We start from the raw sequence: 57,671 nt of genomic DNA, 5'->3' as shown, positions 1-57,671 counted from the left end.
CCGGGACTCCGTACGGTGCTCTCCGCAGCACCGTCCAGACGACGAAGGGTGAACGCCGTGACCGTGGAAGCCGACCCCTTGGGCGCGCTGCTCCCGGTGCTGATCCTGTGCACCCTGCACGTCCTGGCGATGCGGGTGCGCGCGGTGGTCGGCGAGCACGAGCAGGCAGTGGTCTCGGCGGCCGGTGGCGTCTCGGTCGCGTACGTCTTCCTGCACCTGCTGCCCGAGGTGGCGGCGGGCGCCGGGGTGGTCGGGGAGTCGCTGGGCGAGGTCGCCCCGCGCGTGCCGCTGCGGGAGATCGCGGCGTTCGTCGTCGCGCTGATCGGGTTCACGGCCTTCTACCTGGCCGAGCGGTACAGCCAGGACCGGCGCGAGCACGGCGAGCAGAGCCAGTCCGCCGGTAGCGCCTTCACCGTGCACGTCGTCGCGTTCGCCGTCTACAACGTCGCGATCGCGCTGACCCTGCCGGAGCGGGTCGCCGCCGACCGGCTCAGCGCGGCGGTGTTCACGGTCGCGATCGCGGTGCACGTGCTCGTCGTCGACCGCGGGCTCGCCGAGAAGTACCCGCACCGGTACGCCCGACGCGGGCGCTTCCTGCTCGCCGGGGCGCTGCTCGCCGGCTGGGCGGTCGGCGCGATCGCCGCACCGGTGCCGGCCGTCGTCGTGCATGTGACCACGGCGCTGGTCGCGGGGACCGTGCTGCTCACCGTGTTCCAGGAGGAGCTGCCCCGGGCCGGGCGGTCCCGGGTGTGGCCGTTCCTGTCCGGCCTGGCCGGGTACTCCGCGGTGCTCGTCGCGCTCGCGCTGCTGGAGCCGCCCAGCGGCGGGGAGTGACGTCGCGGCGCGGGTCGTCGATTGCCGGCCCAGCAGCCCGGCGACGATCGGCGTCCGGGTGAACTCGTGCGTGCCCGGGCAGCGCGCCGACATGGGTCGGGTCGGGACTGGGTACGGTGACGCCGTGAGAGGGAGTCCGTGGAGCTAGGAATCGTCGCAGCGGCAGTCCGTCGGTGGAGCGTCCTGATCCTCGTCCTCGGGCTGGTCGGCGCACTTGGTGCCGTTGTGGTCGCCGGGACGCTGGATGAGCGCTACCGGGCCTCGGCCACGCTGCTTCTGGACCCGACCGCTGTGCTGGTACCCGGCCAGCGGATCGCCACGGGCGACCCGGAGCGCTACGTCGACTCCCAGCTCAGGGTGCTGACCAGCGCGGCACTCGCCGAGCGAGCCGCCGCCGAGCTGTCGGGAACCTCGGCGCAGGACGTCCAGGACGCGCTCACCCTGACCCAGATCACCGGCAGCGACGTCGTGGACGTCACCGCCGAGGCGCAGACCGCCGAGGCCGCCCGCGACCTGGCCAACGCGGTGGCGTTCGCCTACGTCACGACCCGAGGCGAGGAGTCGAGCTCGGCACGCCAGGAGCAGATCCAGGCGCTGGACAGCCAGATCGCCGACCTGGAGTCGAGCCTTTCACCCGCGGCCGTCCCGGACTCCGCGTCTTCGGCGCAGCAGCTGCTGGCTGACCAGATCGCCGACCTGCAGAGCCAGCGCAACGCCCTGGTGCTGCCGACGGCGGTCCAGGACCGAACTGCGGTCATCGATCCGGCCATCGCACCGACGTCCTCCCAGACCCCGTCGACCCTTCTGGTCGCGCTCGGGGGAGCGGCCCTCGGCCTTCTGGCCGGGGCGATCCTCGCGACGGTGCGCGAGGCGCAGCACCCGCACGTCATGGGCCCGGCGGATGCGCAGAGCCTGCTCGACACGGCCTCGGTCGTCGACATCACGGTCGACCGCGGGCGGCGACCAGGGGCCGCCGCGGGCACGCGGCACGGGCGTGACGGGAGTCCTGGCGGAGGGACGTCGCTGGCGGCGACGATCTCCGGCGGGCTTGCGGGTAGCTCGCCACGCCGTCTGGCGGTCTGCGGTGTGGCCGATGCGTCGGCATCGTGGGACGTCGCCGTGTCGCTCGGTGACGCCCTTGCGCGCCAGGGCGAGCGTGTCGCGCTCGTCGCGCTGGCCCACGCAACGGCGGCAGCGGGCGGCCCCGCCGGCCGAGCCGCAACCGGCGACCACGCGGCCAAGTGGACCCGGGCCGACGGCGGCCGGTCCGGGATGAGCGTGTGGCGTCCCACGTCGGCGGAGCCCCTGTCGGCCGAGGAGGTCCGCGATCACGTGGCCGATGTGTCCGGCGACCACGACGCGGTCGTCGTCCAGGCGCCGCCGGTGCTGCACTCGCCGCTGGTCGCGCACCTGGCGGCCGACGTCGACGCGGTCCTCCTCGCCGTCGTGGCGGGCGCCGAGCGGAATGACGACCTCCTGCTGGCACATCGGACGCTCATCGGCAGGGGTGCGCCGGTGCACCCGGTCCTGGTCAGGCTGCGCGGACCGTGGACGGGCCTGCGCCGACGGTGACGGCGAGCCGTGGCACGAGCGCCGTGACCGTGCTGTTCCCGATCACCCTGGTCGCCTGGTACCTGCCCGACCTGCCCGGAGCGCGGGAGCTCGGGACGCTCGTCGGAGCCTTGACCGTCGTGGCCGCGGCGCTGGCCGTTCCCCGGCACGACCGCGTGGTCACCTCACGCGTGCCCTGGCCACTGGTGCTCTTCGGCGTCTGGGCCTGCGCATCGCTGGTCTGGAGCGCCGACCGTGCCGGAAGCGCCCGCGCGCTGCTCGATCTCGTGGTCCTGCTCGCGGTGGGCATCGCGGTGGGCGTCCGGATGACCGTGCCGGAGGTGCACCGGGCCGTGTTCAGCACGGTGCGATGGATCCTCGTCGTCACAGCGGTGTCGCTCGTGGTGGCCCCCGGCTGGGCGATGGTCCCGGCGGAGGACGGCGCGCCGGGCTGGCACGGACCCTTCTCTCACAAGAACGACCTCGGCGCGTTCTGCGCTGTGGCTGTGGTCACCGTGTGGTTCGGGCCGCGCCGCTCCCGCTGGGTGTGGATGGTGCTGGCCCTGGTGCTTCTGGCCGGCAGCCAGTCGTCAACGGCGGTGGCGGTCGTCGCGCTGGCCGCCGCTGTGGTCGGGTGGCAGCGGCTGGCGGCGAGCATCCGCGAGGCCCGGCATCGCGGGGTGTTCGGCGCTGTCTCGTTGGTCGCGACGCTCGGTGTGCTGGTGGCCGCGGTCACCCGGTTCGATCTCTTCGCGGTGGCGCTGGGCCGCAGTGGCTCCCTCACGGGCCGCACGGAGATCTGGACGGCGGTGTGGCGACACGTCGTGGAGCGTCCGATCGCCGGCTATGGCTGGGGCGGTGTGTGGCGCGAGTGGTCCGCGCCCACCCAGGAGATCTGGCGGGAAGTCAGGTTCCCGGCGTTCTACGCCCACAACGGCTACCTCGACCTTGCCTTGCAGGTCGGTGTCGTCGGGCTGGCGCTGTTCCTCCTGGCGCTGGGGCCGGCGATCCGCACGTTGTGGCGGGACCGTGCCGACGGCGCCGCGCTGTGGGGGCTGCTCATCATCCTGACAAGCCTCGTCGCCGCCGTGACGGAGTCTGCTCCGTTCACCGGCCGCGGGCTGCTGCTGCTCGTGCCGCTCGTGGTCGCGGTGGCGTCCGGGCCCGGTCTCCTTTCCGCGCCAACAGCAGAGCCGAGCACGACGACGCCCGAGCGTCCAGCGCTCAGCCGCTCGTCAGGCTGACCGCCGAGAACCTCAGGGTGCGCTTGCCGACCGGCCCGCCCTGGTACCCGATGCCCCCGGCGCCGCCGGTGTAGGTGGCATCGGCGGTCGCGATCGTAGGTCGGATCGGGCGCGGCTCGCTGTTCTTCCACACGAACGCGCCGGTGCCGGGCCGCAGGGCGACGTGGATCACGTCTCCCTTGGCGGTCGGCAGGGTGGTCGGGCCGCCCAACTTCGTCAGCGCGTAGCCGGCGGCCCGTTGGTACGTCAGGGAGCTGTGCGGGCCGGTGCCAGGTGTGAACCGCAGGACGTAGCCGTTCTGCGGGTACCAGGACCACGACGTCGGAGCGGCCCCGGTGACGGCTGCCGAGAACGCCACGGTGTAGTCGGCCTTGTCGTCGACGTGGAAGTCGTACCGGTACTCCCCGCGGGCGACGGACTGGGTGGTGCGCACGTCGACGTAGGAGCCGTAGCCGGTGCGGGCGGGGGTGGTGATGGACCCGATCCCGTTGCGCACCGAGAAGTTCGGCCTGTCGGTCGATGAGGTGCCTTGGAACGAGTACCGCCAGTCCCGCCAGAAGGCCGGCCGGAGCGTCACCGGCACGGGCGTCGGTGCGGGGGCCACGACCGCCGGCGGCAGGCTGGCGGCGTCGGTCGCCGGCGCCGGCGTGGTGGCCGCCTTCCACACGCGCATGTACTCGAGCTCGAACGTCGCGGGGAACGGCGTGCCCGCCTCCGGCTCGTTGCGGCCGGGGCCGAGGAACGTGCCGCCCACCGCCAGGTTGGCGAGCAGGTACATCGGCACCTGCGGGATCCGGGCCGGATCGGTGACCTCGTGGCGCAGGACGCCGTCGACGTAGTAGCGCAGGTGCGTCGGCTGCCAGTCGAGGGCGAAGTGGTGGAAGCGCCCGGACCAGTCCGCGGCGGCGTCGGTGCGGACGCCCTGGTCGTTCCAGGGCGCGAACGCGTAGATGTTGTTCATGAAGACGGTGTCGGGCGCCTTGGACGCCCACTCCATGAGGTCGACCTCCGGCGGCCACGTCCGCCCGGCGGACAGCATCCAGACGGCGGGCCACAGGCCACCCTTGCCGCCGCCGTGGGCCGGCATCTTCGCGCTGAACTCGACGAGCCCGTACGTGAACTCGTACTTCCGGTGGCTGCTGATGATGCCGGACGTGTAGGACATCGGTGCGGACGGCCACGTCGTGCCGTTGTTGTCGCCGTAGGCGGTGACCGGTTCGGCCGCGCGGTCGGCGACGATCCGCAGCGAGCCGTCGGCCACGACGTCGGCGGCCGGGACGTACGCCTGGAGCTCCTGGTTGCCCAGATTGGTGGTGGGTGGATCGGCGCGACCGGCCAGCGTGGCGAGGCCGGCGTCGCCGCCGTGGATGTAGTTGGGGGTCCACTTGGTCCGGTCGAGTGCGCTGCCGGTGAACTCGTCCGCGAACGCAAGAGCCCAGGAGCCAGCCAGCGGCGGCGTGGGCGTGATCACGCCGGCCGTCGTGCCGACCTCGGACACGAGGTCGCTGGCGGCAGCGGGCGCGGGCCCCCCGCCGGTGACGAGCACGAGGACCATCGTGGCCGCCCCTGCCGTGGACAGCGCCGCGGCCGACAGGCGCTGCCCGCGCGCTGCGGCCGGTCGCCACGAGGGCAGGAGGGTGCGGCCAGTCCTGTGCATGGGGTGCGCTCCGTGTGTGTCCGTACCGGCGGGCCACCCGCGGTCGCGAGGTGGCCCGGCGTCGCACGGATCGCGTGACCAGCGGCTCACGTGGACGCCCTGCGCATCGGCATCCTCGCGCCAGGTGTGAGGGTTCGGCGGGCAGGTGTGACGCTCTGAAGCGTCACACCGACCGCGCCTGGACGCCGCAGCGCTCCAGGTACGCGTCGATCTCCTGGTAGGCGCGCTCGGGGGTGAACAAGGTCGCCTGCTCCCGGGCCGATGCCGCCAGCGCGTCGCTGGCGCCGAGGTCGCCCAGCAGCCGGGCCACCGCGCCGGCGAAGTCGTCGGGGTCGTCCGCCAGCACGAAGGGCCGCGGCTCGAGGGCCATCAGGCCCTGCGCGCCCACCGACGTCGTGATGACGGGCACCCCGTGGCAGATCGCCTCGACGATCTTGATCTTGAGCCCGCTGCCCATCTGGAGCGGGACCACCACCGCAGCGGCCCGTGCGTGCTCCGCGTCGAGGTCGGAGACCTCGCCACGGAGCACGACGCCGTCCGGTACGGCCCCGATCCGCGCGCACACCGTCCCCACGACGTGCAGCTCGGCCTCCGGTCGTGCCCGCCGGACGCCGGCCCAGCACTCGTCGAGGAACCACCGGAGCCCGTCGACGTTCGGCAGCGACCCGCTGCCGACGAACAGGCAGCGGTCGGGGTCCGCGCGACGCCCCCTGGTGGGCGTGGTGAAGGCGACGGGGGACACCAGCACCTCGGTGTCGGGAGCGAGCCGCCGAAACTCCTCGGCGTCGTCCCACTGGATGGCGACGACGGCCGGGACGCTGGCCAGCAGGGCGCGCTCGTCGTCCACCCCGAAGGCCGACGGGGTCACCCGGTACCCCTTGGCCCGCAGCGCGTCGGCCCGCTGCCACATCACGTCAGAGGTCAGCACGCATGGCGCGCGCACGGAGGTGGGCAGCCGCAGCGGCTGGGGCAGGGACCACAGCGTCCAGAAGAAGACGGCCTCCGGCTGCTGCTCGGCGAGCCGCTGACTGATCCAGGCGCTGAGCGCGGCGTCGGGCCGGGTGCCGAGGTGGTGGTCCACACCGCGACCGGACCGCAACCGCGTCCGCAGCGCGTCGACGCGCCCCTGGAGCTGCCGGGGAGCCGCGCGGAACAGTCGCCAGGCGACGCCGGACGCCAGCGCGGACGGGCTCACCACCACGTCCAGCCCTCCGATCCGACGCACGCCCGGGGCGACGAACCTCAGCCCGTCCGCGTCGGCTCGCCGCACCAGGAAGCCCACCCGGTTCGTGGTCACCACGACCACCGTCAGCCCGCTCATGCTGCGCGCGTGGTCGACCAGCCCCCCGAGGAAGCGTGAGTGTCCGGCGGCCTGGTAGAAGGGGCTCTCCGAGGTGACGAAGGCGGCCAGCGGTCGGCCGTGCGCCGAGCCCGTCCCCGACGAGTAGTGGTCGTAGCGGTGCCCGGCCAGGCCGACCACCATGCCGACGGCGCGGACGACGCGCAGCGCACCCGCAAGCGCGTCGGACCGGTGTCGTCCGGCCAGAGCGCGGACCGCGGCGACCGTGCCGGTGAGCGCCCAGAAGCCCGCGCCGGCGGCGCGACGGACCGGCCTGCCCACGGGCCACCCGGGGCCGCCGCGGTCAAGGAGACCCAACGTGTTGCCCTTTCGATACTCCCGACGCATCAGGTAGCGCACGGAAAGCCGCTGCTGCGGGACGTCCTCGTGGGCGACGGCGCGTGCTGCCCACCGCAGCCGGGCGCCACGCGTCCACGCCGACCGGAAGAACAGCTGGTCCTCGCCGCCGGACAGACCGAGCGTCGCGTCGAACGAGAGCGCCAGGCGCGAGATCGCGGCCGTCCGGAGCAGCGCGTTGCCGGTGATGCCCTCGGTCAGCTCGGCTCCGTCGGGGAAGCCCGTCACCGCGAAGAAGTCGTCACGTCGCAGCCACGACGGTGCGCCCTCCGGGTAGGCCGGCAGGACGGGGCCGCACACGATGTCGGCGCGCGTCCTGTCGGCCACCACGAGGAGCTCGTCGAGCCACATCGGCTCGGGCACCTCGTCGTCGTCGATCAGGGCGACGAACTCGCTCCCCGGGGCGGCGGCGTCCAGAGCGGCGTTCCGCGCCACCGAGATGTTGCCGGCCCCGAGCGGGACGTACGTCACGTGCAGGACGCCGCGCGACCGCGCCAGCGCCACCGTCTCGTGCGCATCGCCCTCCGGCGAGTTGTCGACCACGACGACCGCCACCTCCGGCGTGCCCGATCGGGGGAACGTGAGCCGCTCGAGCGCGGCGAGGAGACGGTGCAGGGCCTCCGGTCGCCGGTAGGTGCAGACCGCCACCGTGACGAGCCGTCCCGGTCGGGCGCTGTCGCCGTGGTCGGGCAGTGTGGCAGTCATGCCGGTGCTCCTTCTGGGACGGTGCGGTCGTGCACCCGCTGGTACCGGACGAGTGCGAGCCAGGTCAGACCGATGAACACGAGCTCGGCGACGACGGTCGCCAGGACCGCCCCGCGCCACGAGTACCCGGTGATGAGGACGACGCCCCCGACCACGGCCGCCAGCGCGCTGCAGACGATGATGCCCAGCCGTGCGCCGTTCCGGCGCAGGCCCATGAGGCCGTTGAACCCGAAGAGGCTGAGCGCGCGCAGCAGGACCAGGCCGGCCAGCCACGGCAGCATCGCGGCGGTCTGCCGGTAGGCGTCGCCGAGGACGAGCGGGATCAGCGGGGCGCCGACCACCAGCACGCCGACCGCGACCACGGCGTAGGCGGTGGCCAGGCCGGTGAACCGCAGGGAGCGGCGCAGGTGCTGACCGCGCGCGCGGGGGTCGTGCTCGAGGAAGCGGCTGTGCGACGAGGCGAGGATCGCCCGGATGGGTACCACGGCGATCTGCACGCCGCGGTAGGCAGCGGCGTAGAGCCCGGCCGTCACCGGGTCGGCGAGGCGCACCAGGAGGATCTTGTCGGAGTCCTCCTGCAGGGCGAAGGACGCCAGCGTCCCGGCGTACCCGAGGCCGCTGCGCAGCTCCGAGGCGTCAGGTCGCCGGGGTCGCGGCACGAAGCCCCGGCGCGCGCTGACGTAGGCGAGCGAACCGAGCCCGCACGTCACGCTGACCGCGCAGTAGGCGACCGCGACGCTGAGCAGCGAGAGCCGGTCGGTCACCGCGAGCCCGACCACGGCGGACAGGCGCACGGCGAGGAAGGCGATCCGCACCCGGGCCGACTCGGCGTAGGAGACCGTGGCCTGGAGCAGTGCGGCCGAGACGAAGACGACGCCGAGCCCGAACAGCTCGGCGACGGCGAACAGCACCACCACCAGCACCCCGATCCCGGGCAGCAGGAGCGGGCTCAGCGCGGCGGCAGCCCCGACGGCGAGGACACCGGTCACGCCCAGCAGGCCCAGTCCCATCCCGAACACGTGGGGCTCCGGGCGACCTTCGCGCACGATCTCCTGCAGCAGGAGCAGAGCGATCCACGAGTGCGACAGCGTCGCGAGGATCGCCACCAGCGCCTGGGAGCCGGAGAAGTACCCGTACTGCGCGGGTCCCAGGTGCGTGGTCAGCAGGTAGAAGACCGCCAGCGTCGCGACGAGCTGGAACCCCTCGCTCGCGAACGACCAGACGCTGTCTCTGGCCAGCCGGCTGCTGCGCGCCGACAGCGGCGCACGTCGTCGTCGGCGCGAGCCCGCGCCGACGGACGGCTGGTCGGGTCCACCGCCGTTCCGGTCGCCTCGTCGGGCGGCCGGGGATCGGCCCCGCACCGATCTCACGTGGCCCGTCGTCGCGACCGTCTGACCGCGCCGAGCACCTCGAGCGCCACCACGGGCACGAGCGGCAGCGGCTCGACCAGGTACCGACGCCACAACCGGGTCGGCTCGGTCACGAGGCGGTAGATCCACTCGACGCCGAGCGGACCGAGCCAGCGCGGCGGCGTCGGCCGGTCGTCGCCGATGAAGGACAGGACGCCCCCCACGGTGACGATCGGGCACCGCGGCATGGACTCCACATTGGCGAGGAGCCACCGCTCCTGGCGCGGCATGCCCATCCCCACCAGCAGGACGTCCGGCTTCGCTGCGGAGATGGCGTCGACCACCGCCTGGTTCTGGACCGGGTCCTCGGTGTCGAAGAACCCGTCCACCAGCGTCAGACGCAAACCGGGGTGACGGCTGAGGGCGGCGTCGCGCACGCGCCCCAGCATGGGCTCGGCACCACCCACGTGGACGATCGACAGGCCGTGGGCCTCGGCGTACGCGAACAGCGGCCAGATCCAGTCGAGGACGGCCAGCCGGTGCTCGAGACGGACCCCGGGGCCACGAAGTCGGGACAGCCAGACGACCGGCGTGCCGTCGATGAAGATGTAGTCGAGCTGCTCGTACAGCATCGCGAAGCGGGCGTCGCTGCGCTGCAGGGCGAGGCTGTGCATGTTGTGGTTGCCGACGAGCGCGCGTTCACCACGACGTGCGGCACCGCTGAGCATGTCGATGAACTGGTCGACCTCGAAGGCGTCCACGTACCCGTCCAGGACGCGGTGACGCGACGGGCCGGCCGTGCGGCGGGTCGTGCTGAGGAGCGCGGCAGAGCCGGCCCAGTCCCCTGTGACGCCTTCGTTGAGCATGCTGACACTGCTTTCTCGCAGAGATACGGGTCGTCGGTGGGGGCGGGGCGCCCACCCGAGACCTCGGCCCGCGTCGGGCCTCGACCGCGCTGATCGTAGGGCGAGAAAGTCCCGTCCCGGTGCGAAGTGAGACGACGATCACGCTCGCTCAGGCCAATGGAGCAGCAGTGCGTGTTCGCCACCGGGAGGAATTCACCCGCCCGGCGGCTGCAGGTGTTGGCTGCGACGGAGCAGCTCATTCTGCGCGCCACCTGTCACGGAAATTTGTCACATTCGTCGACGTCATTGATGACATTGCGGAGTCGACGGTCCCGGAGGTGGCGCGCCGCCAGGTCCGTCAGCGCCTGAACGAGTCGGGGGGCTGCGGGAAGGTCCGCACGACGCGAGCCGGCACTCCTGCGACGACGGTGCAGGGGGCCACGTCGGCCGTCACGACCGAGCCGGCGCCGACGACGGCCCACCGCCCGACCGTCACCCCTGGCATCACGATCGAGCGCCGACCGAGCCAGGCGTCGCTCTCGATGACCACGGGTTCCACCCGCCGGGGGATCCCGGGCGCGACGTCGTGGGCGCCGTCGTCGGCCACGGTGACGTGCGGGCCGAGCATGACCCGGTCGCCGATGACCACGCGGTGCGCGGCCCAGATGTCGGCGCCCTGGTTGATGAAGACGTCGTCACCGAGCACGAGCTCGCCATCGGGACCGACCGCGATCTGGGTCGGGTAGCGGCGGCTGTCGACGAGAAGGCCCGCGCCGGCGACGAGCCGTCCCTGGTTCGCCACGGCGACCTGCCCGCGAAACCTGGGAAGCCCACGGAAATCCGCCCCCGCGGATCGCAGGATCCGCTGGGCGCGCAGTGCGGCGAGCGCGGAGACGTGTTTCGGCCAGGCCACGCGGTGATGCTACGCGAATGCCGCCCGGCGGCCGCGTCGCTCCCCGATCGGAGCAGCATCGCCTGCGATTAGGCCCACCGGGTGACGACAGCGGGCACGCTTTCCCGTCGATTTCACGGAGGGCCGGTCGGCGCACCGGCGGGCCGGGGACGGCGGCTGCCGACAGCCGGCGCGGCGCTGAGGCTGTCGGCGCGGGTCGCCTCACGGACCGGACGGCCCGGCCGCCGTGTGGGCGCGCGACCGTAAACTCGTCCCTGCCCACGTGGACCTTCCGGTAGGGAACCTATGACCTCCGCGCCTGACCTCGCCCCCCTCGACACCGTCGACACCGTTGACCGGGCGTCGGCCACGCCGGACCTCGCGCTGCCGTACGCCGAGCTCGGGCTCAAGCCGGACGAGTACCGGCGCATCGTCGACATCCTCGGCCGGCGCCCCACGGCCAGCGAGCTCGCCATGTACTCGGTCATGTGGTCCGAGCACTGCTCGTACAAGTCGTCCAAGAACCACCTGCGGCAGTTCGGCGAGAAGACCACCGACGCCATGAGGCAGCACCTGCTGGTCGGCATCGGCGAGAACGCCGGCGTGGTCGACATCGGCGACGGCTGGGCGGTCACGTTCAAGGTCGAGTCCCACAACCACCCGAGCTTCGTCGAGCCGTACCAGGGCGCCGCGACCGGCGTCGGCGGCATCGTCCGCGACATCATCTCGATGGGGGCACGCCCGGTCGCCGTCATGGACCAGCTCCGGTTCGGCGCGATCGACCACCCCGACACCGCCCGCGTGGTGCACGGCGTCGTCGCCGGCGTCGGCGGGTACGGCAACTCCCTCGGCCTGCCGAACATCGGCGGCGAGGTCGTGTTCGACCCGTCCTACCAGGGCAACCCGCTGGTCAACGCGCTGTGCCTGGGCGTGCTGCGGCACGAGGACATCCACCTGGCCAACGCGTCCGGCGTCGGCAACCAGGTCGTGCTGTTCGGTGCGCGCACCGGCGGCGACGGCATCGGCGGGGCGTCCATCCTCGCCTCGGAGACCTTCGACGAGACCAAGCCCAGCAAGCGCCCCAGCGTCCAGGTCGGCGACCCCTTCATGGAGAAGGTGCTCATCGAGTGCTGCCTGGAGCTGTACTCCGCCCAGGTCGTCGAGGGCATCCAGGACCTGGGTGCGGCCGGCATCTCGTGCGCGACCTCCGAGCTGGCGAGCAACGGCGACGGCGGCATGTACGTCCAGCTCGAGAAGGTCCTGCTGCGCGACCCGAGCCTGACCCCCGGCGAGATCCTCATGTCGGAGTCGCAGGAGCGGATGATGGCCGTGGTCCGCCCCGACAAGCTCGAGGAGTTCCTCGCGATCACCTCGCGCTGGGACGTCGAGACCGCCGTGATCGGCGAGGTCACCGGGACCGGCCGCCTCGTCATCGACCACCACGGCCAGCGCATCGTCGACGTCGACCCGCGCACCGTCGCGCACGAGGGTCCCGTCTACGACCGTCCCTACGCCCGCCCGGCCTGGCAGGACGGGCTGCAGGCGGACTCGGTCAGCACGGAGGCGGGCGCCCGCGCCTACCCCCGTCCGGGCACCGTCGAGGAGGTCCGCGCGACGCTGCTGCGCCTGCTCGCCTCCCCCAACCTCGCCTCCAAGGCCTGGGTCACCGACCAGTACGACCGATTCGTGCAGGGCAACACCAAGATGGCCATGCCCGACGACGGCGGCGTCATCCGGGTCGACGAGGGGACCGGCCTCGGCGTCGTCCTCGCGACGGACGCGAACGGCCGCTACACCAAGCTCGACCCGTACACCGGCGCCCAGCTCGCGCTCGCCGAGGCGTACCGCAACGTCGCCGTCACGGGGGCGCGCCCGCTGGCCGTCACCGACTGCCTCAACTTCGGCTCGCCGGAGGACCCGGACTCGATGTGGCAGCTCGTCGAGGCGATCCGCGGCCTCGCCGACGCCTGCCAGACCCTCGGCGTCCCGGTCACCGGCGGCAACGTGTCCCTCTACAACGGCACCGGCGAGCCCGGCCAGATCGACTCCTCCATCCACCCCACCCCGGTGGTCGGCGTCCTCGGCGTGCTCGACGACGTCGCCCGCGCCGTCGGCTCGGGCTGGACGACGCCCGGCCAGTCCGTGCTGCTGCTCGGCACCACGCGCGCCGAGCTGGACGGCTCCGCGTGGGCGGACGTCGTGCACGGTCAGCTCGGCGGGCTGCCGCCGGCCGTCGACCTCGACGCCGAGCGGGCGCTGGCCGAGGTGCTCGCCCTCGCCGCGCGGGACGCGCTGGTCGACGCCGCGCACGACCTGTCCGAGGGCGGCCTCGCGCAGGCGCTCGTCGAGTCGTCGCTGCGGTACGGCACCGGCGTGCGGGTCTCGCTCGACGGGGTCTGCGAGCGGGACGACGTCACACCGTTCGAGGCGCTGTTCTCCGAGTCGACCGCCCGGGCGATCGTCGCGGTGCCGCGCTCGGAGGAGGTCCGGTTCGTCGACGCGTGCGGCGCCCGGGGCGTGCCCGTGCTGCGGATCGGCGTCACCACGGACGCCGACGAGGGCGGCGCCGGGGGAGCGGCCGTGACCGTCGACGGTCTGTTCACCCTGCCGCTGGACGAGGCCCGGGCCGCGCACACCGGGACCCTGCCCCGCTACTTCGCCTGAGCCGGCCCGGCCGGGTCGCCTCGGCCGGGTCAGCTCCGCCGATCATGTCCGCCGGGCCGCCCCGCGGCCGGACGCAAATTTCGGTGGCCCCCGCCGAGCCCACCGGCCTAGCGTCCCGGCATGCCCGGCACCACCATGCTCGTCGCCCGCGTCGACCGCGGCGCCGTCCTGCTGCTCCCCGCGGACGCCCCGTCGTCGGCGGCGACGCTGCGGGTCGCACTGGACCGCGACGGCCTCGTCGCGACCGGCGCCGACCCCGAGGTGAGCCGTGACGCGACTGCGGCCGACCGGCTGCCACCCACGGTCGGGGACGTCGTCGTCGTCGAGCACGACGACGACCGGCCGCCGCGCCTGACCGCGCTGCTGCCCCGGCGTACCGCGATCGTCCGGGACTCCGCCGGCGGCTCGTCGCGCGCCCAGCCGCTCGCCGCGAACGTCGACGTGGTCCTCGTCGTCGAGCACCTCGACCCCGACCCGGACCTCGGCCGCGTCGAGCGGCTGCTCACCCTGGCGTGGCAGTCGGGGGGGCTCCCCGTTGTCGTGCTGACGAAGGCCGACGTCGTGCCGGACCCGGCCGGCATGGCGGCCGAGGTGGCGCAGGCCGCGCCGGGGGCCGACGTGTACGCGGTGAGCGCGACCGCGGGGACCGGCCTGGACCCGGTGCGCGCGCTGCTCGCCCCCGGGACGACGCTCGTCGTGGTCGGCCCCTCCGGGGCGGGCAAGTCGACCCTGGTCAATGCGCTCGCCGGGACGGAGGTCATGGCGACCGGTGAGCGCCGCGCCGACGGCCGCGGCCGGCACACCACGACCCACCGCGAGCTCGTCGCCCTGCCCGGCGGGGCGCTGCTGATCGACACCCCCGGACTGCGAGCCGTCGGCCTGGTCGCCGACGACACCGCCGTGGACGCCACGTTCGCCGACGTGACCGACCTCGCCCGCCGGTGCCGGTTCGCCGACTGCGCGCACCGCACCGAGCCCGGCTGCGCGGTGCAGGCCGCCCTGGAGTCCGGGGAGCTGCCCGAGCGCCGGTACGCGAGCTGGCAGCGGCTCGCCCGCGAGGCCGCCTGGCACGCCCGCCGCTCCGACGCCCGGCTCGCGGCTCTGGAGCGGGCGCGCTGGAAGCAGCGGACGGTCGAGCACCACCGGGCGGCGCGCCAGCGCTGACGCTCCGGGCGCGATGCGCCGTGCACGCCCTAGGGTGCCTGCACGACCTCGGCGCCTGCTGCGGCCGGGTGACGCGATGTGCCGAGGGGGCGCGTGGTGGTGCAGGACGAGGCGGCGGAGCACGCGGACGCGCGGATCGCGCTCGCGGACGCTCTGCTCTCCGACGACGAGCCATGGGCGATCTACCGCCCGGTCACCGACGACGCCGGCACCGTCGTCGACTTCCTGTACGTGCGCGCCAACGCCGCCGCCGACGAGTCCGTGGGCCTCGGTCCGCTCACCGGTCGCGGCATGCTGGAGATGGTCCCCGAGTCCCGTGACTTCGTGTTCCCGGTGCTGCGCGAGGTGCTGGCCACCGGTGTGCGGCACCGCTCGGTGTTCCCCAACATCGTCCGCGGCGGCACCGAGTGGCAGCCCGGCTGGACGGCGATGGACGTGCGCCGCGCCGGCTGCCACATCGCGGTGAACTGGCGCAGCGCGACCGCCGAGCACGAGGCCGCGCTGGTCGCGGAACGGTCGGAGGCGCGGCTGCGCGCGCTGCTCGAGAACGCGGGTGAGGTCATCTACGTCTTCTCCGTCGACGGCGGCACCCGGCTCTACCAGAGCCCGTCGATGGCTCGCGTGCTCGGTCCCGACCAACCAGCGGGCGGCGTGTTCGCGCGGGTGCACCCCGACGACCGCCCCGTCGTCGAGCGCGCCCAGCGGGAGCTGGCGACCGGTGGGCCGGGCACCGTGGTCGACCTCGAGGTCCGGCTGCGGCACTCCGACGGCCGGTGGCTGTGGGTCCGCGGGCGCGGCGCCAACCACGTCGACGACCCCGACGTGGGGGGCATCGTCGTCAACCTCTGGGACGTCACCGAGCACCACGAGCTGTCCGACCAGCTGCGGGTGCAGGCCCTGCACGACCCGCTCACCGGCCTGCCGAACCGCCGGCTGATCGACGCCGAGCTGGAGCGGGCCCTGGCCGGCGCCGACGCCGGCCGAGGCCACGTCGGGCTCGTGCTGTGCGACGTCGACTACTTCAAGAGCGTCAACGATGCGCTCGGCCATCCCGCGGGAGACGAGCTGCTCATCCAGGTCGGGCAGCGGCTGCGCACCCTGGTGCGCCCGTCGGACACCGTGGGCGGCTCGGCGGCGACGAGTTCGTGGTGGTCTGCGAGGACCTGGCCGACCCGGCCGAGCTCGTCCACCTGACCCGGCGCCTGCACGACGCCCTGCGCGGGGTGTACCGCGTCGGCGAGCAGGACCTGCCGGTGACCGCGACCGTGGGGGCCAGCTGCGCGACGGCGTCGACCACGCCGACCCAGCTGCTCAGCGAGGCCGACACGGCCCTGTACGAGGCCAAGCGCGCCGGCCGGGACGGCAGCCAGGTCTTCGACCAGCGCGTCCACCACCGCAACCGCGCCCGGGCCACCCGCCAGCAGGCGCTGCGCAGCGGGGTGGAGCAGGGCCAGCTCGTCCTGCACTACCAGCCCAAGGTGCACCTGCGGTCCCGGCGGGTGGTCGCGGCCGAGGCCCTGGTCCGCTGGCAGCACCCCACCGACGGCCTGCTCCTGCCGTACGACTTCCTGCCCATCGCGGAGGAGAGCCTGCTCGTCGTCGACGTCGGCCGGTGGGTGCTGCGCCGCGCCATGCAGGACGCCGCCCGGTGGCGGATGCCCGCGGCCGAGCAGGCCCCGGGGGCGGTGACGCCGGGCGGCCGCGTCGGGCCGGCCGAGCGCGGCGTGCTGCCCGACAACCCCCTGCCCGTGGTGAACATCAACCTCTCCGGTCGCCACCTCACCCACCCCGGCCTGCTGGACCACCTCGACGAGGCGCTCGACGTCAGCGGGCTCGACCCGACCCAGGTCGAGCTCGAGATCACCGAGACCGTGGTGCTGCAGGACCTGGAGAAGACTGCGCGCATCCTGCAGACCGTGCGCGACCGCGGGTTCGGGGTCGCGCTGGACGACTTCGGCACCGGCTACTCCTCGCTGACCTGGCTGCAGCGGCTGCCGGTGGACACCGTCAAGCTCGACCGCAGCTTCGTCGTCGACCTGCTGTCCCCCGAGGGCGGGTACGGGCCGGACATCCTGGGCAGCGTCACCGCGCTCGCCCACGCGCTCGGCAAGACCGTGGTGGCCGAGGGGGTCGAGCAGCCCGAGCAGCACGACTACCTCGTCGGGCTCGGCTGCGACCTCGCCCAGGGGTACCTGTACGGGCGTCCGGTCCCGGCGAGCCCCTTCCCGGTGACCGACGACGACGCCTGAGGGAGCGGGCGCCGACCGGCGCCGGGCCGACCACCTAGCCTGGGACCATGCCGCCGCGTCGTCGCACCGACCCCGCCGAGGGTCGTGCCGCGCTCGCCGTCTGGCGGACCGACCCCGACACCGCCCCCCGCGCCGCCGTGCGCACCGCGGTGCGGTTCACCCTCGAGGAGCTCGCCGACGTCGCCCCGGGCCGCGCCGTCGAGGTGCGGGTCCCCCCGGACGGCGCCGTCCAGGCCGTCCCCGGCCCCCGGCACACCCGCGGCACCCCGCCCAACGTCGTCGAGACCGACCCCGGCACGTGGCTGTCCCTGGCCACCGGTGCGCTGAGCTGGGGCGAGGCGCTCGCGTCCGGACGGGTCGCGGCGTCGGGCGACCGCGCCGACCTGGCCGCGTACCTCCCGCTGCAGGCCGCCCGCGCGCGTCGATGACGACGGCGCACCGGCGCCGACGTGTCCGGGCGGTGTCGCCCGGTGGTCGCCGCGGTGGCCGGCCGGACAATCCGGGCAGATCGGTCTAGTCACTGTCGGGGGCGGCCGTTAACGTGCGCAGGGTCCAGGCGCTGTGCGCCGTGCGTGGTTCGGCCGAAAGAGGACCCTCTCCGATGCAAACCCCCCGACGCCGCACCCGGCGTCCGCTCACCCCCGTCGCGGTGACCAGCGCGCTCGCTCTCGCGGCAGCGATGGTCCCCGGCGCGGCCTTCGCCGTCGTCGTCGACGAGACGGTGCCGATCGCCGACGTCCAGGGCACCGGGGCCGCCTCCCCGCTAGCCGGTGACACCGTCACCGTCGAGGGCGTGGTCACCGCCGACCTGCGCGGCGAGGACGGCTACGACGGCTTCTACCTCCAGACGGCGGGCTCCGGCGGGGCCGACGACGCCACCCCGGGCGCCTCCGACGGCGTCTTCGTGCTGCTCGGCGGCCTCGTCACCGATGCCACCACCGGCGACCACGTCGCGGTGACCGGCGTCGTCGCCGAGTCGTTCGGGCTCACCCAGATCGACGCCACGGGCGCCGGGGCGTCGGTGGTCCCGGTCGCCGGTGACGCCGTCGCGCCCACCGCCACGCCGCTGCCGGACGACGTCGTCGGTGCGGACCGGGAGGCCCTCGAGGGCATGCTGGTCACCCCGACCGGCGACTACCGGGTGGCGTCGCTGCACGAGGTCGCCTCGTTCGGCACGGTGTGGCTGTCCGCCGGCGACGAGCCGCTGGTCAAGAACACCGAGGTCGCCGAGCCCGGCAGCGACACGGCGAACGGCATCGCGGCGTCCAACGCCGCCCGCCGGATCCTGCTCGACGACGGGCGCGACGTGCGGATCGGCGCCGCGGACCAGCCCTACCTCGGAGCCACCGACGTCGTGCGCACCGGTGACGGCGTGACCTTCCCCGCCGTCCCGTACGTGCTCGGCTACGGGTTCGACCGGTGGCGCCTGCAGCCGCTGACCCCGCTCGAGGCCGACGCCCCGGCGCAGCTGCTGCCGACCTTCGAGCCGCTCAACCCGCGCCCGGCCGCGCCGGACGCCGTGGGGGGCGACCTGTCGATCGGTGCCTTCAACGTGCTGAACTACTTCACCACGCTGACCACCGAGGACGAGGACGCGCGCGGCGCCCGCAGCCCCGAGCAGCTGGCCGTCCAGCGGTCCAAGATCGTCACCGCCATCAACGCGCTCGGTGCCGACGTCGTGGCCCTGATGGAGATCGAGAACTCGATCCACTTCGGTGACGGCACCCCCGACGTCGCGCTCGCGGACCTGGTCGCCGGCCTGAACGCCGCCGCGGGTGCCGGCACCTGGGACTACGTGCGGACCCCCGCCGTGCTCGCCGGTCCGGACGCGGTCGCCACCACCGACGTCATCATGAACGCGATCATCTACCGCACCGCCAGCGTCACCCCGACCGGCGCGAGCACGACCGACGTCGACGAGACGGTCTGGGACAACGCGCGCGAGCCGATCGCGCAGGCGTTCACCCCGGCCGGCGGCGGCGAGCCGTTCACGGTCGTCGCCAACCACTTCAAGTCCAAGGGTGGTGACGGCGAGGAGCCGGCCGACGGCCAGGGGCTCTTCAACGCCGACCGCGTCGCGCAGGCACAGGCCGTCGTCGACCTGGTCACCGAGCTCCAGGCCGCCGGGCCCGACGACGTCGCGGTGCTGGGCGACCTGAACTCCTACAGCCAGGAAGACCCGATCGAGGCCTTCACCGACGCCGGCTTCGTCGACGTCGTCGCGCAGCGGGCGCCGGGCCAGTACTCCTACACGTTCGACGGCGAGCTCGGCTCGCTGGACCACGCCCTGATGACCGGGTCGTTCGCGGACCGGGTGACCGGGGCCGACATCTGGAACATCAACTCCCCGGAGTGGAACGGTCTGGAGTACTTCCAGCCGTTCACCGACCCCGCGAGCGTGTACCGCGCGAGCGACCACGACCCGCTGAAGATCGGCCTCACCGCCGCCGCCGCGGCGGACACGGTGGAGATCGACCTGCTGGCCATCAACGACTTCCACGGCCGCATCGAGCGGCCCGCGGTGGACGAGGGTGAGCCGGTGGAGCCGTCGCCGGCCGAGGTCCTCGACGAGGCCGTCCGGGAGTTCCGGGCGCAGAACGCGAACACCGTGGTCGTCTCGGCCGGTGACAACATCGGCGCGTCGACGTTCACCTCGTTCGTCCAGCAGGACAACCCGACGCTGGACATCCTCAACGAGATCGGCCTGGATGCGTCGGCGGTGGGCAACCACGAGTTCGACCAGGGCTTCGCCGACCTGGCCGGTCGGGTGACCGACCGTGCCGAGTTCCCGTACCTGGGTGCCAACGTCTACGACCGGGCGACCGGCGAGCCGGCCCTCGACGAGTACGCGCTCGTCGAGACCGGCGGGGTCACGATGGGCTTCATCGGTGCGGTCACCGAGGACCTGCCCACGCTGGTCACCCCGGCCGGCATCGAGACCCTCGAGATCCGCGACGTGGTGACCGAGGTCAACCGGGTCGCCGAGGACCTCAGCGACGGTGACGCGGCCAACGGCGAGGCGGACGTCCTGGTCCTGCTCGTCCACGAGGGGGCCGAGTCCGACGACATCGCCGACCTCACCCCGGGGTCGGCCTTCGGTGACATCGCCACGGGCACGAGCCCGGAGGTCGACGCGATCGTCTCCGCGCACACGCACCAGACCTACAACCACCGGCTCCCGGTCGAGGGCTGGCCGGTCGGCCTGACCCGGCCGGTCGTGCAGGCGGGCCAGTACGGCGAGGCGCTGGACCACCTCACCTTCCACGTCGACCCGGTCAGCGACGAGATCGTCGCGATCGACTCCGACATCGTCGACCTCACGGCCGAGGCGTTCCCGGACTCCGACCCGGCGACCGTCTCCCCCGTCGAGGCGCTGGTCGTCGCGGCGGCCGAGGCCGCCGAGGAGCTCGGCTCGCAGTCGCTCGGTGAGATCACGGCCGACTTCAACCGGGCGCGCAACGCGGACGGCAGCGAGAACCGTGGCGGCGAGTCCACTCTCGGGAACCTGGTGGCGGACGTCCAGCTGTGGGCCACCCAGCGGCAGGGCACGCAGATCGCCTTCATGAACCCCGGCGGCCTGCGGTCCAACCTGGCGTACGCGTCCAGCGGCGCGGCCGACGAGGACGGCAACGTCACGTTCCGCGAGGCGGCCAACGTGCAGCCCTTCGCCAACACGCTGGTCACGTTCGAGCTGACCGGTGAGCAGGTCGTCCAGGTCCTCGAGGAGCAGTGGCAGCCCGTGGGTGCCTCCCGGCCGTTCCTCAAGCTGGGCGTGTCCGAGGGACTGACCTACACCTACGACCCGACGGCGCCGGCCGGCGAGCACATCACCTCGGTGCTGCTCGACGGCGAGCCGCTCGACCTCACCGGGACCTACACGGTCGTGGCGAACTCCTTCCTCGCGTCCGGCGGGGACAACTTCGCCACCCTGGCCGAGGGGGACGACCCGCAGGACTCGGGTCAGATCGACCTGCAGGCCTTCGTGGAGTACATGGCGGAGTTCTCCCCGGTGACGCCCGACCTCACCCAGCGGTCGATCGGCGTCGAGGTCGTGGACCCGCCCGCGGGCGGCGTCTGGGCCCCGGGCGACGAGGTGACGATCAACCTGTCGTCGCTGCTGTTCAGCGCCGGCGAGGAGCAGGGCGACACGCTCACCTACGGGATCGTCGGCGGTGAGCCGCGCACCGTACCGATCGACGCCACGCCGGTACCGACCACCGACGAGGTCGGCCGAGCGACGATCGCCGTCCAGATCCCCGCGGACGCCGACGGGGTCGTCGAGGTGCTCGCCGAGGTCGAGGGCACGGGCACGGTCGTGGCCCTGGCCCTGCCGGTGGAGGACGGCCAGGCGCCCGACTTCGCCGACGTCACGCCGGGTCACCCGTTCTACACGGACATCCGGTGGATGGCCGAGCGCGGTCTGACCCTGGGCACCCAGGTCGGCGACGAGCGGTTCTTCTTCCCGACGGCGCCGCTGTCGCGTCAGGCGATGGCCGCGTTCATGTACCGCTACTCCGGTGAGGTCTACACGCCGGAGGAGGGGCAGCAGTCCTTCTCCGACGTCGGCCCGGACGACCAGTTCTACGTGGCGATCGAGTGGATGCACGCCAACGACCTGGCGGACGGGTACGCGGACGGCACGTTCCGTCCGACCGCCCCGGTCTCCCGGCAGGCCATGGCGGCGTTCCTGCACCGGGCCGCCGGCTCGCCCGACGCCCCGGCGCCGGAGTTCCCCGACGTGTCCGCCCACCACCAGTTCGCCACGGCGATCGGGTGGCTCGAGGACACCCGGATCAGCCGCGGCTACCCGGACGGGACGTTCCGTGCGACGGAGCCGATCAGCCGCCAGGCGATCGCTGCCTTCATGCACCGGTTCGACGACTTCCTCGTCCGGCCGGCCACCGTGGAGGACTGACCGGCGTGGCGGACTGAGTCCGTGAGCGCCGGCACCGGGACACCGGTGCCGGCACCCGCGGGCCCCGGGTCGCACCGGTAGCACGCGACCCACCGACCCCGAGGCCGCAGCTCCCACCGCCGCGTGGGGGCTGCGGCCTCGTCGCGTCCCGGGGACGTACCCCGGCGCGCGCCGTGCCGGGGTCGAACCGAGCGGGCGCCACGCCTCGGCGCGGTGCCGGCTGTGTGCGGGGCCGTCGCCGTCGCGGGCCGCGTAGGGTCGGCCCCTGTGAGCACCGACGATCAGCGCCCCGCGGACGGCCTGACCACGCCGGCGTCGGGCACCGCCCGACCTGCCGACGCCGGCGGGCCCGACCCGGAGGCGCAGCCGGTCGACGGGGCCCACCGCGAACCCGACCCGCACCGCGAACCCGACCCGCACCGCGAACCCGACCCCGACGAGCTCGCGGGAGTCGCGACCGAGGCCACGCTGCGCCGGGCGCCGCGCTTCGCTGCCTTCGTCCGGGCCGGGGTCCTGCTCGGGGCGATCGTCGGATGGGTGGTCGCGATGTCCGGCGGCGGCACCGACGGAGAGGGACGCACCGCCGTGCTCCTGCTGCTCACCGCGTCCGGCGCCGTCGTCGGGGCACTCCTCGGCGCGGGCGTGGCCGTGCTGGTCGACCGCCGTACCCGGGGTGGCCGACGGCGCCGGTGATCAGACTGCCGGTGACCGGACGTGCCGGTGAGCGGACGCCCCCGGGCGCCGTCGCGGCGGTGTGACACCATGGAGGCGTGGCCCTTCGCGGAGACGGACGACTTTCCCACGACCTCCTACCCGGCGAGAAGGGACCGCAGGACGCCTGCGGTGTCTTCGGCGTCTGGGCACCCGGTGAAGAGGTGTCCAAGCTCGCGTACTTCGGGCTGTACGCGCTTCAGCACCGCGGCCAGGAGGCGGCGGGCATCGCGACCTCCAACGGTGAGCAGCTCCTGGTCTACAAGGACATGGGCCTGGTCTCGCAGGTGTTCGACGAGACGGCGCTCAACGCGCTGACCGGGCACCTGGCGATCGGGCACACCCGGTACTCGACCACCGGTGGCAGCACGTGGGAGAACGCCCAGCCCACGCTCGGTGCGACCGCCGGGGGCACGATCGCGCTGGCCCACAACGGCAACCTCACGAACACCGCCGAGCTCGTCGACCTGGTGGCCGAGCGGTACGGCGCCCAGCGGCGTGGCGAGCTCGCGCGCGGCAACACCACGGACACCGCCCTGGTCACCGCGCTGCTCGCCGGCGACCCGGACCACACCCTCGAGGCGACCGCGCTCGAGGTCCTGCCGCGGCTGCGTGGGGCGTTCTGCCTGGTCTTCATGGACGAGCACACGCTCTACGCCGCGCGGGACGCGCAGGGGGTCCGGCCGCTCGTGCTCGGCCGCCTGGAGCGTGGCTGGGTGGTGGCCAGCGAGTCGGCCGCCCTGGACATCGTCGGCGCGTCGTACGTGCGCGAGGTGGAGCCGGGCGAGCTCATCGCGATCGACCGGGACGGCCTGCGCAGTCAGCGGTTCGCCACGCCGGACCGTGCGGGTTGCGTGTTCGAGTACGTCTACCTCGCCCGCCCGGACACCTCGATCGCCGGCCGGTCGGTGCACTCCGCGCGGGTGGAGATGGGCCGCCAGCTCGCCCGGGAGTTCCCGGTCGAGGCGGACCTGGTCATCCCGGTCCCCGAGTCCGGGACGCCGGCCGCGGTCGGCTACGCGGCCGAGTCGGGCATCCGGTTCTCGCAGGGGCTGACGAAGAACGCCTACGTGGGGCGTACGTTCATCCAGCCGTCCCAGACGCTGCGCCAGCTCGGCATCCGGCTCAAGCTCAACCCGCTCAAGGAGGTCATCCGCGGTCAGCGGCTCGTCGTCGTCGACGACTCCATCGTGCGGGGCAACACCCAGCGCGCGCTGGTCCGGATGCTGCGCGAGGCCGGTGCCGCGGAGGTGCACGTGCGCATCTCCTCCCCGCCGGTGAAGTGGCCGTGCTTCTACGGCATCGACTTCGCCTCACGCGCCGAGCTGATCGCCAACGGCCTGGGCCCGCGGGAGATCGGTGCCTCGCTCGGCGCCGACTCGCTGGGCTACATCTCGCTCGCGGGCATGATCAAGGCGACCGAGCAGCCGGCGTCCCAGCTGTGCGCCGCGTGCTTCACCGGCACGTACCCCATCGAGCTGCCGTCCTCGGACCGGCTCGGCAAGAAACTGCTGGAGCAGAACGAGCTGCCGCTCGGTGCGCCCGAGGACGGTCTGCACACGCTCGTCGGGTCGGCCGGTGGCGCGAGCGCGCTCGAGCAGCCGTGACCGGCGACCAGGACGGGGGCGCCGCGGGGACGGCGTCGGGCGCGGTGACCTACGCGTCGGCCGGCGTGGACACGGCAGCGGGGGACCGCGCCGTCGAGCTGATGAAGGCGGCCGTCGCCCGGACCCACGGCCCGGAGGTGCTCGGCGGGGTCGGCGGCTTCGCCGGCATGTTCGACGCCACTGCCCTCAAGGCCTACGACCGCCCGCTGCTGGCCACGTCGACCGACGGCGTCGGCACCAAGGTGGCGATCGCGCAGGCGCTGGACGTCCACGACACGATCGGCTTCGACCTCGTCGGCATGGTCGTCGACGACATCGTGGTGTGTGGTGCGGCGCCGCTGGTGATGACCGACTACATCGCGTGCGGCCGGGTCGTGCCCGAGCGGATCGCCGGCATCGTGCGCGGTATCGCCGCCGCGTGCCAGGTCGCCGGGGTCGCGCTCGTGGGTGGCGAGACCGCGGAGCACCCGGGCCTGCTCGGCCCCGACGAGTACGACGTCGCGGGTGCGGCGGTCGGCGTCGTCGAGGCGGCCGACCTGCTCGGGCCGCAGCGCGTGCAGGTGGGCGACGTGCTGCTCGCGATCGAGTCCTCCGGCCTGCACTCCAACGGCTACTCGCTCGTGCGCCGCGTCCTGGAGGTGGCCGGCTGGGGCCTCGAGCGGCACGTCGACGAGCTCGGGCGGACGCTCGGCGAGGAGCTGCTCGAGCCGACCCGGGTCTACGCCGCCGACCTGCTCGCCGTCGTGCGCGAGGCCGGTGCGGGCATCCACGCGCTCAGCCACATCACCGGGGGCGGGCTCGCCGCGAACGTCGCCCGCGTCCTGCCGGCCGGCACGGCAGCGACCGTCCACCGCGGCAGCTGGACCGTCGCGCCGGTGTTCGACCTGGTGCGTCGCCTCGGGCAGGTGCCGTGGGACGACCTGGAGAACACGCTCAACCTGGGGGTCGGCATGGTCGCGGTGACCGCCGCCGACGCCGCCGACGACGTGGTGGCGCACCTGGGCCGGCTCGGGCTGGCGGCGTGGCCGCTGGGCACCGTGACGCCCGACGACGGCGCGACCGGTCCGGGGATCGTGCGGGGCGCCAAGGGCGTGCACGGGGGAGCGGTTCGGATGACGGGGACCTACCGCACCCGGTGACGCGGCCGGCAGCGGACGGCCGGACACGCCGTCAACCGGTGGAGCGGGAGGGTGTGCCTGGTCCGGATGCCCACGGTGCGGGCCACGGTCGGCGGCAGAGCAGCGACACCGGACCGCGGTCGGCGGTCCGGTGTCGCGGGGTCAACGGTCCTCGACCCACCGGGGGAAGTCGTCCCCGTCCGTGTCGTCGGTCGAGTCGACGGCGGACCGACGACTCTCGGTCACGACGTCTCGGTGGCCGTGCGACGTGAGCTCCTGCTCGAGAGCCCGGTAGTTCGTCTCGGGGCTGAAGTACTTCAGCTCCCGGGCGACCTTCGTCTGCTTAGCCTTCTGACGGCCGCGCCCCATGGCATCGACCCCCTCTTACGTGGATGCGGGGCGGCAACGTGCTGACACGTGCGGCCCCGGGGTGTGCGAAAAATCGTCTGTTCGTGCGGTAACGCTACATGGTCCCCAGCCATTCCGACCACTTGCCGCCGACGCCGTGAGCGACGTCGCAGGGGCGGGTGGCGACCGGTGCGGTGAGCGCACCCGGGCCGTCCTGGCGAACGGCTGCACGTCGGGCGCGGTTCATCCGACGTTTGCGCTCTGAGCGAACACGGCGGGGTGCGAGTCGATGTCCGGATCGTGCCGGAACGGGACGTTTTGCCCGGTCGCGACCGGTTTCGCGGCAGGCGGGACGCCGCGGTCCGGACCGGGGGATCTCGACGCGGTGCGAGCACAACGTGTTGGGCACAGGTCGGTGAGGTAGACAGAGGGCACCCGGCTAGGGGGCCACCCGGATCCTGGGTGACTGGCTGGGGACGAAGGAGGCGCACCATGTCTGCACAGCGGCCCGAGTCCGACTCCTTGCTCACCCCGTCGGAGGTCGCCACCCTGTTCCGGGTCGACCCCAAGACGGTCACCCGCTGGGCCAAGGCCGGCAAGCTCTCCGCGGTCCGCACCCTCGGGGGCCACCGTCGGTACCGCGAGTCCGAGGTCCGCGGCCTGCTCGAGGGTGTCCCGAGCCAGCGCCCGACGGACTGAGCGGTCCCGCGGAGCCCGGCGTCGGCGCCGCTGCCGGCGCCACCGCGATGTCCGGAACCCGCTAGCCCGCAGCGGTGCCGCGGCGAAGGATGGAGGCGTGAGCCCCCGTCCTTCCCACCTCGCGGCGCCGTCCCCGGTGCCGTCCGCCGACGCCGTGCCCTGGGCCGACGACGCCGCTGCGTACCGCGCCATCAGCGGACGTGACCGCCGCTTCGACGGGCGGCTGTACGTCGGCGTGCTGTCCACCGGCATCTACTGCCGCCCGTCGTGCCCGGCCCGCACCCCGCGGCCGGAGAACTGCCGCTACTACGCGGCCGCCGCGGCCGCGGTGGCCGCCGGGTTCCGGGCGTGCCGCCGGTGCCGGCCGGACGCGCTGCCGGGCAGCCGGCACTGGGACGCTCGGGGCGACCTGGCCGGCCGGGCGCTGCGGGCGATCGCCGACGGCGTCGTGGACGACGTCGGCGTCGGCGGGCTGGCGGCCCGGCTGCACGTGAGCGAGCGCCACCTGCACCGCGTGCTCGTGTCCGAGGTCGGGGCGTCCCCGCTGCAGCTCGCGCGGACCCGGCGCGCGCAGCTCGCCCGGCTGCTGCTGGACCAGACGGCCCTGCCGATGGCCGACGTCGCCTTCGCCGCCGGGTTCGCCAGTGTCCGGCAGTTCAACGACGTGATGCGGGACGAGTTCGGCGCCCCGCCGTCGACCCTGCGCCGCCCGTCCGCCGACGCGGCACGCGTGGCGCCGGGCGTCCCGGACGTCGCGGCCACGGCGGAGCGGGCCCCGGTGGACACCGCCGAGCTGACCCTGCGGCTGCGCCATGCCGCGCCGTTCGACGCGGCCGCGTGGCTCGCGCACGTCAGCCACCGTGCCGTCCCGGGACTGGAGCACATCGGGGCGGACGGCACCGTGACGCGACTGGTCCGGACCGCCGGCGGAGCCGCCGTCGTGGCCGTGACACCAGGCGTGGCCGCCGACGCGGTGACCGCCCGGCTCCGGCTGCCGCAGCTCGCCGACCTCGGTGCGGTCGTCGCCCGGCTGCGCCGCTGGCTCGACCTGGACGCCGACCCGGTCGCCGTCGACGCGGCGCTCGGCCCGGACCGGCTGCTCGGGCCGCTCGTCGCCGCCCGGCCGGGTCTGCGGGTGCCGGGGACGGTCGACCCGTTCGAGCTGGCGGTCCGTGCGGTACTCGGGCAGCAGGTGTCCACGACCGGTGCCCGGACGCTGGCCGGCCGGCTCGTCGCGGACCTCGGGGAGCCCGGGCCGGAGGGTCTGCGGCTGTTCCCCACGGCCGAGGCGGTGGCCGCGGCCGGGCCGGAGCGGCTGCGCGCCGTGGGGCTCACCGGTGCGCGCGCCCGGACGCTGGCCGCGCTCGGGGCCGCGGTGGCGGGCGGTCTGGCTCTCGAGCCGGGCACCGACCGCACCCACGTTCGTGACGCGCTGCTCGCCCTGCCCGGCGTGGGTCCGTGGACGGCGGACTACATCGCGCTGCGGGCACTGGGCGACCCGGACGTGTTCCCAGCCGGGGACCTCGTCCTGCGCCGCGCCCTGGCGGACCTGCCCGGCGGCGCCGGCCGGACCGTCGACATCCCGGCCGCGCGCGCTGACGCCGAGCGGTGGCGCCCGTGGCGGGGGTACGCGGCGCAGCACCTGTGGACGGCGTGGGCCCTGCGGACCGAGCCACCCGGCCGCGCCACGCCCGTCGTCCACGACCCGGCCCCCGGCCCGGTCGCCGGCCCGAGCACGAGATGATCCGACCAGCCCCGCGCCACCGGACCGTCGTCCCGCGCGGCCGCCCCCGAGAGGAACCCATGAGCGTCCAGCCGCTGCTCGCCACCACCGTCCCGGCCCCGGCCGGTGACCTCGCGTTCGTGCTGACCCCCGAGGACGGCGTCGTCCGGGTCGCCGGCTTCAGCCCCGTCGCCGACGTCGCGTCCCGGCTGCCCGAGGCGCTCGCGACCCGCGGTGTGCGTACCGTGCCTCCCGGCGAGGTCGCGGACCACCCGGCGCTGGCCGGCGTCGTCGCCGCGGTCGAGCGCTACTGCGCCGGGGACCACGCCGCGCTGGACGAGGTGCCCGTCGCCCAGCCCGGCGGCCCGTTCTTCCAGCGCGCCTGGGCGGCGATGCGCGCGATCCCCGCCGGGTCGACCGCCACCTACACCGAGATCGCCGCCACGGCGGGCAGCCCGCTGGCGGTGCGGGCGGCAGGCAGCGCGTGCGCGCGCAACCTGCTGGCACCGTTCGTCCCGTGCCACCGGGTGCTGCGCACCGGCGGCCTGCTGGGTGGCTACTACTTCGGCCTGGACGTCAAGCGCGCACTGCTGTCGCACGAGGGTGCGCCCGAGGTCGCCGGGGTCGTCGAGGTGCCCACGCCGGCCGGGGTGCGCGCGCCGGTCCGGAGCGGCGCAGCCGTGCGGGCATGACGACCCGGGCGCGCGCCGCTCTCGGCGGCTGGCGGGCCTCCTACGCGCTGCTCGCGCTGCTCTGGGGCTGCAGCTTCGTGCTGATCGCGACCAGCCTGCGGTCGTTCGCCCCGACCCAGGTCGCCTGGGGCCGGATCGTGGTGGGCCTCGTCCTGCTGGTCGGGCTGCTCGCGCTGCGCCGGGAGCGGCCACGGATCGCGCGCGGGCTGCTCGGGCACGTCGCCGTGGTCGCCGCGGCGATGACCGCCGTGCCGTTCGTCCTGTTCGGCCTGGCCGAGCAGCGGGTGACGTCGGTGCTCGCCGGGCTGGTGAACGCCACCACGCCGCTGTTCACCGCGGTGTTCGTCGCGCTGCTCGTGCCCACGGAGCGGCCCGACCGGGTCCAGGTGGCCGGGCTGCTGCTGGGCTTCGCGGGCATCGCCGTGCTGCTCGGGGCCTGGGACCCCGCCGCGGTCGACGTCGTGGGTGGGCTCATGCTGCTGGGGGCCACGTTCTGCTACGGCATCGGCAACGCCTGGAGCCGGCGCCGGCTGACCGGCAGCGGCCTGTCCCCGGTCGCCCTGCCGGCGGTGCAGCTGACCCTCGGCGGGCTCATGCTCACGCCGTTCCTGCTCGCGACCCCGGTGCCGGCACAGGTCGACGGCGGCGCGGCGGCGGCCCTGCTGGCGCTCGGCCTGGGCGGGACCGGGGCGGCGTACATCCTGTACTGGCGGGTGCTCGAGCAGGCCGGCGCCACGGTCACCGCGAGCGTCACCTACGTCATCCCGGTGGTGTCCACGACGCTCGGTGTGGTGGTGCTGCACGAGACCCTGCACTGGTACGAGCCGGTCGGGGCCGTCGTCGTGCTGACCGGGGTCGCGCTCACCCAGTGGGGCGTGGCCCGGCGGCGCAGCCCGGTCGCCGCCGCCGCGCCGGCGGCGGTGGCGTCGGCGGGCGCGGTGCGCTGAGCGCCGCGTCCGGCGATCACGCCGTCACGCGGGCCGGCGCCGCCACCCGCCGATGGCCGGCGCCGACGGCGCGCCGGCGACCGGTCAGAAGATCTTGCGCACCAGCCCGGTGAGCAGACCCAGGGCGGCCGCGGCGCTCACGCCGAGGATGATCCGGGCGCGGTTGCGGTCCTCCGGACGCGTGTCCGGGTCGTTGCCGGCGTCGTGGACGACCTGCTTGGCCATCTCCACGAGCTCGTCGGCCTTCGCCTTGGGGTCGAGGCGGTCGGTCAGCTCGTCGATCGTCGCGGCCAGCTCGGCCCGGTTCCGGGCGATCTGGGCCTCGATGTCGTGCGGCTCGGCGGTCATGAACGCAGTCCTTCCTTGACGGCCTGGACGTCCTGCTTGACGTTCTCGGCGGTGCGCTCGGGCTTGGGCGGGACGCCCTTGTCGAGCGACTTCTTGCCCAGCAGGGCCAGCACGCCGGCGATCACGAGGAGCACCACGGCGACGATGAGGGCGGCCAGCCACGCGTCGAGCACGAGCGACAGCGCCAGGATGATGGTGGTGAGGACCACCGCGAACCCGAAGAAGCCGAACAGGGCCGCACCGGCGAGCAGGCCCGCGCCGATCGCGCCGGCCTTGGCCTTGCGCGACAGCTCGGCCTTCGCCAGCTCGATCTCTGACCGGACCAGCCGGGACGACTGCTCGGAGAGCCGGCTGAACAGCTCACCCACCGACGGGCGCCCGTCCGACCCGGGGGACGTCCACTGCGATGCGTGCGCCATGCCCATCACTTCCTCACGTTGCTCGAAGGCCCCCAGCGTGTCGCCGGACCGGCCCCAGTGTGTCGGGAACACCGCGCTCGCGCGAGACGTCCCGCGCCCGTCCGTGCCCCGGGACGACATCAGCCCCGCCCGGGGCACGGACGGGGCTGAGAGTGTGGCCACGAGCGGGGTCGAACCGCTGACCTTCCGATTTTCAGTCGGACGCTCTACCAACTGAGCTACATGGCCGAACCGACAACGCCCGGCCGTAAGGGCCGGGCGCATGTCAGCGACCCCGACGGGACTCGAACCCGCGACCTCCGCCGTGACAGGGCGGCGCGCTAACCAACTGCGCTACGGGGCCTTGTGGTGAGACAAGACCAGTACTGCACACACACGTTCGTACCCCCAACGGGATTCGAACCCGTGCTACCGCCGTGAAAGGGCGGGGTCCTAGGCCGCTAGACGATGGGGGCGAGTCAACGCCCTTGCCGTCGAAGGCGCCGCAAGACCTCGAAGAGCATATGGCACATCGCTCGGATCGCCAAAAGTCGCGTCCTGCGGGTCGTCGCCAGCCGGGTCGCGCGCCCGGTGGCCGGCCCGGTGGGGCGCCCGGTCCCGCCTCCGGCCGCACCTGCCGTCGTCTTCGGGCGGCGTCCGGCCGGGGTCCGGGACGGGGCAGGATGGGCGCGTGGTGGACATGTCGCGTGAGGAGTTCGAGGACGCCGTCCGCGACGCGCTGGACGAGATCCCGGCCGAGCTGGCCGAGCAGATGGACAACGTCGTGGTGCTCGTCGAGGACGACCCGCCCTCGGAGGACCCCGAGCTGCTGGGCCTGTACGAGGGGGTCCCGCTGACCGAGCGTGGGGAGTTCTGGGCCGCCGGTGCGCTGCCGGACCGGATCACGGTCTACCGGCGGCCGACCCTCGCGCTGTGCGAGTCGCGCGAGGAGGTGGTCGAGGAGGTCGCGATCACCGTCGTGCACGAGATCGCCCACCACTTCGGCATCGACGACGAGCGCCTGCACGAGCTCGGGTGGGCCTGACCGGCGTCTGCGGCGACGAGCGCGCCTACGGTGGCGAGCATGACGACGGACGACGGGACCACGGGCGGGCTGCGCTTCGGGATCGTGCTGCTGCCGCAGGACCGCTGGGTCGGTGCCCGCGAGCGCTGGCAGCGCGCGGAGGCGATGGGCTTCGACCACGCGTGGACGTACGACCACCTCGCGTGGCGCACGCTCGCCGACGAGCCGTGGTTCGCGACCGTCCCGCTGCTCGCGGCCGCGGCCGCGGTGACCAGCCGCATCCGGCTGGGGACCTGGGTCGCCACGCCGAACTTCCGTCACCCCGTGCCGTTCGCCAAGGACGTCATGGGGCTCGACGACATCAGCGACGGCCGGCTGCTGCTGGGCCTCGGGGCCGGCGGCTCCGGATGGGACGCGGGTGTGCTGGGCGAGCCCCCGGCGCCGGCCGAGCGCACCCGGCGGTTCGCGGAGTTCACCGCCCTGCTCGACACCCTCCTGACCCAGCCGGTCACCGAGCACGCCGGCGAGTTCTACACCGCGCACGCGGCCCGGATGATCCCCGGGTGCGTCCAGCGGCCACGGGTCCCGTTCGTGATGGCCGCCAACGGTCCGCGGGCCATGCGGCTGGCCGCGCGGCACGGTCAGGCATGGCTCACCTTCGGCCCGAGCCTGCCCGACGACGTCGTCGAGGGCGTGTCACCGGCCGTCGCCCAGGAGCGGTGGTGGGACGGGCTCGCGGCGATGGTGGACCGGTTCGGGGTGGAGGCGCGCGCGGCGGGCCGGGACCCGGCCCGCATCGAGCGGCACCTGAGCCTGGACGGCGCCCCGGTCTTCTCGCTCAGCTCGTGGCCCGTCCTGCAGGAGGGCGTCGAGCGGGCGGCGGCGCTGGGGTTCACCGACGTCGTCGTCCACTGGCCACGGGCGCAGGGCGTCTACGCGGGACCCGAGGCCCTGCTGGAGCGGATGGCCGGCGAGCTGGCGACGCTGCGCGCCGTGGGGGGCTGACGCCTCGGTCAGGCGCCCGTGCCGGCCTGCTGCCGGGCCTGCCACGCGCTGGCCACCATGTCCCGCAGCGTGTGGCGCATGCTCCAGTCGAGGTCGCGGGCGGCCAGGTCGCCCGACGCGACGATCCGGTCGGGGTCTCCGGGCCGACGCGGCCCGATCTCCGGGGTGAAGTCGATCCCGGTCACCTCGGCCGTCGTCGCCATGATCTGGCGCACCGACACGCCCTGGCCGCTGCCCAGGTTGTAGACCCGCTCGAGCGGACGCCCCTGCGCCAGCGCGCGGGCGGCGGCGACGTGGGAGTGCGCGAGGTCGGCGACGTGCACGTAGTCGCGCACGCAGGTGCCGTCCGGGGTGTCGTAGTCCACGCCGTTGATCCGCGGGGTGCGGCCGTCCACCAGCGCCTCGAGGACCAGCGGGAACAGGTTGTGCGGGCTGGTGTCGAACAGCTCGGGCGAGCCGGAGCCCACGACGTTGAAGTAGCGCAGCGACGTGTGCCGCAGCCCGGTGGCCACGCCCTGGTCGCGCAGGAGCCACTCGCCGATGAGCTTGCTCTCCCCGTAGGGCGACTCGGGGCTGGTGGGCGTCGTCTCGGTGACGAGGTCGGTGCGGGGCGTGCCGTAGGTGGCGGCGCTGGAGGAGAACACCACGGCGTCGACGCCGGCGTCGGCCATCGCCTCGAGCAGGTGGGCGGTTCCCGTGACGTTCTGCTCGTAGGTGTGCAGCGGGCGCTGCACGCTGACCCCCGCGTACTTGAACCCGGCCAGGTGCACGACGCCGGTGACGTCGTGCTCGGTGAGCACCTGGCGCACGAGCGGGGTGTCCAGCACGGACCCCCGCACGAGCGGCACCCCGGCCGGGACGAAGCCCTCGTGGCCGCTGGACAGGTCGTCCAGCACGACGGTCCGCAGACCCACCTCACCGAACGCCTTCACCACGTGAGAGCCGATGTACCCCGCGCCGCCGGTCACCATCCAGGTCATGGCGCGACACTACCCAGCGGCCCCGCCCGGGGCGCAGACTCGCCAGCGAGCCCGCGGCCGCCCCTCGGAGGGGTCCCCGCCCGGGTCACCGGGTCGAACACGCGTCGTCCCGCCGGATACTCAGTATGCTGAGTTTTCGCCCACGAGAGGACCCCGCGTTGCCCCGAGGTGCTCGCGCGACGGCCGCCGTCGACCACGTTCCCGACGACCGATCCGCCCCGGAGCCGGTCGACGTCCGCGGGCGCCCCGGCACGGGCGGTCCGGACGTCCCACGACCGGCCGACGCCGGTCTGCGCGGCTCGGTGACCGCCGGGCTGGCCCGCACCGTCGACGTCCTGGACCGCTACCTGGCCGACCGGCAGACCCACGGCGCCCAGCTCGACCCGGGCTACGGCGAGCTGTGGTCCCACCTGGCCGAGCAGGTCGGCGGCAAGCTGCTCCGGCCCCGGCTGACCCTGGCCGCGTACCTGGGGCTCGGCGGGGACGACGTGGCGGGCGCGTCCCACGTGGCTGCGGCGCAGGAGCTGCTGCACACCGCGATGGTGGTGCACGACGACCTGCTCGACCACGACGAGGTCCGCCGCGGCCGGCCCAACCTCACCGGGGCGTACCGCGCGACGCTCGCCGCCGACGGCGTCGTCGGGCCAGGTGCGGAGGACCACGTGCTGGCCGCCGGGCTGCTGGGTGGGGACCTCGCGCTGGTCGCCGCGTTCGGGCTGGTCGCGCGCGCGCCGATCGCCCCCGACCTCACGGTCGCGGTGGTCGACCTGCTCGTGCAGGGCGTGAGCACCACGGTCGCGGGCGAGATGCTCGACATGTCCTCCGCGCTGCGGTCCCCGGCCCAGGTCGACACGCTGCGGGTCGCCGAGCTGAAGACCGCCGCGTACACCTGCACCGTCCCGCTGCACGCGGGGGCGCTGCTGGCCCGCGCCGACGCGCGCACCCTGAGCGAGCTGGCCCGGTTCGGCACCGCGCTGGGCACGGCGTTCCAGCTGGTCGACGACGAGCTCGGCGTCTTCGGTGAGCCGTCGCGGACCGGCAAGTCGGTGCTGTCCGACCTGCGGGCCGGCAAGCGCACCGAGCTGCTGCGGCTGTCCTACCTGCGGGCCGACGACGCCGGCCGCGCGGTCCTGGACGCCCACGTGGGACGCCCCGACCTGGAGGACGACGCCGCCGCGCTGGTCCGGGACGTGATGGCCGGCTGCGGGGCGCGCGACGAGCTGCGCGCGGTGGCGTCGCGCGCGGCCGGCACGGCGCATGACGTCGCCCGCCGGCACCTGCCCGGCGAGCTCGCCGACCTGCTGTGCGCACTGGTGGACGAGATGGCCGGGAGATGGCACTGATGGCGGCGACGACCGGGACCCGGCTGTACGACCTCACTGCGGCGCGGGCGAGCCGGGCGGTGCTGCGCGGGTACTCGACGTCGTTCGGTCTGGGCACGCGCCTGCTGGGGCCGCGGGCGCGCACCGACATCGAGACGGTCTACGCGCTGGTGCGGATCGCCGACGAGATCGTCGACACCCGCGGCGGGCAGGACGCGGGCGACATGCTCGACGAGCTCGAGCAGCAGGTCGCCCGGGCGCTGGCCGGCGGCTGGTCGACGAACCTGGTCGTCCACGCGTTCGCCCGCACGGCCCGCCGCGTCGGGATCGACGCCACGCAGATCGACCCGTTCTTCGCCTCCATGCGGATGGACCTGACCGTCCGGGTGCACGACCAGGACTCCTACGAGCGGTACGTGTACGGGTCGGCCGAGGTGGTGGGGCTGATGTGCCTGGCGGTCTTCCTCAACGCCGACCGTCGCCCGGGGGAGCCGCTGCGGGTGGCCCCGCCCGACGTCGCCGCCGGGGCGCGGGCGCTCGGCGCGGCGTTCCAGAAGGTCAACTTCCTGCGGGACCTCGCTGAGGACAGCGCGGGGCTGGGCCGCAGCTACTTCCCCGGGGTGACGCCCGACTCGCTCGACGCGCCGACCCTGGCGGCGCTGCTCGCCGAGATCGACCGGGACGCCGCCACGGCCCGCGCCGCCCTGCCGCACCTGCCGCGGCGTGCCCGGCTCGCGGTCGCCGCGACCCTGGGCCTGTACGACAGGCTCGCCGCCGAGCTCGCCCGGACGCCGCCCGAAGAGCTCCTCGCGCGGCGGGTGCGCGTGTCGACGCCGGGCAAGGTCGCCGTGCTGGCGCGGTCGGTGCTGGCCGAGGCCCGGTCGTGAGCGCGTCCGTGGGCCCGGCCGGGACCCGGCCGGCGGGCAGCCCGGGCGACGGGCTCGTCGGGGCGCGCGTCGTCGTCGTCGGCGGCGGGATCGGCGGGCTCGCGACGGCGGCGCTGCTCGCCCGGGGCGGCGCCCGCGTCACGCTGCTGGAGCGGCACCACCGGGTCGGTGGACGCGCCGGGCTGCTCGAGGTGGACGGGTTCCGCTTCGACACCGGGCCGTCCTGGTACTTCATGCCGGAGGTGTTCGCGCACTTCTTCGCCCTGATGGGGGAGCGGGTCGAGGACCACCTGGACCTGGTCCGGCTGGACCCGGCGTACCGGGTGTTCTTCGAGCCGCCGGCGGGCGGCGAGGCCGCCGTGCTGGAGGTCGGCGCCGACCCGGAGGCGAACTGGGCCGCGTTCGACGCGCTCGAGCCCGGCGCGGGCCAGCGCATGCGCCGGTACGCCGCGCGGTCCAGCGAGGCGTACCGGATGGCGCTGGACCACTTCCTGTACACGACGTTCGCCCGACCGGACCGGGCCGTGTCGGCGTCGGTGCTGCGCCGCCTGGGGACGCTCACCGGTCTGCTGTCCACGACGCTGGCCGAGCGCATCGCCCGCACCGTGACCGACCCGCGGCTGCGCCAGGTGCTCGGCTACCACGCCGTCTTCCTCGGCTCCTCGCCGTACCGGGTGCCGGCGCTGTACTCGCTGATGAGCCACCTGGACCTGGTCGACGGCGTGCGCTTCCCGCGGGGCGGCATGTACACCGTGATCGAGGCCATCGAGGGGCTGGCGCGCGCGCACGGGGTCGAGATCCGCACCGGGGCGGAGGTGGTCGAGGTCCAGGTCGAGCCCGCCGGGCGCTCGCTGCGGCACCCGCGGCGGACCGGCCGGGCGCGCGGCGTGCGCCTGTCCGACGGCGAGGTGGTGCCCGCCGACGTCGTCGTCTCCGCGGCCGACCTGCACCAGACCGAGACCCGGCTGCTGCGCCCCGAGCACGCCACCCGCAGCCCCGCGGACTGGGAGCAGCGCGGGCCGGGGATCTCGGCCCTGCTGGTGCTGGCCGGAGTCCGCGGCGCCCTGCCGCAGCTCGCGCACCACTCGCTGTTCTTCACCGAGGACTGGCCGGGCAACTTCCGCGACATCCTCGGCGAGGACACCGCCAGCCGGGTCGACGGGCTGCGGGTGCCGCAGGTGGCGTCGATGTACGTCTCGCGGACGACGGCGACGGACCCGGACGCCGCCCCGCCCGGGCACGAGAACATCTTCGTGCTGGTGCCGTTCCCGGCCGACCCCGCGCTCGGCGCCGCCGACGACCGGGCCGCGGTGGAGGCCCACGCCGACCGGTACCTGGACCAGGCCGGCCGGTGGATGGGCGTACCGGACCTGCGTGAGCGGGTGGTGACCCGGCGCGTCGTCGCGCCCGCCGACTTCGCCCGCGAGCTGTCCGCCTGGCGCGGCACGGCCCTGGGGATGGAGCACACGCTCGCGCAGAGCGCGATGTTCCGGCCGGGCAACGCCTCGCCGCGCGTGCCCAACCTGCTGCACGTCGGGGGTGGCACGATCCCCGGTGTGGGACTGCCGATGTGCCTGATCAGCGCCGAGCTCGTCGCCAAGCGGCTGCTCGGCGACACGTCCGCCCGCCGGCTGCCGGACCCGCTGCGCCGCGGCTTCCTCGCGGCGGCGCGCCGGCCCGAGCGGTGGGTGCCCGCACCGGAGCCGTCCGCTGCGCCGACGGCGCCGCCGGCGGCCCGATGACGGGGTTCGTCTACCTCGGTGCCCTGCTGGTCGCCCTGGGTGGCCTGGCCGCGCTCGACCGCCGGTACCGGTTGGCGTTCTGGGTGGACGCGCGCCGCGCGGGGCTGTGCGTGGGCGTCGGCGTGGTGGTCTTCCTCGCGTGGGACCTGGCCGGTCTCGCGCTCGGCATCTTCGCCCGGGGCGAGAGCCCGCACATGACCGGGGTCCTGCTCGCACCCGAGCTGCCGCTCGAGGAGGCCTTCTTCCTGGCGCTGCTGTCCTACAACGCGCTGCTCGCGTGGCGGGCGTTCGACCGCGCCGCGCAGCGCCGGGGAGCCCGGGCCGGCCGATGACCAACGCGGTGATGAACGTGGGCGTCCTGGTGGTCCTCGGCGCGGTGGTGGCGCCGGTGCTGCGCCGGCTGCGGCCCGGGCCGCTGGTGTGGGCGGCGCTCGTCCTCGTCGCGCTGACCGTGGTGTTCGACACGCTGATGATCGCGGCCGACCTGTACGTGTTCGACCCGGACCTGATCCTCGGGGTCTACGTGTGGGGGGCTCCGGTCGAGGACCTCGCCTATGCGCTCGCGGCGGTGCTGCTGATGCCCGCGCTGTGGACCTGGCTCGGCCGGAACGACCAGCACGACGAGCACGGCGGGCCGACGTCCGGGGGTACCCCGTGAGGGAGGTGCTCGCGGCGTCGCGGCCGTTCTCGTGGGTGAACACCGCCTACCCGTTCGTCGCCGGGTACCTGCTGGCGACGGGGGGCCGGGTCGACGTCGCGCTGGTGGTCGGGACGCTGTACTTCCTGGGCCCCTACAACCTGCTCATGTACGGCATCAACGACGTGTTCGACTACGAGTCGGACCTGCGCAACCCCCGCAAGGGCGGCATCGAGGGAGCACTGGCGGACCCGGCGACCGCCCGCACGGTGCACCGGCGGATCCTGTGGGCGTGCGCCCTGACCAACGTGCCGGTCCTCGTCTGGCTGCTGGCGCTGGGCGACGCAGCCTCGGGCGTCGTGCTGGCGGTCGTGGTGTTCGGCGTGGTGGCGTACTCGGCCCCGCGGCTGCGCTTCAAGGAGCGCCCGGTGGTCGACTCGCTCACCTCGGCGATGCACTTCGTCGGTCCGCTGCTGTACGCCCTGGTCCTGGCCCGGGCCGACCTCACGGCGCGCACCACCTGGCCCGTGCTGGTCGCCTTCGTCGGCTGGGGCATGGCCTCGCACGCCTTCGGGGCCGTGCAGGACGTGCGCGCCGACCGGGAGGGGGGTCTGGCGTCGATCGCGACGGTCCTCGGGGCGCACCGCACCGTGGTCGCCTCGACCGTGGCCTACCTGGTGGCGGCCGCCGTCCTGCTCGTGGTGCCGTGGCCGGGCCTGCTCGCGGCCGCCCTGCCGCTGCCGTACGCGGTGAACGCCGCGCGGTTCTGGACGGTGCGCGACGAGGACTGCGAGCGCGCGCACGCGGGCTGGCGGCTCTTCCTGTGGCTCAACCTGGTCACCGGCGCCGCGGTGACCCTGCTGCTCCTCGCGGTCGCCGGATCGCGCTGAGCACGCCGGCACGCCCGGGATCCGGCGCCCGGTGGACCCGGTGCCCGGACGCAGCGGTGCCCGGCAGCCGTGGGCTGCCGGGCACCGGTGTCGACGTCCGGGACGTCAGTGGGTGCGGCTGCGGTTGCCCAGCAGTCGCGCCGCGATGATCACGCCGATCACGGCGAGCACGACCTGGATGATGTGCTCGATCCAGTCGATCCCGTTGGTGTCGGTGTTGCCCGGGTCGGCCAGGGCCGCCCAGATCGCCGACCCGATGAACGCGGCGATGATGCCGACGATGATCGTGACGAGGATGGAGATGTTCTGACGGCCCGGGGCGAACAGACGGCCCAGGGCGCCGATGATGGCACCGATGACGATGGCGCCGATGATGCTGCCGATCATGAGGTTCCCTCTCGTGGCGGGATGGGGCCGGTTGACCTTCCGTCGAGGAACGTAGACCCGCCGGCCGGCGCCCGCATGTCGAGATGTCCCGGTCTGTGTCCTTTTTCACCCCGGCGTGTCACCGCGACACGCCGCCGCCCGGGGCCCGCCGGGCCGGCCCTAGCCTGGTGGCATGCGAGCGGACCAGGCCACCGAGACCGCTGACGTCGTCGTGCCCGTGGGCGCCGTGGCGGTCGCCGTGGTGGCCGCGCTCGTGGTCGCGGCGATCGTCTCGGCGGTGGTGCGCACCGTGGCGAGGCGTTCGTCCCTCGCGCTCGACCTGCTCAAGCGGGCTCGCCGGCCGATGCAGGTGTCGGTGGTCATCGTGGCGGTGTGGATCGCGCTGCGGGTGTCCACCGAGCAGGCGAGCTGGCGGGTCAACACCGAGCACGTGCTGCTGATCGCCCTCATCGTCGCGCTGGCGTGGCTGGCCGGGGCGCTGGCGTTCGTCGCCGAGGACGCCGCACTGGCCCGCTACCGCGTCGACATCGCCGACAACCGGCACGCCCGCCGTGTGCGGACCCAGATCACGGTGCTGCGGCGGCTCACCGTCGCGGTGCTCGCCCTGTGCGCGCTGGCCGGTGTGCTGATGACCTTCCCCGGGGCGCGGGCCGCGGGGGCGAGCCTGTTCGCGTCCGCGGGGGTGCTGTCGGTCGTCGCCGGTCTGGCGGCGCAGAGCACGCTGGCCAACGTGTTCGCCGGCCTCCAGCTCGCGTTCACCGACGCGATCCGGGTGGACGACGTCGTCGTCGTCGAGGGGGAGTGGGGGCGGATCGAGGAGATCACGATGACCTACATCGTGGTGCACCTGTGGGACGACCGGCGGCTGATCCTGCCGTCCACCTACTTCACGACCACGCCGTTCCAGAACTGGACCCGCAGCTCGGCCCAGCTGCTCGGGACGGTGGAGATGGATCTGGACTGGTCGGTGCCGGTCGACGCGATGCGGCGCGAGCTGACCGAGCTCTTGGAGGACACCGACCTGTGGGACCACCGGGTCGGCATCCTGCAGGTCACCGAGGCCACCGGCGGGTACGTGCGTGTGCGCGCCCTGGCCAGCGCGACGGACGCGCCGACGCTGTTCGACCTGCGGTGCTACGTCCGCGAGGGGCTGGTCGACTGGCTGCAGCGCACCCAGCCGGGCGCGCTGCCCCGCACCCGGTTCGAGGGCGCCGGCGTGCTCACCGGGGACGCCGGGGGCCGGCCCGCTCTGCCGACCTGGCCCGACGCGCGCCGCGACGGGTCGGCGGCGGGCGCGGACGACCGCACGTCGGGGGCCGGCCGGCCCGGGGACGTCGACGGCGCCGCACATGTGCCCGTCGTCGTGCCGACGGCCGAGCGACCCGCCGAGGACGACCAGCCCGAGGACGGCGCCGCGCACGTCCCGGTCGTCGTCGACCCTGCGCGGGCGCACCCGTCCGAGGACGACGACGATCACCGCGAGGACGCCATGACCCCCGGGTGGGCGGGGGCCACCGTCCCGGTGCGCCGGTCGGTGCGGTGGACCGGCCGTCCCGAGGGCGCCGACGGCGAGGGCCCCGACGGCGAGGACGCCGCGGCGGTCACCCGCGTCGGCCGGCGCGACGAGGGGCGCCTGTTCACCGGGAGCCTCGGCGCGCTCGCCCGCGCGCAGGCGTTCTCCGGGCCGGGGGAGGACGTCTTCCACGAGCGCGAGCGGATTGCGGAGCGTGACGCCCCGCCGCCGGACCCCGTGCGCGACGACGTCGCGCGGACCACGGCCTACCCGCTGCCGGTCGAGCGGCGGGTCCCCCGCGAGGACGGCGGCGACGCCGACGGCGGCGACGGGGGCGCCGGAGCCGGGCCGGGCGGCGGCGACGGGCCGTGACGACGCCCGGCAGGTGGGTGCCGGCGGGTGGCGCCGGCGGCCGGTGCTGGTGGGCCCCGTGGGGCTCGAACCCACAACCGACGGATTAAAAGTCCGCAGCTCTACCGATTGAGCTAGAGGCCCGGGGACAGGCTACGCGGACCGGCCGCCCCGGGTCGTCACCGCGGCGATCGTCACCGCGGCGGACGGCGGGGACGGCGTCGACCCGCCGGCCGACCAGCGGCGGTCAGCGCAGCGCGGCCACCGCGGTGCCGCTCATCAGCAGGACCGTGCCGTCCGGCAGGCTCATGACGTCGCCCGTGAACGGGGCGGGAGCCGTCCAGCGGACGGCGCCCGTCGCCAGGTCGCGCGCGACCAGCTCGGCCCCGTCCGGCCCGGGTTCCACCGAGAGCACGCGCCGTCCATCGGTCACCACCGCCCAGCCCCATCCCGAGGCGCTGGACGTCTCGGCGGACCAGGCGGTCTCGCCGGTCGCCGCGTCGAGCACGGTCGTCGTGAGCGGGTCGTGGGCGATGACCCGGCCGGACAGCACCGCGAGCGCGCCGACGGGGACGTCCGCCGTCCACCGCTCGTCCCCGGTGGCGGCGTCCACGGCGACGAGCGCGGACCGGGGGTCGCCGACGCCCGGGTCGCTCGAGGCGAGCAGCACGGTCCCGGGGACGGAGCCGTCGTCGACCGTGGGTGCGAGCAGCGAACCCGGGACGGTGAAGCGGTCCCCGCCGTCCGGGCCGTGCACGGTCGTCGTCGTGCGCCCGTCCGGCGCGTGGTGGACGGTGTAGGTGAGGTCACCCGGTCCCGGGTTGGGCCCCCAGGTGGCACCGGTGGACGAGTCGTCCGACAAGGGCGGGTCGACCGGCACGCCGGTGTCCGGGTCCAAGGTCACCGAGAAGGTGCCGATCTCGACGCCGACCACGTCCTCGCCCAGCCCGCCGGACCACCCGGACGTGGCGTCCGGGGCGACTTCGGGGCTGCGGAAGGTCCACCGCTGCTCACCGGTGGTCAGGGACCAGCGGCCCGCGGTGACGTGCCCGGACTCGTCCACCCCGACCGCCACGAGGTCGCCGTCGACGACGTCGGTCGTGAGTGCCGTCCCGACCGGGATGCTGCGGAGCAGCTCGCCCGTCCGGGGGTCGTGGACCGTCGCCGCGCCGTCGCCGGTGGCGTGCGGGCGGTCGCCGGCGAGCGGCTCGGTGCACAGCAGCACGTCGTCGTCCGGGTCCTCGTCGGGCAGGCCCGGGTCGGAGCCGGCGGGCGACGGGCCGGTGTCCGCGAGCCAGCACATGCGGTCCTCGCGGTACCGGACGTCACCGGTGACCGTGTCGAGGGCGACGGTGCCGGCGCCGTCCGGCAACCACAGGAGGAGGGTCTTCTCGACGGCACCCACCAGTCCCGCCCCGGGCGCCTGCCACGCCGCCGCCAGCGGCTGCTCCAGCGGTGCGGACAGCCCGTCCACCGCGGCGAGCTGCTCGGTCAGCGCGGCGTCCCGGACGTGCCGGACGACGCCCGCCCCCGCTGCCGCGAGCACCACGACGGTCGCCAGCGCGAGCCAGACGCGACCGGGGACGGCGGCCAGCAGCGGGCGCCACCACGGTGCGGGACGCTCGACCGAGCCTGGCTCGTCGACGTCGTCCTCGACGAGCTCCACCTCGACGAGCTGGTCGTCCCCACGGCGCACCGGTCGAGGCTAGTGCGCCGGTTCCCCGCCCGCGCCGGTTCGGTCGGGGCGGGGGCGGGGCGGGGCCGGGGGCGGGGACCCGGGGGGCGTGGTCAGGTGTCCCGGCGCGAGGGCCGGTCGACCCGTCCCGTCGCCGGTGCGGTGAGCTGGCCGGCGTCGGCCACCTCGCCGACCAGCCTCTCCACGACGTCCTCGAGCATCGCCGCGCCGACCACCGTCTCGCCGTCCAGGACGAGCGCGACGTGCGCCCCGCGGGCCTGCATCCGGGACAGCGCGACGTCGAGGGTCGTGTCGGCGGCCAGCCGTGCCAGGGGGCGGACGTGCCGGTCAGGGACCGGCAGGTCCCGCACGTCGTCCGGTGCCAGCAGCAGGTCCTTGACGTGCACGTACCCGGCCAGCCCACCGTCGGGTCCGGTGACCGGGAAGCGTGAGAACCCGGTCCGGACGCACGCCTCCTCGGCCTGGGCGGGGGTCGCGTCGGCGGGGAGCGCGACGAGGTCGGCCAGCGCGACCGTCACCGCGCCGACCGGCTCGTCGGTGAGGCTCAGCGCGCTGGTCAGCAGGGTGTGCGCGTCGTCGTCGAGCAGGCCCTCCTGGCGGGACTCGGCGACGAACGCCGCCACCTCGTCCGCCGTGAATGCGGAGGTGACCTCGTCCTTCGGCTCGACCCGCAGCGCGTGCAGCACGACGTTGGCGAGCCAGTTGAGCGCGACGATCAGCGGCTTGAGCACCATCACGATGGCCAGCAGCACCGGCGCGAGCAGGATCGCGGACCGTTCCGGCCCGGCGATGGCGATGTTCTTCGGCACCATCTCGCCGAGCACCATGTGCAGGAACACCACGACGGCGAGCGCGATCGTGAAGGCCACGGTGTGCAGCAGCGCACCGGTCACGCCGATCGCCTCGAGCGGGACCTCCAGCAGGTGGGCGACCGCCGGCTCGGCGATGGCGCCCAGGCCGAGCGAGCACATGGTGATGCCGAGCTGGGCGCCCGCCATCATCAGCGAGACCCGCTCCATCGCCCGCAGGGTCAGCCGGGCGGCGCGGGAGCCCCCGGCGGCGCGCGGCTCGATCTGGGTGCGCCGGGCGGAGATCAGCGCGAACTCGGCGCCGACGAAGAAGGCGTTGCCGGCCAGCAGCAGCACGGCGACCAGCAGGGCGGTGCCGTCAGCCACGGCGCACCTCCTCGGCCCGGTCCTGGTGCTCGTCCCGGTCCCGGTCGCGGCGGGTGGCGCCGCGACGCGGGCGGCCGTCGTCCGTGGGATCCGGGTCGACCACCTCCAGGTGCAGGCGGTCCACCCGGCGCCCGTCCAGCCGGGTCACCCGCAGGCGCACCTGGACGGGTGTCGGCAGGCCGTCGCTGTCCGGCCGGGTGCTGTCCCGGGCGTCCACGAGCACCTCGTCGGCGACCACCGGGAAGCGCTCGAGCCGTTCGGTCACCAGCCCGCCCAGGGTGTCGGACTCCGCGCCGTCGGGCACCTCGATGCCGGTGATCTCGCCGGCCTCGTCGGGGCGCAGCAGGCCGGACAGCGACCACGAGCCGTCGGTGAGCTGCCGGTGCCGGCTGACCGGGCGGTCCTGCTCGTCCTGGATCTCCCCGACGATCTCCTCGACCAGGTCCTCGAGTGTGATGATGCCGTCCGTCCCGTCGTACTCGTCCACGACCACCGCCATCTGCAGGCCCTGGCGCAGCTCGGCCAGCACCGCGTCGAGCGGCATCGCGGACGGGACGGCCCGCACGCCCCGGCTGATCTCGCCCACGGTCCGCCGTCGTCGCTCCGCCGGCGGCACGGCGAGAGCGTGCTTGAAGTGCACGACGCCGACGACGTCGTCCACGTTCTCGCCGAGCACGGGGAACCGGGCGTGGCCGGTTCGCGCCGCGAGAGCGAGCACCTCGTCGACCGGGTCGGTCGCGTCCAGGAAGCGGACGCGCGGTCGAGGGGTCATGGCGTCCGCGGCGGTCCGGTCGCGGAGCTCGACCGTGTGCTCGAGCCGTCGAGCCGCCTCGGCGTCGAGCAGGCCCCGCTCGGCCGAGCGCGCGGCGAGCGAGCCGAGCTCCTGGGCGGACCGCGCCGACGCGAGCTCCTCCTGCGGCTCGATGCCCATCGCCCGGACGAGGCGGTTGGCGGACCCGTTGAGGAACCGCAGCAGCGGCCCGGTGATCCAGGAGAACGCGCGCTGCGGCCCGGCGACGACGCGCCCCACACGCAGCGGCTCGGAGATCGCCCAGTTCTTCGGCACGAGCTCGCCGAAGACCATCTGGCTCGCGGTGGCGATGAGGAACGCCGCGGTCAGCGCGATCCCGGCGCTGAGGGGCTCCGCCATGCCGGATGCCTCGAGCGGCTCGCGGAGCAGCGTCGCGATCGACGGCTCGGCGATGAACCCGACGACGAGGCTCGTGACGGTGATGCCGAGCTGGGCGCCCGAGAGCTGGGTGGACAGGCTGCGCAGGGCGGCCTGGATGCTGGTCCCGCGCTGGTCGCCGGACTCGGCGAGCCGGGCGACCGTGGGCCGGTCGACCGTCACCAGCGCGAACTCCGCGGCGACGAACAGGGCGTTGAGCCCGATCAGGACGAGGACGAGAAGGAGGAGCAGCCACTCGGTGGTCACCGGTGCCTCACCGCCGAGGGGCGGTGGGCACGGCGTGCGCCGAGCGGCTCAGGTCGTGAGCCGGTCATGTCCATGGCAACTCACGATACGGGCGAGAGGTTCCCGGCCGCTCGTGGGCGGGTGCTGGTGCCGGGGCGCCCGGTCAGCGGTCGACGACCAGCAGCACGTTGCCGTCCGGGTCCCGGGCGGTGACGAACAGGCACCGGTCCGCCGAACCCTGGACGTCGGACGGGTCGGCGCCGGCGGCGGCCAGCCGGACGGTGGTGGCGACGAGGTCGGCGGCGACGAACGAGCACGACGCCCACTCCAGCCCCGGGGTGGCGCGGATGCCGCTCGCCGGCCCCATGAGGGTCACCCGGGACGCCCCCGAGCCGAGCACGGCGGCGTGCTCGGTGGTCTCCTCGACCGTCAGGCCGAGCGCGGCCGAGTACCACCGCGCCGCGGCGGGTGGATCGGCCACGGGGATGAACGCCGATCCGAGGCGCACGTCGGGGGTGGTCCCGGCGGCGGTGGTCACCTCGGCGGCAGAGGTCACGGCGGCAGAGGTCACGTCGGCAGAGGTCACGTCAGCAGAGGTCACGTCGGCAGAGGTCGCGGCGGCAGAGGTCGCGGCGGCAGAGGTCACGTCGGCAGAGCGCACGGCGGCATGGTGGCAGCCGGTCCACGAGCCGTCCAGAGGGGCAGCCGGCCCGCGGGCCGTCCGGGCGGCAGCAGTCAGTCCAGGAACAGCGCCCGGAGCCGACGGGTGGTGAACACGACGCCCACGGCGACCATCGCGACGTAGTAGGCGACGTGGACGGCCATGGAGCCGCCCACCTCACCGGTGGTCAGCCCGCGGATCATCTCCACCCCGTGCCACAGCGGGAGCGCCTGGATGAGCCACTGGATCGGCTCGGGGTAGACCGTGAGCGGGAAGAACGTGGCCGAGAACAGGAACATCGGCAGCATGACGAAGTTGATCCAGTCCATCTGCTGGAAGGTGCTCATGTAGCTCGTGATCGCCATGCCCAGGCTCGCGAAGCCGAACGCGATGAGCACGACCGCGGGCAGCGTCAGGACTGCCGTCCACGACAGGTTCAGGCCCATGACCTGCATGACCGTCAGGAAGCCGGCGGCGTAGACCACCCCGCGCAGCAGCGCGTAGAGGATCTCGCCGAGGGCGACGTCGAGCGGTCCCAGCGAGGTGGCGAGCATGCCCTGGTAGAGCTTGCCGAAGTGCATCTTGAAGAAGACGTTCCAGGTCGAGTCGTAGACGGCACCGTTCATCGCCGACACCGCGAGCAGTGCCGGGGCGATGTAGGCGGCGTACGGCACCTCGCGGCCCGACGGCAGGGTCACGTCACCGATGTACGAGCCGAGCCCGACCCCCATCGCGAGCAGGTAGAAGACCGGCTCGAAGAAGCCCGACACCACCACGACCCAGGTGCTGGACCGTGCCGCCAGCAGGCCCCGGCCGAGCACCGAGCGGGCGTTGCCGGCGTACAGCGCCGTCACGGCGCCACCGCGCACACGCGCCGTGCCGGTCGTCGCGGCGCTGGTGGCGCCGCTGGCCGGGGCGCTCATCCGCGCAGCCTGCGCACGAAGGTGCGGCGGGCGAGCAGCCACCCGCCGGCGGCGAGCACGACGAGCACCGCGACGTGCACGGTCACGAGCCACCCGGGGACCGGGTGCCCGTAGGACACCACCCGGCCGAGCTCGCTGGCGTGCCACAGCGGGGACACCCAGCCGATCCAGTGCAGCCAGCCGGGCAACGTCGCGAGCGGGTAGAACGTCCCCGAGAACAGGAACATGGGCGTGAAGACGAACCGCTGGACGGCGGCGAACTGGCCGGCGTCGTCCTTGAGCGACGCGGCGAAGGCGAGCAGCGGCATGCCGAAGGCGAGCCCGCCGAGCAGCCCGATGAGCGGCAGCACCACCACGGCGCCGCCGCGGCCCAGGGCGCCGAACAGTGCGACCAGGGCGGCGTACGCGACGCAGACGAACGCCATCCGCACCAGGACGGCCAGCACCAGTCCGCCGGCGACCTGCTGCGGCGCCAGCGGTGAGGCGTTCATCCCCCAGAAGACCCGCCGCCACTTGAAGCCGGCCATGACCGTGTAGGTGAATTCCTCGGTGGACACGGTGATCGCCGCGGTCGCCAGCAGGGCGGGCGCCACGAACACGACGTAGGGCACGGCGCCGTCCGGGCCGAAGGCGACCGGGACGTCGAGGAACGTCGCCAGCCCCAGCCCGAGGCCCAGCAGGTACAGGACCGGGCTGCCGATGCCGGACATCACGATGGTCCAGCCGTACGAGCGCATGGCCCGCAGCTGGTGCTCGGCCACGTAGAGGGCGCCGAACCGGCGGGGACGCGCGGCCGCGGCGATGGCGGTGGCGGCCGGTTCGGCGCGGCCCGCCCCGCCGGCGGTCACGGAGGGACCGGTGGCCGGGCCGGTGGGTGGGCCGGTGGGTGGGGGCGGCAGGGGGTGGGCGGTGCTCACTCGATGAGGCTCCGTCCGGTCAGCCGCAGGAAGACGTCCTCCAGGCTCGAGCGGCGCACCAGGCTGGTGGTGGGGCGCAGGCCGCGACGGCTCACCGCCTCCAGGACCGCCTCGCCGTCGCGCGCGTACACGAGCACGCGGTCGGGCAGCACCTCGATGCGGTCGCCCAGCCCGGCGAGCTCGGCGGCCGCGCTCGCGTTGCGCTCGGACCCGAAGCGCACCTCGACCACCTCGCGGGAGGAGTGGGTGCGAATGAGCTCGGCGGGGCTGCCCTCGGCCATGATCACGCCGTGGTCCACCACGACGAGCCGGTCGCACAGCTGCTCGGCCTCGTCCATGTAGTGCGTGGTCAGCACGAGCGTCGTGCCGCGCTCCTTGAGCCGGAACAGCCGGTCCCACAGCACGTGCCGGGCCTGCGGGTCCAGCCCGGTGGTCGGCTCGTCCAGCATGAGGACCCGCGGCTCGTTGACCAGTGCCCGGGCGATCGTCAGTCGCCGCTTCATCCCGCCGGAGAGGTCATCGACCTTCGCCCGCGCCTTGTCCTCGAGCTGGGCGAAGGACAGCAGCTCGTCGGCGCGCCGCGAGCACACCGCCCGGGGGATGCCGAAGTAGCGGCCGTAGACGATGAGGTTGTCCCGGACCCGTAGCTCGGTGTCGAGGTTGTCCTCCTGCGGGACGACGCCGAGCTGGCTGCGGATCTCGGGGCCGTGCGTGTCGGGGTCGAGGCCGAGCACGGTCAGGTCCCCACCGGTGCGCGAGGAGACGGCGCCGACCATCCGCATCGTCGTGGACTTGCCGGCCCCGTTCGGGCCGAGCAGGCCGAACGACTCACCCGGCGCGACGCGGAAGTCGATGCCGCCGACGGCGGTCAGGTCGCCGTAGCGCTTGGTGAGGCCGGTCGCGGCGATGACGGGGGCGGGCACGGCGCAGAACGCTACCCCTGCCCACCCGCACCGTGGTCAGGGGACGGATCGAGGTCGGGTCCGGGGTCGGCGGCGCCGGCGTCCAGCGCGGCCAGCCGCTCCTGCGCGCCGCGTGCCTCCGCAGCGGTCCGCTCGGCGCGATCGGCGGCGGCGTCGCGGTCGGTCCGTGCGCGCGCCAGGTCCCGGTCGACGGCGTCGCGCTCGGCGCGGACCTGAGCGAGCCGGGCCGCCAGCCGGTCCACCTCGTCGGCGAGCTCGGTCTCCCGCCGCGCCAGGCGTCCGACGACGTCGTCCGCGTGCGCACTGGCGGCGGCTGCCTCGGTGGACCGCCGTTCGGCGCGGTCGAGCGCACGCCCGGCGGCCCGGCGCTCCCGCGCGAGCCGGGCAGCCGCCTGCTGGGTGGCTCGCCGTCGGGCCGCCTCGGGGCGCTCCGCACGTCCGGCCGTCGCGCGGTCGGTCGGTGCGAGCCCGGTCGGTGCGAGCCCGGTCGGCGCCGCGTCGGCCGCCGTCGGCTCGACCGCCGCATCCCCGTGCGCTGCGCCCTCGGTCCGCGCTCCTGCCGGTGCCGCGTCGGCCACCGCCCGGGCCGCGGCCACCCGCGCGCCTCGGCCGGGCGCGCCGGTCCCCGCCCCCCGGCCCAGCCGCACGGTCACGTCCGCACGCTCGCGCCCCGCCCCGCCGCCGCCCGGCCGGGCGGCGCCGCGCCCCCGGGAGGAGCCCCCCGACAAGGTCACGCGCGCCCCGTCGTCGCCGTCGTCGCCGTCGTCGGGCGCGGTGGCGGGCTCGGCCGACACGGCCCCGTCCGCGGGGACGAGCAGCGGCGGCGCGCCGGGGACGGCGACCGCATCGCCCACCTCGACGGGATCGAACCCGGTGCTGACCAGCTCGGTCGTCAGCAGCCCGGTGCGGACCGCCCCGGTGGCGCCGGCGTCGGCCATCGCGGCGCGCAGGGTCGCGTCCAGCGCCTGCCGGACCGGCTCGCTCAGGCGCTGGCCGGCGGCGGCCGCGAGCTCGTCGGCCTCCGCGCGCAGCGCCGCCAGCTGCTCGTGCTGCACGCGTGCCAGGTCGCGCAGCGCGGCACCGTCCATCGCGGCCTGCGCGGCCCGCAGCCGGGTGCCGGTCGCCAGCAGCTGCTCCACGTCGTCGGGGCGCTCGCGGACCAGCAGGTTCACCGCCCACGCCGCGACGGACGGGCGGCGCATCCCTGTGACGACGGTCGCCAGCGCCCGGTCGCCTGCCGCGCGGGCCTCCTTGGCGCGCGCGTTGCGGGCCGCGGTGAACTCACCGGGCGCGAGGCGGTACAGCTCCAGCGCGACGGCCACCTCGGGCGGCGTCGTCGGCGCCGTCGGACTCACACCCAGCTGTGGACGCGGACGACCGTCCCGCCCGCGGTGGACCGGATCTGCACGAGGTCGCACAGCTGGTTGACCATCCACACGCCGCGCCCGCGCACCTGGCCGTCGACCGGCGCGACGCGGCCGACCATCACGTCGTCCAGCCGCCCGGTGTCGGCCACCTCGCACACGAGCGCTCCGGGGTCGGTCCACAGCCGCAGGACGCCGCGTCCGCCACCGTGGTCGAGGCTGTTGGCGGCGAGCTCGTTGACCGCGAGGGTCAGGTCCTGGGTGCGGTCGCGGCTCAGGCCGGACGCCGTCGCCCAGCCGCGGACCACGGCCCGGATCCGGCCGAGGTCGCCGCGGTGGAACGTGAGCGCCTGCGCGGCCGGGTCCGCCGGCGGCAGGGGCCGTCGCCACAGGTCCCCGGCGTGCTCGGGGCCGTGGCAGGGCGTGGCGTGCGGGCCGTGCGGGACGGGGGACCCGTCCGGGTGCGTGACCGCCGGGTGGGCGCAGTGCACGTCGTCGAGCAGCGGGCCGTCCAGCACGCTGACGTCGTACGGGCACAGCAGCCACAGCGGCGTCTGGGGCGGCACCGCCACGTTCAGCAGCGACTCGTGCACCTGGCACTCGGCGACCTCGGGGCTGCGCCGGCCGGGGTACGTCAGCTCGCCGATCCCGCGCACCGGCCGGCGCTCGGCGGCGTTCCTGACCACGAGGTCGCGCAGCGCGGGGAAGATCCGCGCGGGGTTGCGGGCGAGCGCGGGCATGTCGACCCGGTGGACGCGGTCGGCGGCGTCACCCAGAGCCTCTCGCAGCGGCCCCCACCGCGCGTCGACCAGGGCGGCGAACACCGACTCCCCGCCGCCGACGCCGTCGCGCACGAACGGCACGGCGCGCTGCAGGAACTCGTCGGTCCCGTCGAACAGCACGGCTTCGTGCCGGTAGGCCGCGCCCGGAGAGAGCGTCGGCGCGGTGGGCGTCACGGTGCTCCTTCAGCGGGTCGGGCGGCGGGCGGGGGCGCCCGATGGTCGGGCGGACGGCGGGCGGGTTCGTCGCCCGGGCGCGTCCACGATAGGTGAGGGCGGACGACACGGCGCGGCGCGGGCGACCGCGCCTGCGCCGAGGGTCCCGCGTCGCCCGTCCGGCCGCCCGCCCGTGGTCAGTACACGAACACGTCGAGCCAGGCCGGGTTGTGCGCGTGCACCAGGACCCCGAAGAGCACCAGGTCGAACAGCAGGTGCACGCACACCACGTAGGTCAGCGACCGGGTCAGCCCGAAGATGTAGCCCTGGACGAGCGCGAAGGCGTAGATCAGGACCGGTCCCCAGGCGTGGAAGCCCAGGTCGTGCAGGAATGATGTGAACAGCACCGCCTGGAGGACGTTCGCCGGCCAGAACGACAGGTGCCGGCGCAGCAGCGTGAACACGGTGCAGATGAAGAACAGCTCGTCCCAGATCCCCAGCACGTTGGTGCCCAGGAACAGCCGGGCGATCGCGTCGACGTCGGACGCCGCCGGCCAGTTCTCGTACACACCGGTGGGGATCATGTACACCGGCAGCACGGCGTAGCCGAGCACCGGGACGGCGACCAGGTACAGCTTCTCCAGCCGCGTCCACCGCTCGCCGGTGCGCACCGGGAAGCGCACGGCGTGGTCGCGGTACACGTAGCGCGACACGAGGTACGGCCCGGCGACGGCGACCGCCATCGCCGCGCCCATCGTGACCATGTGCCCGGTGCTGATGTCGGTGGTGATCGGCACGAGGCTCATCACGACCAGCCCGAAGGCGATCAGGGCCAGGTCCTTGCCGGCAGCCCGGTCCAGCACGAGGCCGAGCGCCACGGCGACCGCGAGCACGCCCAGGCCGGCGTCGCGCTGCTCCAGCCCGAACATGACGAACCCGGCCAGGGACACCAGGGCGGCGGGCACGAGCGGGCCCCGGACGGCGGTCGCGACGTCGGCCATGAGGTCACCGTAGGGGGCCGGCGCGGCGGCTCACCGGGCGGCGCCCACCAGCTCCGTCAGCTCGGCGGCGAGCGCGTGAGCCATCGCCCGGTACCCGTCCTCGTTCGGGTGCAGCCCGTCCGCGCTGGTGTACCGGTCCCAGTCGGCGTCGGTCGTGACGACCGACGCGACCACCGCCCCCGCGTCGAGCCATCGCGCCTCGGCGGCCAGCGTCGCCTCGCGGACGGCGTCCCGGACCGGGTCGGGGGCGCCCACCCCGGCCAGGGACGTGGGGAACGGACCCAGGACGACCACGGCGGCGTCCGGAAGACCAGCCCGCAGCTCGGTGAGCAGCTCGGTGGTGGCCGCGCCCACGGCCTCGGCGTCGTACCCGCCGAAGACGTCGTTCGACCCGCCGGCCACGACGACGACGTCCGGCTTCGCCGCGACCACCGCGGGCACCCGGTCGGGCATCGGCCGGCCCAGGCCGGGGGCGACGAACCCGCTGCCCGAGACCCCGTCGACGACGGCGATCGGCCACCCCAGCGCCCGCGCCGTCTGCGGGGCGTACCCCCGCCCGGGCGGCGCGCCGACGCCCACGGTCAGCGAGTCCCCGAGGAACGCGATCCGCGGCGCGTCGGCCGCCAGGTCGGGGGGCTGGGCGCCGGCCGGCCCCGTCGGTCCGGTCGGCTCTGCCGGCGCGGCGGCCGTCCGCTCGTCCGCGGCGCCGTCCGGCCGCCCCGCGAGGGCCGCCGCGCCCAGCCCGAGCCCGGCGGCGACGGCGGCCCCCACCACGACGGGCACCAGTCGCCGGCGTCGGACCGGGGTCGTGACCATGCCCCACGGTAGGCACCGTCGCCCCGGCGCGCCCGCGAGGCCGGGACTCACGCTGTGACGTGCGGCTCCGCTACGTTGGACGCACCATCACAGGCCCGCGGACCGGGCGCGAACGCGGGGGACCGATCAGGTTCCCGCGCCGGCCGACCGCCGGCCGCGACCCCGGGGGATGCGCCGCGTGAGCGTGCTCGAGATCGACCACCTGAACAAGTCGTACGGCGCGCTGCGCGCGCTGGAGGACCTGACCTTCGACGTGCGGGCCGGGGAGATCTTCGGGTTCGTCGGCTCGAACGGCGCCGGCAAGACCACCGCGATGCGGATCATGCTCGGCGTGCTCGCGGCGGACTCCGGCGAGGTGCGGTGGAACGGCGCCGCGCTCGACCTCGAGGCCCGCCGCCGGGTGGGCTACATGCCCGAGGAACGCGGCCTCTACCCGAAGATGAAGGTCGGCGAGCAGCTCATGTTCCTCGCCGGGCTGCACGGCATGACCCCGTCCGACGCGCGCGCCGCCGTCGACCGCTGGACGGACCGGCTGGGGGTCGGCGCGCGACGGGGCGACAACGTCGAGAAGCTCTCGCTGGGCAACCAGCAGCGGGTCCAGCTCGCCGCCGCGCTCGTCCACGACCCCGACGTGCTCGTGCTGGACGAGCCGTTCTCGGGCCTGGACCCGGTCGCGGTCGACGTCATGAGCGCGGTGCTGCGCGAGCGCGCGGATGCCGGCGTGCCGGTCATCTTCTCCTCCCACCAGCTCGACCTGGTCGAGCGGCTGTGCGACCGGGTCGGCATCGTGCGGTCGGGGCGGATGGAGGCGCTCGGCACCATCGACGAGCTGCGCAGCACCGACCGTCCGCGCTACCTGCTCGACCTGCGGGCCGCGCCGTCCGAGGTCGACGCGCTGGTCGCCTCGCTGCCGGGCGCGGCCGTGGTGCCCGCCTCGGGCCGGCACGGCGGACCGGTCGTCGTCGAGCTGACCGACGCCGCCCCGGACGCCGCCCAGGCGCTGCTGGCCGGTGCGGTGCGGCTGGGCCACGTGCAGGAGTTCTCCCCGGTCCGGCCGACGCTGGCCGACCTGTTCCGTGGCGTCGTCTCCAGCGCGGACGCCCCGGCGCAGGCCGACCCGTCGGCCGACGAGGGCCGACGACGCCGCGGCCGGCGAGAGGTGGCGGCATGAGGGGCAACGTGGTCTGGATGGTCGCCCGCCGGGAGATCATCACCCGGATGCTGACCAAGGCGAACATCATCTCGATGGTCGTCATGCTGGTGGTCATCCTGGCCGGCGCGGGCGTCGGGCGGTACTTCCTCGAACGCGAGCAGGGCCCCGAGGCGACCCGGATCGCCGTCGACCAGGCCGCGGCCGCGCTCGGCGAGCCCATCGCCGCGGCGGCCGGTCCGGACGTCGACCTCGAGGTCGTCACCATGACCGACGACGAGGCCCGGGCCGCGCTCGCCGACACCGACGCCGAGGAGCAACTGGACGCGTTCGTCGTCGGCGACCCCGCCTCACCGCGCGTGGTCGTGGCCGAGCAGGCCGACGCGCAGGTGCTCGACACGGTCACGGCCGCCGTCCGTGCGTACGTGGTCGCCGACCAGATCGGCGAGCTCGGTGGCGACCCCGCCGCGTTCGAGCAGGCGATGGCCGCCGCGGTGCCGCAGGTCGAGGCGCTCGACCCGCCGGACGCCGGCTTCGACGGCGCGGCGTTCGGGATCGCGACGGTGATGATCTCGCTGCTGCTGTTCGCGCTGATCGGCTCGGGGTCGATGATCGCGATGGGCGTCGTGGAGGAGAAGACGTCGCGGGTGGTGGAGATCCTGCTCTCGACCATCAAGCCGACCCAGCTGCTCGCCGGCAAGATCGTGGGGATCGGGATCTACGGGCTGTTCCAGGTCGTGGTGCTCGGGGCCGCGCTGGTCGTCGCCACCCGCATCCTGGGGGTCGACGGCATCAGCGTCGACATCGGCTCGGCGATGATCTGGCTCGTGGTGTGGTTCTTGCTGGGCTACCTGCTGTTCGCGCTGCTGTTCGGCGGGTTCGCCGCGCTGGTCTCGCGCCAGGAGGACATCGGATCGGTGACCACGCCGTTGATGTTCCTGCTGTTCGTGCCGTTCTACGTGACCATGTTCCTGGTCCCCAACGACCCGGACAGCACGCTGGTCCGCGTGCTGTCCCAGGTGCCGTTCTTCGCGCCGTTCATGATGCCGGTCCGGGACGCGTTCGGGGCGCTGGACGGCTGGGAGATGCCGCTCGCCATCGCGATCGCAGCGGTGACCATCCCGGTGCTGATCTGGCTGGCGGCGCGGGTGTACCAGCGCGGTGTGCTGCACACCGGCGGCCGGATGAAGCTCACCGAGGCGCTGCGCGGCTGACCACCCGCCGGCCTCAGCCGGGCTGGTCGACGATCTCGGGGCTGCCCGGGACGTCGGGCGGCACCACGTTGGGCCCGGCCTCGGGGGGCCGCAGCCGGTCCTGGCGGTGCAGGCGCACGGCGACCAGGGCGACGTCGTCCTCGGGGTGGTCGGGCAGCATGCGCGCGAGGATCGCGTCGCACAGGTCGTCCAGCTCCAGGTCGCCCAGCTCGACCAGGGCGTCCCGCAGGGCCTCCATGCCCTCCACCAGGGACCGGTCGCGCCGCTCGATGAGGCCGTCGGTGTACAGCAGCACGGTGGTGCCCCGGTCCAGGGACACCTGGGACTCGGTGCGGCGCACGTCCGGCAGCACCCCCAGCAGCGGGTCGGGACGGATCCCGGCGAGCACGGCGACCGTCCCGTCGGTGTTCAGCACCATGGGCGGGGGGTGCCCGGCGTTGGCCCAGCGGATGTGGGTGACCCCGCGCTCGCGCTCCTGGGCCGTCTGCTCCACGCGGGCGACGACCGCGGTGGCGATCGTGTCGGTCTGCAGGGTGCGCAGCGCCTGGTCCACCTCGTGCAGCAGCTCCGCCGGACCGTGCCCGGTCGCCACGCCGATGCCGCGCAGCAGGGACCGGACCTGGCCCATCGCAGCCGCCGCCGCGATGTCGTGCCCCACGACGTCGCCGATGACGAGCACCGTCGCGCCGTCCCGTTGCAGGAACGCGTCGTACCAGTCGCCGCCGACCTGCGCGGCCTGCGCGGCCGGCTCGTACCGCACGGTGACCTGGACGTGGTCGGGCTCCGGCGGGGCCGTGAGCATCGAGCGCTGCAGACCCTCGGCGAGCCGGCGCTGCTGGCGGTACAGGCGGGAGTTGTCCAGCGCGAGCCCGGCGCGGCCGGCGACCTCCTGAGCCGTGGTCAGCTCGTCGTCGACGAGCGACCCACGCGCGGCCCCGCGGCCCAGCGTGACCACGCCGACCGGGCCGCCCCGCCCACGCAGCGGCAGCACGTGCAGCGACTCGGGCGCCAGCGCGTGCAGGGCGTCCTGGGCCGCCCCCGGGTGCAGCAGCGAGCCGATCTCGGCGGTCGCGCCCGACTCGACGGACACGGTGCGGCTGGTCTGGAGCGCCTGCCCGAGGTACGAGCGTCCCACCAGCGAGTCCAGCCGCAGGGTCGCGTACCGCTCGAGCGTGTCCCGCGCGTCCGGGTCGGCGTGCCACCAGGCGACGTCGCGCATGCCGCGGCGCGCACCGGCCTCCTCGTCGTCGTCGACGAGGGTGACGATGCACCAGTCGGCGAGGGTCGGGACCAGCAGCTGGGCCAGCCGTGCCACCGCCTCACCGCCCTGCAGGGTCTGGGTCAGCTCGGTGGTCACCTGGGCCATCAGCGCGGCACGCGCGGTCGCCCGCTCGGCGTCCTGCTGGGCTCGGCGCTGCTGGGTGACCTCGAGGAAGTACACCGACAGCCCGTCGGCACCGGGCCATGCCCGCAGCTCGTACCAGCCGTCCAGGGGAGCGGGGTAGTAGGCCTCGAAGGTGACCGGCCGGCCGCTGTCCATCGCCGCCCGGTAGTGCCGCTCGAAGTCGGACGCCACCGACGCGGGGAACAGCTGCCAGATCTCCCCGCCGAGCAGCTCCTCGCGGTGCCGGCCCAGCAGCCGCTCCGCCTCGGCGTTGACGTAGGTGAACCGCCAGTCCCGGTCCAGGGAGTAGAAGGCGGTCGGCATCGCCTCCAGCACCCGGGCCACGCGTGCCTGGCTCTCCTTGCCGGCGGTCGTGTCCCACGCGGCGCCGAGCACGCGGTGGGCACGTCCGGTCGCGTCGCCCAGCGCGCGTCCGCTGGCCGCCACCCAGCGGGTGCGGCCGTCGGGCAGCACGACCCGGTACTCGGCGGCGTAGTCGCCGCAGGTCGCGATCGCCGTCTGCAGGGCGTGGGTGACGCGGGCCCGGTCGCCGGGGTGGACGGCGGCGTCGAACGCCTCGATGGTGCTGTCGAACGTGTTGCGGTCGTAGCCGAACAGCTCCAGCAGCTGGTCGTCCCAGGTGAGCACGCCGGTGTCGAGGTCCCAGTCGAAGGTGCCGATCCCGGCGGCGGCGATGGCCAGCTCGCCGAGGACCCGGCCGGCGTCCACGGGGGAGCCGCTGCCTCGCTCGTCGTCGTGCACGCGCTCCCCCTCGGCCCGCCCGCGCCGACGGCGGGTCGGGTGCCATCTTCCCCGATCGGCGCGGCGCCCGGGCACACCGCCGTGGTCGGCGCCCGCGCCGACAGCCCGCGGCGGCCCGCGGCCCGAGCGCCCCAGTGCGCCCGGCCACCACGTCGCACCCGGCCGCGCCTCACGCCGGGCGCCGGCCGGCCGATGGGCGGGCCGAGACGTCCGAGCCCCCGCCGGGGCCCGGCCCCACCGAC

48 protein-coding genes, 4 tRNA genes and 1 pseudogene are annotated in these 57,671 nt (G+C 74.6%); 27 read left to right on the top strand and 26 right to left on the bottom strand.

Going from position 1 to position 57,671, the window contains the following annotated elements; all coding sequences use genetic code 11:
* Positions 1 to 57 precede the first annotated feature (57 nt).
* From Q0840_RS10130 to Q0840_RS10120, 3 genes are all read left to right on the top strand, one after another.
* On the top strand, positions 58 to 834 hold the full coding sequence (locus Q0840_RS10130) for a hypothetical protein (protein WP_298459304.1): 777 nt from the start codon (positions 58 to 60) through the stop codon (positions 832 to 834).
* Positions 835 to 972: 138 nt separating this feature from the next.
* Positions 973 to 2,406 carry a hypothetical protein gene (locus tag Q0840_RS10125; protein ID WP_298459302.1) on the top strand — a complete coding sequence of 478 codons (1,434 nt, stop codon included), beginning with the start codon at positions 973 to 975 and terminating at the stop codon, positions 2,404 to 2,406.
* Positions 2,407 to 2,429: 23 nt separating this feature from the next.
* Positions 2,430 to 3,629, top strand: a complete 1,200-nt coding sequence (locus Q0840_RS10120) for an O-antigen ligase (protein WP_298459301.1) — start codon at positions 2,430 to 2,432, stop codon at positions 3,627 to 3,629.
* Here Q0840_RS10120 and Q0840_RS10115 read toward each other — a convergent pair.
* From Q0840_RS10115 to Q0840_RS10095, 5 genes are all read right to left on the bottom strand, one after another.
* Positions 3,610 to 5,286, bottom strand: a complete 1,677-nt coding sequence (locus tag Q0840_RS10115; RefSeq protein WP_298459299.1) for a glycoside hydrolase family 16 protein — start codon at positions 5,284 to 5,286, stop codon at positions 3,610 to 3,612. The two genes, Q0840_RS10120 and Q0840_RS10115, sit on opposite strands and share 20 nt — an antisense overlap.
* Before the next feature lie 163 nt (positions 5,287 to 5,449).
* A complete protein-coding gene (locus Q0840_RS10110; protein ID WP_298459298.1) occupies positions 5,450 to 7,687 on the bottom strand; it encodes a glycosyltransferase in 2,238 nt (745 codons plus the stop codon).
* Entirely contained in the window at positions 7,684 to 9,057 is a 1,374-nt protein-coding gene (locus Q0840_RS10105) for a lipopolysaccharide biosynthesis protein (protein WP_298459297.1), read from the bottom strand. Before Q0840_RS10105 ends, Q0840_RS10110 begins: the two co-directional genes overlap by 4 nt.
* A complete protein-coding gene (locus Q0840_RS10100; protein ID WP_298459295.1) occupies positions 9,054 to 9,902 on the bottom strand; it encodes a WecB/TagA/CpsF family glycosyltransferase in 849 nt (282 codons plus the stop codon). The genes Q0840_RS10105 and Q0840_RS10100 overlap by 4 nt, the downstream gene beginning before the upstream one ends.
* Positions 9,903 to 10,239: 337 nt before the next feature.
* A complete protein-coding gene (locus Q0840_RS10095; RefSeq protein ID WP_298459293.1) occupies positions 10,240 to 10,794 on the bottom strand; it encodes a DapH/DapD/GlmU-related protein in 555 nt (184 codons plus the stop codon).
* Positions 10,795 to 11,079: 285 nt separating this feature from the next.
* Between Q0840_RS10095 and purL the strand changes: the two genes are divergently transcribed.
* The 9 genes and pseudogenes from purL (at position 11,080) to purM (ending at position 25,222) form a co-directional block, all read left to right on the top strand.
* Entirely contained in the window at positions 11,080 to 13,437 is a 2,358-nt protein-coding gene (gene purL / locus Q0840_RS10090) for a phosphoribosylformylglycinamidine synthase subunit PurL (protein WP_298459291.1), read from the top strand.
* 120 nt (positions 13,438 to 13,557) lie between these two features.
* Positions 13,558 to 14,601 carry a ribosome small subunit-dependent GTPase A gene (rsgA, locus tag Q0840_RS10085; protein ID WP_298459289.1) on the top strand — a complete coding sequence of 348 codons (1,044 nt, stop codon included), beginning with the start codon at positions 13,558 to 13,560 and terminating at the stop codon, positions 14,599 to 14,601.
* A 291-nt stretch (positions 14,602 to 14,892) separates the two neighbouring features.
* Positions 14,893 to 15,914, top strand: a pseudogene (locus Q0840_RS19080) (diguanylate cyclase); the annotation flags it as partial.
* Positions 15,909 to 16,850 (top strand): putative bifunctional diguanylate cyclase/phosphodiesterase, encoded by a 942-nt coding sequence (locus tag Q0840_RS10075; protein ID WP_367183101.1) that lies wholly within the window; start codon positions 15,909 to 15,911, stop codon positions 16,848 to 16,850. The pseudogene Q0840_RS19080 and the gene Q0840_RS10075, both read left to right, overlap by 6 nt.
* A gap of 47 nt (positions 16,851 to 16,897) precedes the next feature.
* Positions 16,898 to 17,278: a sterol carrier family protein gene (locus Q0840_RS10070; protein WP_298459286.1), complete on the top strand. Its 381-nt coding sequence runs from the start codon at positions 16,898 to 16,900 to the stop codon at positions 17,276 to 17,278.
* Positions 17,279 to 17,451: 173 nt separating this feature from the next.
* Positions 17,452 to 21,765: an ExeM/NucH family extracellular endonuclease gene (locus Q0840_RS10065; RefSeq protein ID WP_298459284.1), complete on the top strand. Its 4,314-nt coding sequence runs from the start codon at positions 17,452 to 17,454 to the stop codon at positions 21,763 to 21,765.
* Positions 21,766 to 22,032: 267 nt separating this feature from the next.
* Positions 22,033 to 22,458: a hypothetical protein gene (locus Q0840_RS10060; RefSeq protein WP_298459282.1), complete on the top strand. Its 426-nt coding sequence runs from the start codon at positions 22,033 to 22,035 to the stop codon at positions 22,456 to 22,458.
* Between the two features lie 77 nt (positions 22,459 to 22,535).
* Positions 22,536 to 24,083 (top strand): amidophosphoribosyltransferase, encoded by a 1,548-nt coding sequence (purF, locus tag Q0840_RS10055; protein ID WP_298459281.1) that lies wholly within the window; start codon positions 22,536 to 22,538, stop codon positions 24,081 to 24,083.
* On the top strand, positions 24,080 to 25,222 hold the full coding sequence (purM, locus tag Q0840_RS10050) for a phosphoribosylformylglycinamidine cyclo-ligase (RefSeq protein WP_298459279.1): 1,143 nt from the start codon (positions 24,080 to 24,082) through the stop codon (positions 25,220 to 25,222). Before purF ends, purM begins: the two co-directional genes overlap by 4 nt.
* 141 nt (positions 25,223 to 25,363) lie before the next feature.
* Here the strand turns inward: purM and Q0840_RS10045 are convergent, their stop codons facing one another.
* Positions 25,364 to 25,570 carry a DUF3073 domain-containing protein gene (locus Q0840_RS10045; protein ID WP_298459277.1) on the bottom strand — a complete coding sequence of 69 codons (207 nt, stop codon included), beginning with the start codon at positions 25,568 to 25,570 and terminating at the stop codon, positions 25,364 to 25,366.
* A 471-nt stretch (positions 25,571 to 26,041) separates the two neighbouring features.
* On the opposite strand from Q0840_RS10045, the gene Q0840_RS10040 reads away from it, so the two are divergent.
* The 4 genes from Q0840_RS10040 (at position 26,042) to Q0840_RS10025 (ending at position 29,610) form a co-directional block, all read left to right on the top strand.
* A complete protein-coding gene (locus Q0840_RS10040; protein WP_298459276.1) occupies positions 26,042 to 26,248 on the top strand; it encodes a BldC family transcriptional regulator in 207 nt (68 codons plus the stop codon).
* Between the two features lie 97 nt (positions 26,249 to 26,345).
* The gene (locus Q0840_RS10035) at positions 26,346 to 27,992 is read left to right on the top strand and encodes a DNA-3-methyladenine glycosylase 2 family protein (RefSeq protein ID WP_298459275.1); all 1,647 of its coding nucleotides are present in this window, start codon (positions 26,346 to 26,348) and stop codon (positions 27,990 to 27,992) included.
* A gap of 59 nt (positions 27,993 to 28,051) precedes the next feature.
* Complete coding sequence (locus Q0840_RS10030) at positions 28,052 to 28,663, top strand: methylated-DNA--[protein]-cysteine S-methyltransferase (protein WP_298459274.1); 612 nt, start codon at positions 28,052 to 28,054, stop codon at positions 28,661 to 28,663.
* Positions 28,660 to 29,610: a DMT family transporter gene (locus tag Q0840_RS10025; RefSeq protein ID WP_298459272.1), complete on the top strand. Its 951-nt coding sequence runs from the start codon at positions 28,660 to 28,662 to the stop codon at positions 29,608 to 29,610. Before Q0840_RS10030 ends, Q0840_RS10025 begins: the two co-directional genes overlap by 4 nt.
* A gap of 84 nt (positions 29,611 to 29,694) precedes the next feature.
* Here the strand turns inward: Q0840_RS10025 and Q0840_RS10020 are convergent, their stop codons facing one another.
* From Q0840_RS10020 to Q0840_RS10000, 5 genes are all read right to left on the bottom strand, one after another.
* Positions 29,695 to 29,958 carry a DUF3618 domain-containing protein gene (locus tag Q0840_RS10020; protein ID WP_298459270.1) on the bottom strand — a complete coding sequence of 88 codons (264 nt, stop codon included), beginning with the start codon at positions 29,956 to 29,958 and terminating at the stop codon, positions 29,695 to 29,697.
* Entirely contained in the window at positions 29,955 to 30,377 is a 423-nt protein-coding gene (locus Q0840_RS10015) for a phage holin family protein (RefSeq protein ID WP_298459269.1), read from the bottom strand. Before Q0840_RS10015 ends, Q0840_RS10020 begins: the two co-directional genes overlap by 4 nt.
* Positions 30,378 to 30,532: 155 nt before the next feature.
* Positions 30,533 to 30,605 (bottom strand) — tRNA-Phe (locus Q0840_RS10010).
* A gap of 41 nt (positions 30,606 to 30,646) precedes the next feature.
* Positions 30,647 to 30,720: transfer RNA gene (locus tag Q0840_RS10005), tRNA-Asp, on the bottom strand.
* Positions 30,721 to 30,759: 39 nt separating this feature from the next.
* Positions 30,760 to 30,832, bottom strand: a tRNA-Glu gene (locus tag Q0840_RS10000).
* 224 nt (positions 30,833 to 31,056) lie between these two features.
* Between Q0840_RS10000 and Q0840_RS09995 the strand changes: the two genes are divergently transcribed.
* Together Q0840_RS09995 and Q0840_RS09990 are read left to right on the top strand one after the other, a co-directional pair.
* Positions 31,057 to 31,401: a metallopeptidase family protein gene (locus Q0840_RS09995; RefSeq protein WP_298459359.1), complete on the top strand. Its 345-nt coding sequence runs from the start codon at positions 31,057 to 31,059 to the stop codon at positions 31,399 to 31,401.
* Positions 31,402 to 31,440: 39 nt separating this feature from the next.
* On the top strand, positions 31,441 to 32,385 hold the full coding sequence (locus Q0840_RS09990) for an LLM class flavin-dependent oxidoreductase (RefSeq protein WP_298459268.1): 945 nt from the start codon (positions 31,441 to 31,443) through the stop codon (positions 32,383 to 32,385).
* A gap of 8 nt (positions 32,386 to 32,393) precedes the next feature.
* Here Q0840_RS09990 and galE read toward each other — a convergent pair whose 3' ends face one another.
* The gene (gene galE / locus Q0840_RS09985; protein ID WP_298459267.1) at positions 32,394 to 33,365 is read right to left on the bottom strand and encodes a UDP-glucose 4-epimerase GalE; all 972 of its coding nucleotides are present in this window, start codon (positions 33,363 to 33,365) and stop codon (positions 32,394 to 32,396) included.
* A 158-nt stretch (positions 33,366 to 33,523) separates the two neighbouring features.
* Between galE and Q0840_RS09980 the strand changes: the two genes are divergently transcribed.
* The 6 genes from Q0840_RS09980 to Q0840_RS09955 are packed head-to-tail and all read left to right on the top strand — an operon-like array spanning position 33,524 to position 38,843.
* Positions 33,524 to 34,708 carry a polyprenyl synthetase family protein gene (locus Q0840_RS09980; RefSeq protein ID WP_298459266.1) on the top strand — a complete coding sequence of 395 codons (1,185 nt, stop codon included), beginning with the start codon at positions 33,524 to 33,526 and terminating at the stop codon, positions 34,706 to 34,708.
* Positions 34,708 to 35,574: a squalene/phytoene synthase family protein gene (locus tag Q0840_RS09975; RefSeq protein WP_298459264.1), complete on the top strand. Its 867-nt coding sequence runs from the start codon at positions 34,708 to 34,710 to the stop codon at positions 35,572 to 35,574. The genes Q0840_RS09980 and Q0840_RS09975 overlap by 1 nt, the downstream gene beginning before the upstream one ends.
* The gene (crtI, locus tag Q0840_RS09970) at positions 35,571 to 37,316 is read left to right on the top strand and encodes a phytoene desaturase family protein (protein WP_298459262.1); all 1,746 of its coding nucleotides are present in this window, start codon (positions 35,571 to 35,573) and stop codon (positions 37,314 to 37,316) included. The genes Q0840_RS09975 and crtI overlap by 4 nt, the downstream gene beginning before the upstream one ends.
* Positions 37,313 to 37,648 (top strand): lycopene cyclase domain-containing protein, encoded by a 336-nt coding sequence (locus tag Q0840_RS09965; protein WP_298459261.1) that lies wholly within the window; start codon positions 37,313 to 37,315, stop codon positions 37,646 to 37,648. The genes crtI and Q0840_RS09965 overlap by 4 nt, the downstream gene beginning before the upstream one ends.
* Positions 37,645 to 37,974 carry a lycopene cyclase domain-containing protein gene (locus tag Q0840_RS09960; protein WP_298459260.1) on the top strand — a complete coding sequence of 110 codons (330 nt, stop codon included), beginning with the start codon at positions 37,645 to 37,647 and terminating at the stop codon, positions 37,972 to 37,974. The genes Q0840_RS09965 and Q0840_RS09960 overlap by 4 nt, the downstream gene beginning before the upstream one ends.
* Positions 37,971 to 38,843 carry a prenyltransferase gene (locus Q0840_RS09955; protein WP_298459258.1) on the top strand — a complete coding sequence of 291 codons (873 nt, stop codon included), beginning with the start codon at positions 37,971 to 37,973 and terminating at the stop codon, positions 38,841 to 38,843. The genes Q0840_RS09960 and Q0840_RS09955 overlap by 4 nt, the downstream gene beginning before the upstream one ends.
* Positions 38,844 to 38,948: 105 nt before the next feature.
* Here Q0840_RS09955 and Q0840_RS09950 read toward each other — a convergent pair whose 3' ends face one another.
* The gene (locus tag Q0840_RS09950; RefSeq protein ID WP_298459256.1) at positions 38,949 to 39,230 is read right to left on the bottom strand and encodes a GlsB/YeaQ/YmgE family stress response membrane protein; all 282 of its coding nucleotides are present in this window, start codon (positions 39,228 to 39,230) and stop codon (positions 38,949 to 38,951) included.
* A gap of 172 nt (positions 39,231 to 39,402) precedes the next feature.
* Between Q0840_RS09950 and Q0840_RS09945 the strand changes: the two genes are divergently transcribed.
* Complete coding sequence (locus tag Q0840_RS09945; RefSeq protein ID WP_298459255.1) at positions 39,403 to 41,115, top strand: mechanosensitive ion channel domain-containing protein; 1,713 nt, start codon at positions 39,403 to 39,405, stop codon at positions 41,113 to 41,115.
* Between the two features lie 47 nt (positions 41,116 to 41,162).
* Here the strand turns inward: Q0840_RS09945 and Q0840_RS09940 are convergent.
* The 12 genes from Q0840_RS09940 to Q0840_RS09885 form a co-directional block, all read right to left on the bottom strand.
* Positions 41,163 to 41,238, bottom strand: a tRNA-Lys gene (locus Q0840_RS09940).
* Positions 41,239 to 41,341: 103 nt separating this feature from the next.
* Positions 41,342 to 42,790: a PQQ-binding-like beta-propeller repeat protein gene (locus tag Q0840_RS09935; protein WP_298459254.1), complete on the bottom strand. Its 1,449-nt coding sequence runs from the start codon at positions 42,788 to 42,790 to the stop codon at positions 41,342 to 41,344.
* Positions 42,791 to 42,882: 92 nt separating this feature from the next.
* Complete coding sequence (locus Q0840_RS09930; RefSeq protein WP_298459252.1) at positions 42,883 to 43,965, bottom strand: hemolysin family protein; 1,083 nt, start codon at positions 43,963 to 43,965, stop codon at positions 42,883 to 42,885.
* A complete protein-coding gene (locus Q0840_RS09925) occupies positions 43,958 to 45,400 on the bottom strand; it encodes a hemolysin family protein (RefSeq protein ID WP_298459250.1) in 1,443 nt (480 codons plus the stop codon). Before Q0840_RS09925 ends, Q0840_RS09930 begins: the two co-directional genes overlap by 8 nt.
* A gap of 142 nt (positions 45,401 to 45,542) precedes the next feature.
* Positions 45,543 to 45,935, bottom strand: a complete 393-nt coding sequence (locus tag Q0840_RS09920) for a VOC family protein (protein ID WP_298459248.1) — start codon at positions 45,933 to 45,935, stop codon at positions 45,543 to 45,545.
* Between the two features lie 179 nt (positions 45,936 to 46,114).
* Complete coding sequence (locus Q0840_RS09915; protein ID WP_298459246.1) at positions 46,115 to 46,963, bottom strand: ABC transporter permease; 849 nt, start codon at positions 46,961 to 46,963, stop codon at positions 46,115 to 46,117.
* Positions 46,960 to 47,880: an ABC transporter permease gene (locus Q0840_RS09910; RefSeq protein WP_298459245.1), complete on the bottom strand. Its 921-nt coding sequence runs from the start codon at positions 47,878 to 47,880 to the stop codon at positions 46,960 to 46,962. Before Q0840_RS09910 ends, Q0840_RS09915 begins: the two co-directional genes overlap by 4 nt.
* A complete protein-coding gene (locus tag Q0840_RS09905; RefSeq protein WP_298459243.1) occupies positions 47,877 to 48,803 on the bottom strand; it encodes an ABC transporter ATP-binding protein in 927 nt (308 codons plus the stop codon). Before Q0840_RS09905 ends, Q0840_RS09910 begins: the two co-directional genes overlap by 4 nt.
* 11 nt (positions 48,804 to 48,814) lie before the next feature.
* Positions 48,815 to 50,158 carry a hypothetical protein gene (locus Q0840_RS09900; protein WP_298459241.1) on the bottom strand — a complete coding sequence of 448 codons (1,344 nt, stop codon included), beginning with the start codon at positions 50,156 to 50,158 and terminating at the stop codon, positions 48,815 to 48,817.
* Positions 50,155 to 51,123 carry a sensor histidine kinase gene (locus tag Q0840_RS09895; protein WP_298459239.1) on the bottom strand — a complete coding sequence of 323 codons (969 nt, stop codon included), beginning with the start codon at positions 51,121 to 51,123 and terminating at the stop codon, positions 50,155 to 50,157. Before Q0840_RS09895 ends, Q0840_RS09900 begins: the two co-directional genes overlap by 4 nt.
* Before the next feature lie 176 nt (positions 51,124 to 51,299).
* On the bottom strand, positions 51,300 to 52,103 hold the full coding sequence (locus Q0840_RS09890) for a CPBP family intramembrane glutamic endopeptidase (RefSeq protein WP_298459238.1): 804 nt from the start codon (positions 52,101 to 52,103) through the stop codon (positions 51,300 to 51,302).
* 30 nt (positions 52,104 to 52,133) lie between these two features.
* Positions 52,134 to 52,919, bottom strand: coding sequence for an SGNH/GDSL hydrolase family protein (locus Q0840_RS09885; protein WP_298459236.1), 786 nt, complete (start codon positions 52,917 to 52,919; stop codon positions 52,134 to 52,136).
* Positions 52,920 to 53,097: 178 nt separating this feature from the next.
* On the opposite strand from Q0840_RS09885, the gene Q0840_RS09880 reads away from it, so the two are divergent.
* Positions 53,098 to 54,090 (top strand): ABC transporter ATP-binding protein, encoded by a 993-nt coding sequence (locus Q0840_RS09880; RefSeq protein WP_298459235.1) that lies wholly within the window; start codon positions 53,098 to 53,100, stop codon positions 54,088 to 54,090.
* The gene (locus Q0840_RS09875) at positions 54,087 to 55,283 is read left to right on the top strand and encodes an ABC transporter permease (RefSeq protein WP_298459234.1); all 1,197 of its coding nucleotides are present in this window, start codon (positions 54,087 to 54,089) and stop codon (positions 55,281 to 55,283) included. Before Q0840_RS09880 ends, Q0840_RS09875 begins: the two co-directional genes overlap by 4 nt.
* Positions 55,284 to 55,296: 13 nt before the next feature.
* Here the strand turns inward: Q0840_RS09875 and Q0840_RS09870 are convergent, their stop codons facing one another.
* Entirely contained in the window at positions 55,297 to 57,429 is a 2,133-nt protein-coding gene (locus tag Q0840_RS09870; RefSeq protein ID WP_298459232.1) for a SpoIIE family protein phosphatase, read from the bottom strand.
* Positions 57,430 to 57,671: the final 242 nt, after the last annotated feature.

It is taken from the genome of uncultured Cellulomonas sp. (assembly GCF_947494015.1).
Taxonomy (GTDB): domain Bacteria; phylum Actinomycetota; class Actinomycetes; order Actinomycetales; family Cellulomonadaceae; genus Pengzhenrongella.
Note: the sequence above shows the minus strand (reverse complement) of the source record. Positions and strands in the feature narration are given on the sequence as shown.

Excerpts from the sequence above, each read along its gene's own strand:
- Q0840_RS10115 (WP_298459299.1), bottom strand. The coding sequence starts at position 5,286 with ATGCACAGGACTGGCCGCACCCTCCTGCCCTCGTGGCGACCGGCCGCA.
- Q0840_RS10110 (WP_298459298.1), bottom strand. The coding sequence starts at position 7,687 with ATGACTGCCACACTGCCCGACCACGGCGACAGCGCCCGACCGGGACGG.
- Q0840_RS10100 (WP_298459295.1), bottom strand. The coding sequence starts at position 9,902 with ATGCTCAACGAAGGCGTCACAGGGGACTGGGCCGGCTCTGCCGCGCTC.
- purL (WP_298459291.1), top strand. The coding sequence starts at position 11,080 with ATGACCTCCGCGCCTGACCTCGCCCCCCTCGACACCGTCGACACCGTT.
- rsgA (WP_298459289.1), top strand. The coding sequence starts at position 13,558 with ATGCCCGGCACCACCATGCTCGTCGCCCGCGTCGACCGCGGCGCCGTC.
- Q0840_RS10070 (WP_298459286.1), top strand. The coding sequence starts at position 16,898 with ATGCCGCCGCGTCGTCGCACCGACCCCGCCGAGGGTCGTGCCGCGCTC.
- Q0840_RS10065 (WP_298459284.1), top strand. The coding sequence starts at position 17,452 with ATGCAAACCCCCCGACGCCGCACCCGGCGTCCGCTCACCCCCGTCGCG.
- Q0840_RS10045 (WP_298459277.1), bottom strand. The coding sequence starts at position 25,570 with ATGGGGCGCGGCCGTCAGAAGGCTAAGCAGACGAAGGTCGCCCGGGAG.
- Q0840_RS10040 (WP_298459276.1), top strand. The coding sequence starts at position 26,042 with ATGTCTGCACAGCGGCCCGAGTCCGACTCCTTGCTCACCCCGTCGGAG.
- Q0840_RS10030 (WP_298459274.1), top strand. The coding sequence starts at position 28,052 with ATGAGCGTCCAGCCGCTGCTCGCCACCACCGTCCCGGCCCCGGCCGGT.
- Q0840_RS10025 (WP_298459272.1), top strand. The coding sequence starts at position 28,660 with ATGACGACCCGGGCGCGCGCCGCTCTCGGCGGCTGGCGGGCCTCCTAC.
- Q0840_RS10020 (WP_298459270.1), bottom strand. The coding sequence starts at position 29,958 with ATGACCGCCGAGCCGCACGACATCGAGGCCCAGATCGCCCGGAACCGG.
- Q0840_RS10015 (WP_298459269.1), bottom strand. The coding sequence starts at position 30,377 with ATGGCGCACGCATCGCAGTGGACGTCCCCCGGGTCGGACGGGCGCCCG.
- Q0840_RS09995 (WP_298459359.1), top strand. The coding sequence starts at position 31,057 with ATGTCGCGTGAGGAGTTCGAGGACGCCGTCCGCGACGCGCTGGACGAG.
- Q0840_RS09990 (WP_298459268.1), top strand. The coding sequence starts at position 31,441 with ATGACGACGGACGACGGGACCACGGGCGGGCTGCGCTTCGGGATCGTG.
- galE (WP_298459267.1), bottom strand. The coding sequence starts at position 33,365 with ATGACCTGGATGGTGACCGGCGGCGCGGGGTACATCGGCTCTCACGTG.
- Q0840_RS09975 (WP_298459264.1), top strand. The coding sequence starts at position 34,708 with ATGGCGGCGACGACCGGGACCCGGCTGTACGACCTCACTGCGGCGCGG.
- Q0840_RS09965 (WP_298459261.1), top strand. The coding sequence starts at position 37,313 with ATGACGGGGTTCGTCTACCTCGGTGCCCTGCTGGTCGCCCTGGGTGGC.
- Q0840_RS09960 (WP_298459260.1), top strand. The coding sequence starts at position 37,645 with ATGACCAACGCGGTGATGAACGTGGGCGTCCTGGTGGTCCTCGGCGCG.
- Q0840_RS09950 (WP_298459256.1), bottom strand. The coding sequence starts at position 39,230 with ATGATCGGCAGCATCATCGGCGCCATCGTCATCGGTGCCATCATCGGC.
- Q0840_RS09945 (WP_298459255.1), top strand. The coding sequence starts at position 39,403 with ATGCGAGCGGACCAGGCCACCGAGACCGCTGACGTCGTCGTGCCCGTG.
- Q0840_RS09915 (WP_298459246.1), bottom strand. The coding sequence starts at position 46,963 with ATGAGCGCCCCGGCCAGCGGCGCCACCAGCGCCGCGACGACCGGCACG.
- Q0840_RS09890 (WP_298459238.1), bottom strand. The coding sequence starts at position 52,103 with ATGGCCGACGTCGCGACCGCCGTCCGGGGCCCGCTCGTGCCCGCCGCC.
- Q0840_RS09885 (WP_298459236.1), bottom strand. The coding sequence starts at position 52,919 with ATGGTCACGACCCCGGTCCGACGCCGGCGACTGGTGCCCGTCGTGGTG.
- Q0840_RS09875 (WP_298459234.1), top strand. The coding sequence starts at position 54,087 with ATGAGGGGCAACGTGGTCTGGATGGTCGCCCGCCGGGAGATCATCACC.